This window comes from Enterobacter sp. SCRI0065 (assembly GCF_059766475.1).
In genome coordinates this window covers 1-57,671 of the sequence record NZ_JCBAJB010000007.1, presented here as the reverse complement: position 1 = coordinate 57,671, position 57,671 = coordinate 1, and the positions used below count along the sequence as shown (strand labels likewise).

The window sequence follows — 57,671 nt, the reverse complement described above, 5'->3', positions numbered from 1 at the left end:
CGCTTAACTGGCCGCTGATCGAAGAGGTCCGCGCTCGCCTGACGCCGCAGCAGAAGTACATCCGCGGCCTGTTCTGCGGTGGCACGCTGTGCGACGAAGCGATGTTCGCGGCGCTGGAAAAATTCGATGACGTTTACAGCAACATTCAGCCAGACCCTACGAAACGGTTGGCCGACATTAACGTCAGCCAGGCCCACACCTTCCTCGACTTTGGCGATGACGATTTCACCAATGGCAAACCGCACCCGATGATCGACCCGACCAATCGCATCAGCCGTCTGCTGCAAGAGGCGCGCGATCCTGAGGTGGGCGTGATTGTGATGGATTTCGTGCTCGGCTTCGGCTCGCATGAAGACCCGGTCGGCGTGATGATCGACGCCATTAAAGAGGCGCAGGCGATTGCAAAGGCAGACAACCGTCCGCTGGAAATTCTCGGCTACGTGCTGGGCACCGATCTCGATACCCCGTCGCTCGCGCAGCAGTGTCAGTTGCTCACCGATGCGGGCGTTATCTGGGCCAGCAGCAGTACCAATACCGGATTACTGGCGCGTGAATTCGTCTGCAAAGGAGAGAAAGCCTGATGAAAACCTTATTTAACCAGCCGCTAAACGTCATTAACGTCGGCATCGCCATGTTCAGCGACGATTTGAAAAAGCAGCACGTTCCGGTCACCCAACTGGACTGGACCCCGCCGGGGCAGGGCAACATGCAGGTGGTCGACGCGCTGGACCAGCTGGCGTTAGCGCCGCTGGCAGAGAAAATTGCCGCCGCTAACAAAATAGCACTGGAGCGCATTATTCAGTCTCATCCGGTGCTGGTGGGCTATGACCAGGCCATCAACGTGGTGCCAGGCATGACGCGCACCACCATTCTGCATGCTGGCCCACCGGTCGCTTGGGAAAACATGTGCGGGGCAATGAAGGGGGCGGTAACCGGTGCGCTGGTGTTCGAAGGGCTGGCGAACGATCTGGATGAGGCCGACAGGCTGGCGGCATCCGGCAAAATCACCTTCTCGCCGTGTCACGAGCACGACTGCGTGGGGTCGATGGCAGGCGTCACGTCCGCCTCGATGTTTATGCATATCGTCGAAAACAAAACCTACGGCAACCGCGCCTTCACCAACCTCAGCGAGCAGATGGCGAAGATCCTGCGCATGGGGGCCAACGACCAGAGCGTGATCGACCGTCTGAACTGGATGCGCGATGTGCTCGGCCCGATGCTGCGCGACGCCATGAAGATTATCGGTGAAATCGACCTGCGCCTGATGCTGGCGCAAGCGCTGCACATGGGCGACGAATGCCACAACCGCAACAATGCAGGCACCACGCTGCTGATTCAGGCGCTGACGCCGGGATTGATTCAGGCGGGCTATCCGGTTGAGCAGCAGCGCCAGGTATTTGAGTTTGTCGCCAGCAGCGACTACTTCTCCGGCCCGACGTGGATGGCGATGTGCAAAGCCGCGCTGGACGCTGCCCACGGCATTGAGTACAGCACCGTCGTCACCACCATGGCGCGCAACGGCTACGAATTTGGCCTGCGCATTTCCGGCCTGCCGGGGCAGTGGTTCACCGGCCCGGCGCAGCAGGTGATTGGCCCGATGTTTGCAGGCTACAAGCCGGAAGATTCAGGTCTGGATATCGGCGACAGCGCGATCACTGAAACCTATGGCATCGGCGGTTTTGCGATGGCGACGGCTCCGGCGATCGTGGCGCTGGTGGGCGGCACGGTGGATGAAGCCATCGACTTCTCGCGTCAGATGCGCGAAATCACCCTCGGCGAAAACCCTAACGTCACCATCCCGCTGCTGTCGTTTATGGGCATCCCGTCGGCCATTGATATCACCAAAGTGGTGGGCAGCGGCATTTTGCCGGTGATCAATACCGCCATTGCCCATAAGGACGCGGGTATCGGCATGATTGGGGCGGGCATCGTTCACCCGCCGTTTAGCTGTTTTGAAAAGGCGCTGTTGACCTTCCGCGATCGCTACTTCCTATAAGGTAAGCATCCATGAAAAGCATGAAACTGGAGTGGAAAAGAGGTGACTGGGCGGCGTACTTCGGGTTGATGACTAATAACCTGACCAACCTGCTGACCATGATGGGGCTGCTTATTTTTGTCGTCGGCATCCCGAAAGAGATTGTGTATGGACGTATTGCGCCGGCCTTCGGGCTGGCGGTGCTGGTGGCGAGCGTATGCTACACCTGGTTTGGCCTGCAAATGGCGCGTCAGACCGGGCGTAGCGACGTCACCGCGCTGCCGTCTGGCCCTAGCGCGCCGTCGATATTTACGGTGACCTTCCTGGTGCTGATGCCGGTGTATCAGCAAACCGGCGACGCCGACTTTGCCATCCAGATTGGCCTGGTGTGGTGCTTTGTTGAAGCGATGATCCTGGCGGGCGGCTCGTTCCTCGGCGAAACCATCCGCAAGATGATCCCGCGTACCGTGCTGTTGTCGTGCCTGTCAGGTCTTGGCCTGCTGCTGCTGGCGATGAACCCGATGCTACAGGCGTTCGAAGCGCCAACCGTATCGTTCATCGTGCTGCTACTGATCTTTATCAACTGGTTCGGTAAGAAACCGATCTTCGCCCGCATTCCCACCGGTTTACTGCTGCTGATTGCCGGTACGGCGCTGGCGTGGATCTCCGGTCTGCAAAGCCCGGAAGCGATTAAGGCGTCGATGTCGTCGTTCGGCTTTAACCCGCCGGAAGTCCACGTTGACAGCTTTATGCAGGGCCTGCCGCACGCGCTGCCGTATCTGGCCTCAGCGGTACCGCTGGGTCTTGCGAACTACATCTTTGACCTCGAAAACATCGAAAGCGCCCACGCGGCGGGCGATCCCTACCCGACGCGCAAGGTGATGTTAGCGAACGGCCTGGCATCAATGCTCGGCTGCCTGATGGGCAACCCTTTCCCGGTGACGGTTTACGTCGGCCACGCGGGCTGGAAGGCGATGGGTGCCAGCATCGGATATACGCTGGCCTCCGGCGTCACGATGTTCATCGTGCCGCTGTTTGGGCTGGGGGCATTTATGCTCGCCATCATTCCGATGACCGCCATCGTGCCGATTCTGGTGTTTATCGGCGTCGTCACCGCCAATCAGGTGGTGAGGGAAACGCCCAAAGTGGAGGTCCCCGTCATCTTTATCTGCCTGTTCCCGTGGATCGCCAACTGGGCGCTCACCATGATGAACAGCGTGATGGGGGCGGCGGGGACCAACGCGGCGAAAATTGGCACCGACGTGCTGCACAGCAAAGGGATTTATTACGAAGGGTTGATGCATCTGGGCAACGGTGCACCGCTCGCCAGCATGCTCTGGGGCTGTATCGCGATTTTCGCCATTAACAATAAACCGCTGCGCGGGGCGATTGCCGCCGCCGTCGGTGCGCTGCTGGCCCTGTTCGGCGTGATCCACGCCCCAGTAGTGGGGTTCGCGGAAGGCAGCTCGCTGACGTTTGTTACGGCCTACCTGATGATGAGCGGCATGTTTGTGATGAAGCACGTTCTCGATAGCCGTGAAGTGGCACGTGCGGGAACTGACGGCTCTATCCTCAAGGAATACACATGAAAGATCTCATGGTCGTCGCCATCGGCGGCAACAGCATTATCAAAGACAACGCCAGTCAGTCGATTGAACATCAGTCGCAGGCGGTCAAAGCGGTCGCGGAATCGGTACTGGAAATGCTGGCCTCCGATTATGACATCGTCCTGACCCACGGCAACGGCCCGCAGGTGGGGCTGGATCTGCGTCGGGCAGAGATCGCCCACGAGCGCGAAGGGCTGCCGCTAACCCCGCTCGCCAACTGTGTGGCGGATACCCAGGGCGGGATCGGCTATCTGATCCAACAGGCGCTGAACAACCGCCTGGCCGCGCGCGGCGAACAAAAGGCGGTCACGGTGGTCACCCAGGTTGAGGTGGATAAAAACGATCCTGGCTTTACCCATCCCACCAAGCCGATCGGTGCGTTCTTTAGTGACGTTCAGCGTGATGACCTACAACGTGCCCACCCTGACTGGCATTTTGTTGAAGACTCAGGCCGGGGCTACCGCCGCGTGGTGGCCTCACCCCAGCCGCTGCGCATTGTCGAGGCGGACGCGATCAAAACGCTGACCCAAAAAGGCTTTGTGGTGATCGGCGCGGGCGGCGGGGGAATTCCGGTGATCCGCTCAGAAAACGGCGATTATCAGAGCGTAGATGCGGTGATTGATAAAGATCTCTCCACCGCACTGCTGGCACGTGAGATCCACGCTGACGTGCTGGTGATCACCACCGGCGTTGAGAAAGTGTGCGTCAACTTTGGCAAGCCGAACCAGCTGGCGCTGGACACGGTGAACGTGGCGCAGATGACGCGCTACAAGGAGGAGGGGCATTTCCCGGCGGGCAGCATGTTGCCCAAAATCGTTGCCTCACTGGAGTTTCTTCGCCATGGCGGCAAACGGGTCATCATTACCTCGCCAGACTGCCTGCCTGCGGCACTGCGCGGTGAAACCGGCACCCACATCGTGAACGCATAATAATAAGGAAGATAAGATGAAAGAGAATAAAAGCCGCCGGGAGTTTATTAGCCAGAGCGGCAAAATGGTCACCGCCTGCGCGCTGTTTGGTGCGACCGGTTCCGTCGCGTATGCTGCTGATTCCGCAAAGCCAACCTGCGAGACGGGCAAATCGATGAACATCACCGCAAAACACTACTATCTGGATAACGTTCTGCTGGAAGCAGGCTTCCAGTTTGATAATAACGTGGCCACTAGCACCCGCACCGAGCTGAAAACGCTGGAGATCAACGACGGTAAAATCGTCGCGCTGGGTGATAATAAAGCCCACGCCGACGCCACGCTGCCCCATTACGACGCGGGCGGCAAGCTGATGCTGCCGGCGATGCGCGACATGCACATCCATCTGGATAAAACGTTTTACGGCGGCCCGTGGCGCTCGCTCAACCGCCCGGCAGGCACCACGATTCAGGATATGATCCGCCTGGAACATAAGCTGTTGCCTGAGCTGCAACCCTACACGCAGGCGCGCGCGGAGGCGCTTATCGACCTGATTCAGTCGAAAGGATCCACGATCGCGCGCAGCCACTGCAATATTGAACCGACCTCCGGCCTGAAGAATCTGGAAAATTTGCAGGCGGTGCTGGCGCGCCGCAAGGCGGGATTTGACTGCGAGATCGTGGCGTTCCCGCAGCACGGCCTGCTGCTATCGAAATCCGAACCGCTGATGCGTGAAGCGATGCAAGCCGGGGCGCACTACGTCGGCGGGTTAGACCCCACCAACGTTGACGCGGCGATGGAAAAATCTCTGGATACGATGTTCCAGATTGCGCTGGATTACGACAAGGGCGTGGATATTCACCTGCACGAAACCAGCCCGGCGGGCGTGGCGGCGGTGAATTATATGGTCGAAACCGTCGAGAAAACGCCGGAGCTGAAGGGCAAGCTCACCATCAGCCACGGCTTTGCGCTGGCGATGCTCAACGAACAGCAGGTCGATGAGATCGCCACCCGCATGGCCGCGCAACGTATCACCATCGCCTCCACCGTGCCGATTGGCACGATGCACATGCCGCTCAAGCAGCTGCGCGACAAGGGCGTGTTTGTGATGACGGGCACCGACAGCGTGATCGACCACTGGTCGCCATACGGTCTGGGCGACATGCTGGAAAAAGCCAACCTGTATGCCCAGCTCTATATCCGTCCAAACGAACAAACCCTTTCCCGCTCGCTGGGGATCGCCACCGGCGACGTGCTGCCATTGAATGATAAAGGCGAGCGCGTCTGGCCGAAAGCGCAGGACGAGGCCAGCTTTGTGCTGGTGGATGCCTCTTGCTCCGCCGAAGCCGTGGCGCGTATCTCGCCGCGCACTGCCACGTTCCATAAGGGGAATCTGGTTTGGGGTACGGTGGGCTGACAGGTTTTTTCCCTCTCGCCGGACCGTACATGGGGAGAGGGTGAGGGGAACATACGGCTGCGGAGGTCATTCCGTTCACTTTATGTTCCTTGCTTCTCTTTAACGACAATACTCGTGAACGTGCCATGGCGGCTCAATCGCCGCCGCCCTGGCAACCCGGGCTCCCGGCAAGAAAATCGCCGCTTCGCGGTACCCTCGTCTTATGACTTACGACTATCGGGTACGGGCGCTGTAACGTCCCTGTAAATGCGCCCTCGCCGCGCATCCATGCGCGTCGCCCCGGCCTTCAGTCAACAACTCGGCGATTTACAGCCGGACCAGGTCATTGCTGTAGGTCTGATATTTGGATGGCGACATTGTCATGGCGATGGAACCAAAAATTACTGGGGATCCTTCAGCCTTTGAGGAGCGCGCAGGGTGAGGGGTATACTCTTAAGCACATTCTTATAGAGGGATCGGTAATGGCGCAAAATATCTACGATAACCCGGCCTTTTTCGAAGGCTATGCGCAGCTTCCACGTTCGGTGCAAGGGCTGGACGGTGCGCCGGAGTGGCCCGTGCTGAAGGCCATGCTGCCGGATCTGACCGGTAAATCGGTGATTGATTTAGGTTGCGGCTACGGCTGGTTTTGCCGCAGCGCGCGCGAGCTGGGGGCGGCGCGGGTGACGGGCGTGGACATCTCCGAGAAAATGCTCGCGCGTGCCAGCGAACTGACGGACGATCCGGCGATTGACTATCAGCGCAGCGATCTGGAGTCTTTGGCGCTTGCGCAAAGCAGCCTCGATCTGGTTTACAGTTCGTTGGCGCTGCATTACCTGCCTGAACTCGACACGCTTTTTGGCAACATCGAGCGTGCGCTTAAGCCCGGTGGGAGCCTGGTCTTTTCGATGGAACATCCCATCTACACCTGCGCGTCGCGTCAGGGCTGGCTCACCGACGATAACGGCGAGCGCTTCTGGGGCGTGAATCAGTATCAGGACGAGGGCAAGCGGATCAGCAACTGGCTGGCGGACGGGGTGGTGAAATATCACCGCACGCTCGGCACCACGCTTAACGCGCTGATCAAAGCCGGGCTGACCCTTCAGGAAGTCAATGAATGGGGACCAACGCAGGCGCAGATTGACGCCTGGCCTGCGCTTGCCGAAGAGGCTGAGCGTCCGATGCTGGTGCTCATCTCCGCTCGTAAGGCTTAATAACCCACCTTGTAGACCCGCCCAGTTTGCACACCCTCGACGCTGCGGCGATAGGCCAGCGCGACGGTGGCGGCGGGGACGCTTTCAAAGCCCGGGAAGAATCCGTCGTAGGCAACGGCGGATTCGGTCAGCACCGTGGGGCTAACCAGATTGATGCGTATCCCGCGCGACAGTTCACAGGCGGCGGCGCGGACAAACCCTTCCAGCGCGGCGTTGACCGTGGTGGCATTCACGCCCTGTGCTATCGGCTCGTGAGCCACGATGCCGCTTATCAAGGTAATCGATCCCCCTTCATTCAGGTAGTGCTGTCCGGTCAGCGCCAGACGCACCTGACCCAGCAGTTTGTCCTGCAATCCCTGGTTGAAGTCGCTGTCCTTCATGGTTGCCAGCGGGCCAAAGTGAAGGCTACCGCTTGCGGAGACAATCGCATCGACCGGCCCAATTTTTTCGAACAGCGCCTGAACGCTCTCCTGCGAGGTGATGTCAACGCGTTCATCACCCTGCGTGCGACCCACGCGGATCACCTCATGATGACGGCTTAGCTCTTTGGTCACTGCGCGGCCGACCGTACCGCTGGCACCGATAATAACGATTTTCATAGCAGACTCCTTCAGGTTGTGAGTCTTCATTCTTTAATAAATCGAAAGTCGGATAAACTGGGCTAAAGTTAGAAGATTGCTAATCAGGGGTTTGCAATATGGATAAGCTTCGCGGCATGGAGACCTTTATCGCCGTGGTCGAATGCGGCAGTTTTACCGCTGCGGCGATGCGACTGGAGATGTCCGCTGTGATGGTGGGCAAGTACATTGCGCTGCTGGAAACTCAGTTAGGCACGCGCCTGCTGGAGCGCAATACCCGCCGCCAAAGCCTGACCGATGCTGGCCGCGTATTCTTCGAAGAGGCGAAGCGGGTGCTGGAGCAGGTTTCGATTGCGGAAAGCGCAGTGGAGAGGCTGCGCGCGACGCCTGCCGGGACGCTGCGGGTCAGCGCGCCGACCTCATTTGGCGGCTGCGTAATCGCCCCGCTGACGGCGACTTTTTTACGGCGCTATCCGGACGTTCGCGTCGAGCTGGATCTCACCAACCGAAGGGTGGACCTGGTGGATGAGGGCGTCGATCTGGCGATCCGCATTGGTGATATTCACAATGACTACCTGGTGGCGAAATATCTCTGCCCGTACCGGATGGTGATCTGCGCCTCACCGGACTATTTAGCGCATCACGGCACGCCGCTTACGCCTGCCGACCTTGTTGATCACCTTTGCCTGTCGCACACCGTCTGGACCGCGCGCAACGAATGGCGTCTGCCTGGCGTGGAAGGGGAGGTGCGCTGGAAGCGTGATGCGATTTTGCGCTGTAACGACGGCTACGGATTACGCATGGCGGCGATGGGCGGTGCGGGATTATTGCTCCAGCCCGAAGTGCTGGTGGCAGAGGCGTTGGCTGATGGAAGATTAGTGCGCGTGCTGGAAAACTTTACGCCTGAACTCAGGCCGGTACATTTGCTCTGGCGGCAGGATTTGCGTCCGTTGCCGAAGCTGACTGAGTTTGTGGCGCATATATTGAAGGGGGTTCCTTCAATCCTCTCTCCTTTTTAGAGTGGCTTGATAATGTGTACTCTCTCCTCGAACAGGAGAGAGTACACATATCAAACAAAACTAGAAGCGATAACCCACACCGACGTTCCAGCCGTTGATGGAGTGGTTGCCCTGCAGGTCTGCGTTGGTGCCTTCATAACCGACGTTGATCGCCAGTTCAGCGGTTGGGTTAAACTGCACGCCCGCGCCGTAAGCGAAGGAGGTCGATTTCTCAGACGTGCTGTCATGCTGGGTGTAATTATCACCCGCGTTCACCCATTTAGTATCAACGTCAGCTTTGGTGTGTGCCAGGCCGCCCAGCGCATACAAAGAAACATATTCATTGATGCGGTAAGCCGGACCGGCCATCAGAGAATAATATTTCACGTCGATGCTGTTTTTAACGGAATCAGAGTCAACATAATAACGCTGATCGTCATCACCGCTCATATAGGTGAAAGAGCCGATAACGCTCAGCGGCGCATCCCACTCGTAACGATATTGTACGTTCACGCCGCGAATATTTTTAAAGTCCTCAACTTTGCTCTGCGCATAGCCAACAGAAACAGTTTGGTTATCCGCCAGAGCAGCGCCGCTAGTCAGGCTCGCCGCGACTAATACCGCCAGAGATATTTTTTTCATTTTCCGTAATCCTTTTTACCAATCTTATCGTGAGATATTACCGGATATATCCGGCAAAGATGTCATGGATATTCCATGCCAAATCCAGCGCTGAAATTGTTGGTTTTTTTGGCTCACGATGAAATGGGGAATAATCCTAAAGGCCAGATTATTCCTGGTATTTGCCTCCCCTATATTGGTAGGGGAGGGCGTGGTTTTAGTTAGGGCATAAGCCTGTCGGCGCTTTCAATGGCCCACACTGAGAGAAATCATATATTTTATATCCCTTCGCGCTCATGCAATCCTGAATCTTATTGGTCCTTGCGATGAACTGTTCGTTCGTTTCACCGGGATAACTGCCGTTCAGCGACCATAGCGGGTCATCAAGATTTGCACGAGGATTAACCCCACAGGCATATAAATCCGCCTTACGTTGCTGCACGTTCGTTTTACCCGAAGCGTCAGGCTTCTGGAATAGCTGGATCCAGGGAACATATTTATAATTGGAGGAATCCATGTCGGCAACGACACAGCCCGATAACACCCAAACGCTTACTAAAACCATCAGTGCTTTCACGTTATTTCCTTTCTTAATGGGTGGCAAAAATAAATTCTAATAATTCAGGCGACGCTATTTCACTTAATGCAAACGGCGCGGCCTGAGGTATTGCGGCATAGGTCCAGCCCTCAGCGGCCATTTTTGCTAACGCTGAACGGTCGCGGGATGTGTTTCCGGTCTCGTCATAGAATCCCGGCACTTGACCGCCGATATAATCGTGTGTGCCAGCAAATCCTTCAACAAGGGTATCGAAGAAATCCCCTCTGAGCGTGCCTGGCGCATACGTAAGTTTGCCAAAGAGACCCGTATCGCCCTGGAGTCCACCCGTGAACCCATACAGACCCGCTGAACTATCATCCTTAAGAATGGATACCAGCGTCGGGAACTGCTTGTTGCCGGTGTACTGTACCCGGCCCTGAGCGTCGTAATCCAGTACCGGGACATTGTTCGCATCGCGAATAACATTGCCGCCAGCATCCACTTTCGTTTTACAACGGCCATTATCCGCGCCACAAATAATATCCAGCCCAACCCTTACCCCACCGAGCTTGAGTCCATCGTAAGCGCTGCTTTCGGCAGACACATTGCTCAGCGTTGGTCCACCCGCTATATCGACGATACCCGGTGAAAGGAGTGAGTTTTTCGCCGTTTCTTCACGCAGTTTTGTGGCAGCCAGCACCAACGTTCCTTGTGTCACGGCGGCTTCCGGCGAACCGGCAACAATGCCGACCAGCGTCTGAAGGAATCGGCGCTGATACTGTAGCTTGTAGATCTCATCCAGAGCGGCATTTTGCTTCACGGTGTCGCCAGATTTGATTGCCTGCTGGAGCGCTTCCCGCGCTGCGGCCTGCTGGTCATTCAGCAGATCGCCAATCTGACGATTTGCATTCTCTTTGAAATCACGCGTGACGCTCACCTGCAGGTTCAACTCTTTGAACACGTCGTCCTTGTCGAAGTTGTTTTCCAGCCTGCCGGAGTTGGCTGCGGCGGTTTCAGTCGTGATATCGGTCTTCACGCCCTCGATGGCCTGCTGCTGCCCGTCCGGGCGAGTGATGGTGATATTGTCGGTATTGATCCCGCTGCGGGTAGTGGAGCTATCGCTACCGCTGTCGTGGCCGATGCCGAAAGTGACGTTTTTATCCAGCGAAGCATAGCCTGTCGCCAACTGGGTATTGCCGTTTTCATCGGTCACGGTTTTGCTGCTTTGCGGCGCGGCGTCTTTCCCCAGCCCCATGTCAGTATTCATACTCATTGAGCCGCCAATGCCAAAGCCGCTGCCTTCATAATCTGAATGATTATTCAGGTCGCGCCAGCTCAGCGTGCCGGTGCTGAACTGGTTATTACCCGCCCGCTCCGCGCTTTCGCTGGAGGTAATCAGCCCGCCGGTCAGGTCGGTGTGGTCCTTCACGTTGATGTGATAGCCATCGGCTCCGGCAAACACGCCGGACTGTTCCTGCACCGAGGCGTAATCCGCATCCACCTTCGACTGGCTGTAATTCCCGGAGGCGGCAAAGCCGAAGCCCACCGTCACCTGGCCGCCGACGTTCATCTGCTTGCCCTTGTACTTCATGGTGTCCTGTAGGCTTTCGATGTTCAGGTTTTCTGCGGTGATATCGACTCCTTTACCCAGCAGTTGCCCACCGCGCAGCGTGGTATCGCCGCCGCTGATAATGCTGGTCTGGCTCTCCATATCGCCGACGTGGCTGTTGCGCCAGGAGACTTCATCTCCGTTGCCGTAACCTTTGCCTTTGTTGGCTCCGGCGGTCACGCCAAAGGAGGCACCGCCCTGTCCGTAGCTGACCGCCACGCCTGCGTTCCAGCCGCTGGAGTTGTTATCGGTGCGCTCGTGGCGCTCCTGCTGTGCGGCCACGATATTCACGTCGTTATCGGCAAACAGCGTGGTGCCTTGCTTGCCGCTCACGTCGGAGCCCACAATATTGATATCCGACTGCTCGCCACCTGTGGCTACCACGACGGCGCGTTTTCCAGCATTCACCTTGCTCGCCAGCGCCGAGGTGCTTTCCGTCGTTTCGGTATTGGTTTGTTTGCTCTGCCCGTAGGTCAGCGACACGCTGACGTTCTGCGCCATCGACTGCGCACCGTCGGCCATCAGACCCTGTGCGGCGTTCATCATGGTGCTCGCGGCCCGGGCGCTATCCCACGCAGCGTTGGCGGCGGCCAGCATATTGACGCGATTGTCGTTGCTCTCGCCGACCTTCTGCGTGGAGTTCAGGACGCTTTGCAGCGCCGACACCACCGGCACATTAACGGCCAGGGTAAAGCCTTTTTGCTCGACGGTGTGTTTGTACTGCGAGGCATAGGTATTTTCTGCCGCCTCAATGGTGACGTTTTTGCCCTGAATGCCGACGTTGCCGTTCGGGGAGGAGACCGAGCTGCCGGTCTGGCGATACGCATTCCCCGCCATCAGCACCGTGTCGCCCTGCAAACTACCGACCATCGCGCCTTGACCGGAGAGCGCCTGGCTCGCCTGATCGGTGGTCTCTTCCCGCGAGCCGACGGTAAAGCCAATGCCGCCAGAGCTAAGCAGGCCGGATTTTTTCTCCTGCTTAAGATGCGATTCATCGTTGCGCCCGCCCATGCTGGTCAGCGTCAGGTCGTTGCCCGCCTTCAGGGCCACATCGCCGGTGCCGACCACGCTGCTGCCCGCCACGGTCAGGTTATTCCCGGCGGCGATCTGCACCGAATCGGCGCTCAGCTCGCTGCCCTGAACGGTCTGGCGATCGACCGTATCGCGGGTGGTGCGGGTGGTTTTCGACAGCCAGCCGTTGCCGCCGACCACTTTGTGCCGCTCGTCGAGCTGGCTTTCGTTGAGCACACCTTCGATATTCACATCGTGTTTCGCCCCCAGCGCCAGCGCGCCGTCGGAGGTCATCGTTGCTCCACGGGCATTAATGTCGTTACCCGCCGCCAGCGTCACGCCGCCGGTACCGATAACGGCGCTGCCGTTGTTATCCACGCTGCGCTGTTTAAGCGAGTTGTCTTTATCCCAGACCAGATTATCGCTGCGGGAAGTGGTGACGGTGTTGAGGTTCACGTCGCGCCCGGCGACCAGCTGCGCTTTGCCGTTATCACCGCTGGCGATGACCTGCGCCCCGGCCAGGGTAATATCCCGACCCGACTGCAATGCCAGCTTGCCGTCCGTACCCTGCACGTAAATCCCAGATACGCTGTCGATGGTGGTGCGGGTGAAGCTGTTTTCGCCGTTGACGCTCTGCGCGCTAGTGGTCGTGCTGGTGACGTTAATATCGCGTCCCGCGCTTGCCAGCACGCTATTGTCACCGACAATCGCGCCGTTCACGTTATTGATGTCGTTTCGCGCATTCAGGCTGACGTCTGCCGCCTGAATCGTACCGGCCTGGTTGGTGATGTTGTCAGCGTCCAACTGGAGCACTTCACGCCCGGCAATGGTTCCGCGGTTGAACAGATCGCCGTTAAGCTTCATCGACACGTTGTTCCCGGCAATCAGCGCACCGGAGCCGTCAATGTCACCCGGCTTCACTTTGGCATAGACCTGCGGAACAAGAACCGTCTGCATCGAACCGTTTGGCATTTTGACCTGGGTATTGACCAGCCAGACGATATCGCCAGTCAGCAACGCCATCTGTTCTGGGGTCAACGCCACGCCCAGTTTTAACGCGTACTCCTTGCCGAAGGTGATGCCTTTGTCCATCAGCGACTTAAACTGATCTTCGTCGTTGCTATAGCCGTCGAGGTAGCGCTGCCCGGTGATGCCGATAACCTGCTCGCGCACCAGGCGCTGCTCGTAGTAACCGTCGCCCAGACGTTTCAGGGTGTTGTCGCCATTCTCGGTGAAGGCGTTTTGCATGTAGTCGCTGCCGAGCCACTGGCGCTCGTTGGTAAAGCGCGGATCGGTTTCTACCAGATACGGCACGTCCGCTGACGGGTTCACCGTAAACAGGCTGTTGTCCGGCAGGGTAGTATTCGCACCGATAATGCGGATCGTGCCGTCCGCCGGGGTCACTTCAAACTGCTGACCCGCAGGCGGCGTGACCGGTTCGTTCGGATTAACAGTTTGCTGCGTCGGTGCCGTGACGCCCGCCGTCTGGCCGATCGCCACGTTGGTGCCCTGCAATACCAGCGGCGTAATCGCGAGGTTGCTGCCTTCTACGCTGCCGTTGCTCACCAGTTGGCCGGGTTTTAAGGCAATGCCCTGAATGACGGTCGGCGGCGTGTAGGCGGTGGTGCGGCGGCCTTGCTCATCGTCACCTTTGTGACGAATACGGTAGTAGTGCGTGACGTTACCCACGTCAGTGGTGTGGCGCACGCCGGGAACGTCATCGTTCAGCACGCTGCGCATCGCATCGGTCGACAGCGTGCCGCCTGCCACAATCTGGCTCTTGTCGTTAAATAGCGTATCGCCTGCCAACGTCAGATTGCCGCCCGCGAGGATCTTCGCCGGATCGCTCTCTTTAATGCGCGTCTCTTCAATCGTGCGGGTGTAATTGTACTGGTTAAAGTCGTCATTCCCACCCCATGGGCGGTCCGGCGTGCTGAGGTTGCGCAGGCCATCGGAAGAGTTGCCATTTACCACAACGCCTTCGTCACCTGCCTTCCAGCGGTCGGTCGAGCCAGAGTGCTGATACTCGGTCAGTGGGTCTTGCGACACGGTCACTATTTCGGTGGAGAAACGATCGTTGATGTTATTAATTTGCCCGGCGTCAATCGTCATATTGCCAGCCGATTCGATGGTCGAACTGTGGTTATTGATGACGACCGCGCGCCCCGTTGCCGCGCCGTTGTCATCCAGCGCGCCGCCAATCAGCATATCGCCCGCGCTATAAATCAGGGCGTGGTCGACGTTGTTCAGCGTCTGCACGCCTACATCCACACGCTCGCGCCCGGCCAGCGTGGCCGCTGTGCCGTTTTCCGCCAGGTTGTTAAAGGTGATGGCGTTAACGCCTACCGCATCGCCGTAGATCCGCCCGGTGCCGATGTTAGTCAGCGTGTCGGTGTTAATACGGGTGCGGATACCGTCAATCAGGCCGGTGTTGAGCACCGTACCGGAAGCGGTCAGCGTGTTGGTGCCGGCGTTGATTTCGCCGCTCGCCACGTTGGTCAGGTTCGCGCTTTGCACGTTCAGCGCGGAGCCTGCCAGCAGCTTGCCGCTGTTGGTGATATCCGCAGGCGTCGTAAGCGTGAAATTACCGTTGGCAATCATCGCACCGCTGTTGTTGATGCCCTGCGCGCTGTGCAAATCCATATCGCCCAGCGACAGAATCTGGCCGCTGCCGTCGAGGGTGTCAGCATTCAGCGTCAGCTTTTCTCCGGCCTTAAGGGTGCCGCCCTGGTTAATCAGGTTCAGACTGCTGCCGTTCAAATTCAGCACGCCCGTTGATGCCAGCGCGCCGCCGCTGTTATTCACTACGCCGTTATTCTGGACGGTGAGATCGGTACTCGCCAGCAGGCTGCCGTTCTGGTTATCAAGCGTCTGGGTGTTCAGTGCGACGCGTTGGCCTTCCAGCCCCTGGTTTTCACCGAGCGTGTTCTGGTTAACGAAGTTAACCGCGTTCAGCGTCACCGCTTGCCCACCGCGAATCAGCCCGGAAACGTTATCCACCACGCCTTGGGCGCTGTCGAGCAGCAGGTCGCCGACCGACTGAATCTGGCCGCCGCTGTTTTGCAGGTTATTGGCGTGCAGCGAGGTGGTGGACTCGCCAATCACCCGCCCGCTGCTGCGGTTATCTATCGCGTTTGCCGCGATATCCGCAGACGCTTTAGCCGCCAGCGTACCCGACTGGTTATTCAGCGTATCGGCAGAGAGATTCAGCGCACCCTGGCTGTTGAGCGTGCCAGCGGTATTGTCCAGGCCGACGGCGGTGACGCTGATACCGTTACCCTGCACCAGCCCGCTCTGGTTATTCAGTTGATGCGTGGCCAGCGCGATGCCGTCGGCGGCCACCAGCTGTCCGGCCGTGTTGTTCAGCGTGCTGCCGGTGAAGGCAAGGCTGTTCCCGGCAAAGGTCACGCCATCGGTGTTATCCAGCGTGCCGCCGTTGAGCGTCATTGCCCCGCCGGATTTGAGCGCGCCGCCCTGGTTGAGGAGCGTGGCGAATCGGGCGTTTAGCGCACTTTCCGAACCGAGCTGCCCGCCGCGGTTATCCACATCGCTGCCGTTCAGGTCGAGCTGTCCGGCACTCGCTATAAATCCGCTTTGGTTATCCAGCGCGCCGCTTTCAATCTCAAGCGCGCCGTGGGAGAGCAGGGAGCCAGACTGGTTGTTAAGGCTGCCGCCGTTGAGCGAAAGCGAAGCGCGGTCAGCGACGATCACCCCGTGAGCGTTGTTCAGCCCGGTGGAGGCGATACGCTGCGCTTTTGCCGCTTCGATGCGCCCGCTGGCGTTATTGATGGTGGCTGCACTCTGGAGGTCGCCATCGCCTGCGGCTGCCGAAATCAGCCCTTGTTCATTGTTCAGACTCTCGGCGTTGATGCGCGTGTTGCCCGCCACGGCAACGATCTGCCCTTTGGCGTTATTCAGCGACTGGGCTTTAAGCGTCACGCCCTGCGCGGCGGCAATTTGCCCCTGCTGATTATCCAGCGTGCCCGGGAGACTGACCGCCAGCGCGCCGCTGCCGGTCTGGATGATTTTGCCTTTCTGGTTGGACATATCATGGGCGTTGATGCTCAGCGCATCGGCGTTGAGTGAGCCGCCGTTGTTGTTCAGGAGTGCGCCGCTGCGAACGGTCAATTCGCGGGCGTTCACCTGAGCGCTGGCGGTGGTGAGATCGCCCGCGCCACCGTCAAGCTCCACGCGTTTACCCTGTGTCTGACTTGCGCTGACGTCCACACCCTGACCGCGAGCGGTGAGATTCCCGCCTGCCAGCGTTTGCCCGTGGGCGCTGAGTTGCCCGCTGGTGCTTAACTGCAAATCGCCCGCGCCAGCCAGTTTACCGTCGTTTTTGACCCCGGCAGCCAGCACGCTTTTTTTGTCGCTGGTAAGCGTCGCGGCGTTGACCTTCACGTTGTTGCCCGCCGTCAGCACGCCACTGTTGTTAAACTCGCCTGCGGTCTGAACGGTGGCGTTTTCACTGGCCCGCGTGAGGCCGCTGTTCTCAATACGACCGTCGGCGCTGAGCGTTACGCTCCCGGCCTGTGCGCCAATCGCACCGGCATTACGTACCCCGACGCCGCGCTCGGTGCCGACCATGCGGATTTTACCGGCGTACATCCCGCCGAGGCTTGAGACATCCACCGCCAGCTGCGGGCGAGTGGTGGCGTCCTCGGTGCCTTTTTCAATCTTCTGGTGGGCGGCATCCACCTTATTGCGCCCGGTGGTGACCTTCAGATCCTTCGCCCACAGCCCGGCGTTGACCTTGACCGACCGGGCGATGATGTCGGTATAGTCTGCGCCAGAGGTGTCCATGCCCGCGCCGTCGACCACCACTTCACCGCGCTCGACGTTAAACCCGGTCAGATTACCGTTGTTCATCTGCGCCTGACCGGTGGTCAGCGTGGCGCGGTTGGCGTTGATAAAGCCGCAGCCGCTACAGGTAATGCCCGACGGGTTGGCGATCACCACCTGCGCTTTTTGTCCGGCGACTTCAATCATGCCGTTCAGCTTGCTCGGATCGCGCGAGCTGACTTCGTTCAGAATGACCCTGGCTTCGCCTTTGGCAAGCCACGGGTTGCCCGCCACCATACCGCCCAGCTGGGTCTGCACGTTGTTGTGGGCATTATTGAGGATCGCGCCTTTCTGATTGACATCGAATTGGGTGTAGTTATTGCGCGATACGCCCCCTTTCGACGGCGTCTGAATATTGACCTGTGGCGTACCGTTGGCGCTTTTCACCACCGTTGGTTGCTGGTTTTTTGGTGCGCCCGCGTTGGCAACAATGTTGGCCTGCGCGGTCTGTACCGCCCCCATCGCCAGCCACAGACTAAAGCTCAGGGCGCTGACCTTGCCGATAAGCCGCGTGTGTTGATGTCCGATGCCGGAAGCGGGGGAAGAACCCGCCCGGCCTGAGCGGGCGATATCCGCCACCACCATCAGCATGCCGCGCGCTTTATTGAAGACGATACGGTACAGGTTCTTATTCATGGTTCGTTCCTTTAAACACTTCCGGCAGGTTGACGGCCAGCGGGTGGGCCAGCTGCCATGCTCTTGCCTGTTCAGCACTGACGCGATCGCCGTGGAGCATCATCACGCGTTTGCCAAGCTGTTCACCCCGGTGGTATAGGGCGCGGACGCAGTGGTCCGGGAAAATATCGCGACGCATTAAGGCGCTCATCGCGGCGGTATGACCAAACGGGGCGATCCAGTCGCAGCACCACATCCGGTCGCCGCTGTCCCAGTCCTCTTCTTTCATCTCAATGGAGGGCCGGGTGAGATAGCGGGCTTCCGATTCCAGGTTGAGCCACGCCCAACTGAGGAAAAAAACAGGACGCCCGTCTTCCACCACCAGCACGTACTGGCGGCGTTTGATAATTGGCAGCAGCAGCGTGGGTAGCGCGTGCAGCGGCGCATCGCGATGCATGGCCGAATGCATCCACAGCCAGACGGTCGCGCCGAGCACTTCGGCCTCGCTCTCTTCACCGCCGAGGATCAGCGGCGCTTTAATGTCGTAATCGCCCACGCGCATTACCAGCTCCAGTTCAGGTTGAACCCAAGGGTGACGGAACTGGTTTCAAACCCGTCCGGCTTCGAGAAAGGGGTACCGGCAAACAGGTCGTAGCCGGTGTTGAACGCGCTGCCGCGCAGGCCCACCACGCCGCCCGACAAATGCTTGCCAATCAGATAATCCGAGGTATAACCGCCCACTTCGCCGTAGTCCGCGCCAAGGTAAAGCTCCTGATTTGGAACCGGCGTGCTCCAGGCCAGATCGTTACGCACGTACCAGCCGTGGCTCGCGGTCAACGTGCGTTCGCCGTCAAAGCCGCGTACCGTCCAGCGGTTGCCAATCGAGAATTGATCCTGCGGCGTCAGCGGGGTATTGCTGATCTGGCGCAGGTACTGCACGTTGTAGCGGAAGTGTTGCGAGCCTAGCTCAAACGGCAGGTCGAGCTGGGCGTTAAGTTGGGTAATTTTGCTAAGCGCTGTGGCATCACCAAAGGTCTCCTCCGGTGCGGGCTGTGCGCCAAACCAGCGGGTGCCGCGCTGATAGCTAATCCCTGCGTCCACCGTCGCCTGGCCGATATAGTGGCGATGCTGTAATCCCACGCGCCAGCCTGCGGTTTGACGGCGCTGAACGCCGACCTCGGTGTCATCGATATAGTTACGGGTTTCGCGCGCCAGCACGTCATAGGTGAAGGTGGTTTTCTGCGTGCCGCTGCGGTGCAGCACGCGGCTGAGTTGAACGTCGAGGTTTTTACTTTTCCCGCTATAGCGATAATCGCCGTTCAGCCCCGCGACCGTCTGGTGATAATCGTAATCGCTGCCGGTCACGCCCAGCATCCAGTAGCCGAACGGCACGGAGTAATGGGCGGTGTAGTTTTTGCTGCCTTTACCGTTTTTGTCGTTCAGATCGTGGCTGGCAGAAACGTACAGCAGATCGCTTAGCGAAAACGGATTATCCAGCGACAGGGTGACGCCGCCCTGATAACGCCCGGTGGTTTCGGTTCCGGCATCGTCCAGCGACAGCCCCAGACGCCACATTTTGGACTGTTTACGGGTAATCACCACGTCGCTCTCGCCGGGCTTTTCGCCGGGTAAGATCTCCATGTTGGCTTCCACGGTCGGCAGACGCTGTAAATTCTCCAGCCCCTGTTCGATATCGCGCAGATCCAGCAAATTACCCTCGTGCGCCGGGAAAGCGCTGTAAAGCTGAATATAGTCGTCGCTCTCAGGCGTGAGCGTCACGTGACGCACATAGCCCGGCACAATCGTCAGCTTGAGCGTGCCGCTTTTCAAATCCTGCGACGGGGCCAGCACGCGGGTGGTGATCCAGCCATGATCGACCAGCCGGTTTTGCAAAGTGCTCATTAACAGGTTGATGCCTTTCCCGCCCAGACAGCGACCCTGTGCCTGATCGGCAATTCGCTGTAGCGGCAGCCAGTGGGGAAGGGCTTCTTGTCCGCTAAGCTCGATACGGTTAATCGCAAAGCACGGGGATTCAATCGGGAAGGCGATTTTGCCAAAGCTCGAAGCGGGCTCAGACAGGCGAACGTCGGGCACCGGGGGGGTGAGCTGTTGCTCCAGCGCCCGCTGACGTTGTTGCTGAATAATAAATTGATTTTCGGGTTCTGCGGCATGGGCAGATAGCATTAAAGACAGGCCAGTGGCTGTCGATATTATTATGGCGTGAGCGTGTCGGATAATCATGAGCGATTCCGTGCTGTGTAAGCAAAATGGAGCCAATGTGAATTTGTGTAAGATTGTTTAAATAATGGCGAGGGAATGAAAGGGGGATTAATCCTAAAGACAGGCGTAGTCAGGGAATGGTCATCCCTAATTCTGGTAGGTTTAGTTTAAGGTGGGAAATAATAAGCGGTGCGGAGCAAATAACAGAGGATATATGTGCTCCACACCTTGAGTGTTGCGCGGGCTATTTCTGTAGACGATCGACTCGGACAATCGGTGGGGTCATTTTCTTATCCAGACTGCCGTTAATGCTGACCATATGATCGGGCTTGACCTCACGTCCATCAAATACCGATTTCGGAATAACGGTCTCAATTTTCCCGGTTTTATCGCGGAAGGTATATTTATCGCCATCTGGATTATCAATCAAATTTCCGCGCAGCGAGATGGTGGCCCCATCGTGCATCTCTTTTGCCTGTTCGACGGTCATGATGCGGGCATCCTCGGTACCGCGATAGCCGTCGTCCAGCGCATGTGGCGGCGGTGGTGCTTCACCTTTTTGCAGTCCTCCGCTGTCGTCGGCCCATGCGGTCGGGAGCAACAGACAACAAAAAAGGGGCGCAAGGGATAATTTCATTCTGACCTCCATAAACGGTAAATCCTGACATATTATTAAGTCTGGTTGCTATTCTTTATTCTGGCAAACGGGATGAGTCTTAAAAGGATTTATTTCCATAAAATCAGCCGGATGTTGGCAATATAAACGAAGCGGGTGAGGGCATAAATGACGCGGGCAAAAGGTGAGGTTGAGAAATTACCGGGCGTCAAAGAGAGTCGCTTTGCGCTCAATTTTGAATCCGGGTTTCAGACGATAGGCTTTGGCGTATTGCTGTGTATTATTTTTGCCGCCCTGATTGGCTTGTTTTCGAACGGCTATTTTAGCACGGCGCAAAAAAGCAATCCGACCCGGACGCTAACCGTTGACTACGAACGCTTTGGCAGATTACAAACCGAATTCAAACTGCATTTTACCGTTCCCGCGCAGAGTGCTGGCCGCTATATCGTGAGCCTCGGCGGAGACTTCAACGAGAACTTTCAGCAAGGCAGCCTCTCGCCGCAGCCTGACAGCATGTACAGCCGAGGGAAAACGCTCTATCTGGTTTATAACGATGTCAAAACACACGGCGATTTCTCGGTGTGGATGTTTGTCACGCCCATCAAATCGGGAAAGTCAGAAAATTCGATCAGCGTAAATAGCGGGCCGGAAATGACCTTCTGGCAGTTTATTTATCCCTAGGAGAACGTTATGGAGATGGTATTCCGCGCGTTAGCGATCTACCTCATTTTGCTGGTGGTGTTTAAGATTGCCGGTCGGCGCGCCTTATTACAGATGACCAGCTTTGATTTAATCCTGCTGCTGATCATCAGCGAAGCCACGCAGCAGGCGCTGCTAGGCAATGACTTTTCCGTGACGGGCGCGATGCTGACTATCGTCACGCTGGTGGTGGTCGATATTCTTTTTGGCATGATGAAAAAGTATGTGTCGGGTGCTGAGTCCCTTCTTGATGGCTCCCCGGTTATTCTGGTTGAAAAAGGGATGCCGCTTTCTGACAAGCTCAAAAAAGTGGATGTTTCCTGCGACGACATCTTAGTGGCTGCGCGGCAAAATCACGGCATAACTGAGTTCAGTAAAATCAAATACGCCATTCTGGAGAGTAACGGTCATATCTCCATTATTCCCGTTGAAAGTGAGTAAATGATGAGAAGAAGCCGTTGACTGGCGGATGATAATGCCCCGCCGAAGACGGGGCATTGAGGCGTCGAGATGCCTGATTAATTACGCTACTTTTTAGCTTCGACGCCAGAGGCGCTGGAACGCAGCAGAAATTGTTCTGTGGTCGTGGGGATATGGCGAATCAGCCAGTCGGCCATTGCCTGCTCCTCGGCGAGAATCGATTCGAGTGCCGGGACCGAGGCGGTATCACCAGCCTTTTTCGCTGCCGCCACCAGGGTGGTGTAACAAGCAATCTCAAACTGCTCGAACACGTAACCGCTGATGGAACCTTTAACGATCTCATCGGAGGGGAACATGCCGCCGATGGACTGCCCCAGCGCAGCCATTTTGCTCATCGAATCTTTTAAGACGGAGCGGGAAATATCATTTCTATCCAGGATCTCTTCCAGCACGACGATTTGGTTTTTCGTCTCGCTGACGTGCTGCTCAACACGCGCGCGCAGATCGGGATAGTTTTCAATACGGCTGACCATTGACTCAAGCATCGATTCGGCTTGCTTTTCCATCGCATGCGCATCGCGTAGCCAGTCATGGTAATGTTCTACGTGATTCATATTTATCGTCCTCTGGTTGCGTCGAATTATGCCTGGGCTTTCTGATTGATAGTATTAACGGCTAAATCGGTCAGTTTACTGTCGGTTGATTTCTCTTCTTCCAGCGTTTCCGTTAATAGCTTGACCGCTTTCTTATAGCCGAGCTGCTGCGCTAATGTGGCGAGGGTGCCATAACTGGCAATTTCGTAGTGTTCTACTTTTTGCGCTGCGGCGATTAATGCGGCATCGCGAACTTCATTTTTTTCGGTACTCTCAATCACTTCATTCGCTTCTTCAATTAAACCTTCCATCGCCACGCATTTCATGCGTTTAATTTTAAGGTTTTTTTCCTGCTCAACGATCTGATCGATACGTTCAATTTGCCCGTGCGTTTCTTCAAGGTGAGCTTTAAACGCAGCGCTTAGTTTTTCACTTGATGCTTCGCGAGATAATTTCGCCAGTGCGCGGGTTAACTGTTTTTCTGCGCTATAGGTGTCGGAAAGGAGATGAATAAAGACATCTTCCAGAGTTTTCATATTCATATATATTCCTCACTAAGCATTGAACTCAATACTGCGAGCCCGTAGACCCGCAGTTCGTTCTTAAATTTCGTCAAAAAGTTAAGAATTATCAGGAGTTGTCAGATTTACGGCCACCACCGTGGCTGTTCTGACCTCCTTTCTTACCTGCTTCGGAGGCACGCTGCGGATCGTTTTTGAAGTTCCCTCCGCTTTGTTGACCACCTTTTTTACCGGCTTCTGATGCTTTATCACGGTCTGCAGCGAAATTACCGGAACCACCACGATGCTCTGCCATATCTCAACCCTCTTGTTGCGTTTATGTCAGGAAGATACGTATCTGTCATCACGTATCCGTTGTCGTTCAGGAATTAAATTTAGCGTATTAAGGAATATCGTCAAATGTTGCATTTGACGATATTTTGTGGCCCTCTTCAGAATATTAATGGTCGGCTGCGCTTCGCTTTAAAAAATAATCATCGCGTAACGTGCTAACTTCGTTAGTAAGTTCTTGTTGGCCTTCTTTCCAAAAGGAGGGGCCCGCTTCGATACCTTTCCAGGCCAGATTTGACGCGGCTCTTTACCTTTATTTACGAATGCGACTCACCTTCATAGTGGGGTTTAAGCACACCGCTTGTCGGATTAGTCTTAATTTAAAATGTTGGCTGGTTTAGTCGTCGGATATATTATGTGGAAGATATTGACTGGCGTAGAAATATAATTAAAGGTCGGTGTTGCGTAACCGGATGGCGCACAAGCATATTGTTCACCGCCGCCAGTTTAGCATCTAAAAAAGATGATCACAGAGGCTGAGTTGTGCTAATAAGAAGGGGAACATCATAATAAATAAGGTATTGAAAAGCATGTCCGTACATAAGCTCGCCAGCAGCGCACAGGGGCTGCAATCTTCAGCCATTCGTGAACTCTTAAAGCACAGTAAAATGGCAGGCGTCATTTCACTTGGCGGGGGTATCCCCAACCCGGACCTTTTCGATCGCGAAGGACTACAGATGGCAGCAGATGCCGTCTTATCCCAACATTTTGGCGAAGCATTCCAGTATGGTCTGACGGAAGGGTTCCCTGAACTCCGTGAAGGTATTCAGCAGATTTCCGCTGCTCGCGGCATCACCTGTAGTGCGGACGACGTCGTGATTACATCCGGTTCGCAACAGTCACTGGATGTGCTGGCGCGCGCCTTAATTAACCCCGGCGATATCGTCGTGGTTGAACGTCCGACCTATCTGGCCGCGTTACAGGTATTTGGCCTGGCGCAGGCGCAGTTCGAATCTGTTGGCACCGACGGCGATGGCATGATCGTCGATGAGCTCGAAACGCTGGTGGCAAATAAGCCCATTAAAGCCGTCTATATTGTGCCGACCTTTGGCAATCCTGGCGGCGTGACGCTATCGGAAGCACGCCGTAAACAGTTGGTGGAACTCTCGAAGCGCTATGACTTTGTCATTATCGAAGACGACCCGTACAGCGAAATTAATTATACCGATGAGGTTTTCCGCCCGTTGATTGCCCATGCGAAAGCGATCGGCAATGAAGAGAACGTGGTGTACACCTCCACTTTCTCTAAAATTCTGGCTCCGGGTACGCGCGTGGGTTGGGTGATTGTGCCCGAGTGGCTCAAGCGCGCAGTGGTTAACCTCAAGCAAACCACCGATCTGCATACCAGTACGCTGTCGCAGCTGATGACCAGCGAATACCTGAAAACGGGGCGTTTACCGACGCAAATTACGATGATCCGCGAGGCGTATCGCCAAAAATACCAGGTGTTTGCGAGCGAACTGGAAGCCGAGCTAGGTGACGTGATGACGTTCCACAAGCCGAAAGGTGGCATGTTCTTGTGGGCGAAAATGAACAACGGTATTAATACCACTCGCTGGCTCGAAAAGACGCTCAGCAACGGCGTCGTGTTTGTACCGGGTGAGTTTTTCTACTGCAATGAACCTGACCACACCACGCTGCGAATGTCGTTTGTGACGCCGACGGATGAACAGCTGAAAGAAGCGGTAAGACGTTTGAAAATATCGCTTTAATTATCATGAAAACGGGCACCGGATACGTGTGGGTGCCCTTCAATCAATGCGCAGGATCATAACTCCCGTCATTAGTTTTTTATCTTCCGAAACTTACATTTTACGATACAATTTATAATTTACTGATATACAACGATTTTGTATCAGTTCCGCACGTTATGTATCGTCCCTACTCGGATAACTCTTACACTGATTGCCTATATTCCTATTTGCATCTCGTATTGTTTGAACTGAATAATGTCCTAAAGAAAAGGCCCGTCGCAAAACAATTTTTGCCAGAGTTTACTTTTCAACCTATTAGCAGGCGCTATTTCGTAAATGTAATACAGGGACGGTATAAGGTTACGGAAAATTATGATTTGTATATCTGACAATGCCTGGTTCAAGCTGGGGTTAGGCGAAATAATTAAAAATCGCACCGATCGTCCATATGAGGTTTTATTTTTAACTTTCCAGAAGGCGAGAAGTACGTTGGGCGAGATAGCATCGAATGTGCCAATGACGTTGGTTGTTGATTATGTAAGCGCGGATTACAGTTTTTTACTCTTGCTACTGAAACTGAAAAGGCTGAACAGATACAACAATGTTCTGGTCGTAACAAAAAATGAACGCATCGTCGATATTACCGAAAATATTCTCCTTGATTCCGCTGCCGATTGTTTAATAGACAGCCGTGAATCTCGTCAGAAGTTGAATGATTTTTTAGCAAAAGGCAGTGCGGGTCAAATCGTATCAAAATCGATTACCAACAAGACTTGGGCGATGATCAAAAAAAATGAATATCTGACACACCGCGAGATTGATATGTTTCCTTTTATTATTGCCGGAAAGGGAAATAAGGAAATCTCTCGCGAGGTCGATCTCAGTGAGAAAATGGTCAGTATTCACCGTCGTAATATCTATTCAAAACTGCATGTTGGAAATTTGACCGGGTTATATCACTATTTCACTGCAGGACTAAAAACGCATTAGGAAGAATGCTGAGATAACGAAATAAAAATTATTATACTTACACACAGAAGGAGCTGTATATGAAACTGAAACCACTTTGCCTGGCAATTGCTGTTATGGGTTTATCCTCATCTTATGCTTTAGCGGCGGATGGGACCTTAAAGTTTGAGGGTACAATCGAAAATTCTTCGTGCCAGGTATCTGGGGCCGATAAGACGATTACCGTTAAAATGGGGAATGTCTCGACGGGGGTATTTGCTGCCGGAAAGGAAGGGCCTTCCGTACCCTTCGATATTACCCTGACGAATTGCAATGCCGGTACTTATTATCTGGTATTAGAAGGGTTGAACACCGATAACACCTTGCTTCTCGACACCGGAGGAGCAAAGGGTGTCGGCATTGATATTAAAGACAGCGGGGGTAAGAAGCTCAAGCTGACTAATGAGCTGGTTTTAGAAAATGGCGTAGTAGAAGGTGAAGGGGGAGGCCAGGATATCACCTTTAACCTCAGCGCTAACTACCATGCTCTGGGCACGGTTGAAGCCGGCAAAGCCAACGCAACGGCAACCTTTACCGTTGTACGTAAATAAATATCATCAGGCCTGAAAAAGGCCTGAATTTATTTGGTGGCGATATGAAGTTACTCATTACCCTGCTTATTTTGCTGTACTCGTCCTGCGCATGCTCAGCTATTCAGATTGAGCGTTCTCGCGTCATTTACTCCGGTGACCATAAATCAGCAGCCCTGGAAATACATAACGAATCAAAAGACAATTATATTGTGCAGTCGTGGCTGGATGATGACGCCGGGAAAAGTGAAAAAACAATGGTCGTCACGCCGCCGCTGCTTAAACTGTTGCCTGACCAGTCGGCTACATTACGTTTTGTTTATTCCGGATCTGGCCTGCCGGCAGACAGGGAAAGCGTCATTTGGATTAACGTGCAGGAAATCCCCCCACGAGCAAAAGAGCCAAATGTCATGCAACTGGCAGTGCGTACTCGCCTGAAACTTTTTTATCGACCGGTAGCGTTACGTACCACGCTAAAAGAGGAAGTGCAGAAGCTGAAAATTAACGCGTTGCACGATGGGATAGTGATTAATAATAATGGGCCGATGCATATTAGCCTGGGCCAGTTGACGATTCGTAACGCTTCCGGGAAAGAACAGACGATATCCGCGCCGATGATCTCTCCTTTTAGCCAGGCGAATATTCCTTTCCCGAAAGGATCGCGCGTGGTGAGCCTCACTTATATCAACGATTATGGTGGAGTAGAGAACCTCAATCTCTAATAACGCATTGCGAAATGAATATAATGTCAAGGAATGAACATTATGCGATATTTATGGATAAATTCCTGCGGATTCGCGGCATTACTCCTGTCTGTTGCGGAGTGCGCCGCCGAAAGCGAATTTAATACTTCCTTTTTTCACGGTCTGGATAAAGAGACCATTAACGATATTATCGACCCCGACTCTGGAATATTGCCGGGAAGCTATAAGGTAGACGTTTATGTTAATCACCTTTTGGTTGAGCAGCGCGATATCGAATTTCTCCGTGACGAAAAAAGCGGAAGGATGCAGCCTTGTCTGGGTTCAGTACAACTCAAAGCCTGGGCGGTGAATCTGGATGAAAAAGTCAGTGACACCTGTTTTGACATAGCCCAACGCTTTCCCGGCGCTTCTGTGCAATATGATATGACAATACATCGTCTGGATATTCAGGTGCCGCAAAAGTACATGAATACACAACCCCGGGGGACGTTACCTGCTACGTTATATGACGATGGTATCAACGCGGCATTTGTGAATTATAATCTGGTCGCTAATGACATCAGCAGCAATGATCAACGGGACCAATACGCTTATCTTTACCTGAACAATGGCATTAATCTTGGCGCCTGGCGGTTTCGTCATGTTTCAAATTTAACCAAGCAAAGTGGCGAAGGGCACCGCTGGCAAAATGTTTCTTCATGGGCTGAAACCGCGCTGCCATCGTTACAAAGTCGGCTTGTCATCGGACAAACCAGCACTGGCACGATCCTGTTTGATAGTATTCCCTACCGCGGCGTTCAGATTGCTTCCGATCAGATGATGCGTGCTTCCAGCCAGGCGCAATATGCCCCCGTCGTGCGCGGTGTTGCACAGAGCAATGCTCGAGTCGAAGTGCGTCAAAATAAATATCTGATCTATTCCACGAACGTTCCACCGGGTCCCTTTGAGTTTAACGACATTGTTCCGTCTACCCGAAGTGGGGATCTTTACGTCACGATTATTGAAGCTGATGGGCGACATAACAATCTGGTGATCCCCTACACCGTTTTGCCCAACATGGTGCGTTATGGGCAGTGGAACGTCGAGATTGCCGCCGGGAAGTACCATGATGGTGCACAGGGATATGCGCCCGCATTTTCGGAGGGGCAAGTTTCGTATGGGGCAGGCGATACGACGACGCTTTTCGGCGGCGTGCTTGCGGCTGAAAATTATCGAACGGCGGGATTGGGTTTAGGAAAAAACATGGGTTCACTCGGCGCTATGTCGGTTGATCTGTCGTTATCGGATACCCATCTGGCACGGGGTACACGTCAGCAGGGTGCAAGCGCGCGTTTTTTATTTGCGAAATCGTTCCTGGATTCCAAAACTGATTTTCAGGTGGCGGGCTATCGCTATTCCTCCTCGGGTTATTACGATTTTCAGCAAATGGTCCAGGAACATCGCCGCTGGGATGATGGACACTACAAAACGTACTACTGGGATGAAGACGATCAAAGCGATTTGCAGTGGGACATTAGCCCACCCGAAGTGAGCTACGCGCCCGTTTACGCCACCAAAAAAGCGCGATGGGACGCCACCATTAACCAGTCGTTAGGCGACTCCAGCCAGTTTTATCTGAACTTCAGTAAACAAAACTACTGGCAAAGCAAAAGTTCAGATACCACCGTTCAGGCAGGTCTTACCTCACGCACAGGAGAAGTGACGTGGAGCCTTTATTATCAGAACGCTCGCAACCACTATACGTCGAATGACAGCAGCATAAATTTACGCCTGTCGGTGCCGCTGAGCATTGGGCGTTACCCGGCGAATGCGACGGCAGATATCAATACGGATCGCGAAGGGAATACTTCATCGTCAATGGGATTGTCCGGTTCGCTAATGGACGATCGTCGCCTGAGCTACAGCGTTCAACTGGAGCAGAGCAGGGCCGAACGCACTTCCGGCGACCTTGGCCTGGGCTATGCAGGGCAGAGTGGCAATCTTTGGTTGGGATATTCCGATGCAGAAGATGTCCGCCAGCGTAGCGTCAATCTTTCAGGAGGGGTAGTGGCGCACCGTGGGGGCGTCACGCTATCACAGCCGTTAGGGTCGACATTTGCCCTGGTTGAAGCCTCGGATGCGCGAGGCGTTGGGCTGGGCAATCAACCTGGCGTGAGCATTGATAGGTTCGGCTATGCCATCGTGCCGAATGCTATCCCGTATCGCATTAACACCGTGTCGTTGAACACGCGAGAGTTGCCGGACGGCCTTGAGATACCTGTTGCATCCTTGAATACCGTACCGACTCGTGGAGCAGTCACCCGCGTGTACTTCGATACTTATTACGGCGAAAGCCTGCTGATCCACAGCCGTTTGGCTGATAACGATTATCCGCCCGTTGGCGCTCAGGCATTTAGCCGTGGGGGGCGCAGTAATGGGATTGTCGGCACTCAGGGCGATATTTTCGTCTCCGGCGTCGTACGGGGCGAAACGCTGTCCATTCGCTGGGGTGATGCTTTAGATCAACAATGCCAGATTATTCTTCCTCCGCGTGAGGGCAAGCCAGGTACGGGTTACAGCGAAATAGACGCTATTTGTCGATAAGGAATCGAAAAATGTATTACCCTGGACGGTATTATTTATGCTTACTCATTGTGATGTTTTTCGGATTGTTTTCTACCGTTGCTTCGGCATTGACGTGTAAAGCGCAAGGCTCAGTCAGTACGTCAGTGAATATCGGTACCGTTTTAAAAGCGTCGATTGGAGAATTTGGCTCAAATAACAAAATTTGGGTATCAGAACCCATTACCGCAACCTTTACCTGTACTGATACGGATAGTTTTCCGCAGGGCGAGAATGCTTATCTTTGGCTCGATCCCAAAGATGTGATTAAAAACGTTCATCAATCGCTGGAGGTGGGCATTACCGTCAGGAATGTGGATTATATTTTGAAAAAGGGGAGTAAGGTGGAAATAGGTCCTGGCACCGTCTGTAATAAGAACGCGAAAGGCGAATGTACAAAACCCGCGTTACCACAGACATTTACGCTAACCTATCAGGTGTATATTAAAACGACGGGTCAACAGGCGGCTGATAGTGGTAAGGTCATGGGAAGTGCATCCCTGTCGTTATTTCAGGTGGATGGCGTAGGAGGGCTTCGCGGAAGCAGTGGAGGCACAGACGGTAATTTTAATCTTTATATCACCGGTCTCGATAATATTACCTTTCTGGCCTGTAAGCCCAAGGTCACGCTGAGTCCGGAAAAACTCCATTTCGGCACCATGAGTTCGCGCCAGGCCATGCCGGGACGTATTCAGAAAACAATGCCGTTCAGCGTGCTGGTGGACTTATCCGAGAAGGGAAGCGGTAAAACCTGTACGGGTGAGACGCTGATGCTGACAATAAGCTCAACCAATTTCGTCAAAGACGGCAGTATTATTATGCCGACCAAAGACGGTGGCTTCGGGTTTATTATCTCTGAAAATGACAGCCTTCAGCCTCGCATTGCAATGAATACTCCGCAGAAGCTCGACATGATTAGCGGGGATCTTGTCCGGCATGACTATTTCGCTGGATTTATCTGGACGACCCACTCCCCTGCACTGGGCAACTACTCGGCCACGGCAACGATGACCGTAACGTTCAAATAAAAAGACGATGTGAAAAGCAAAGCAGGTTGCTACGACGCAAGCCAACGATCAGCGCCTTTGCGATACTTTCTGGCGGGCTATTTGCCGGGGTGTTTATTGGCAAATTTACCCGCTACGTTCGTGTTTACCTTTCCGGAACGCCGCAGCGGGCCGGATGACTCTTTGAGGCACATCGCTATAGCCACCCTTTTTGGGTAAAGGTCATGCGGGTTGCTTCGTTCAAATCAAGCCCACCTAAAGATTCAGGTTTGACCCAGGCTACCTCCTGAAATTCTTCATTAAAAGTCACATCGCGGTTATCGCTGATGCAGTCGAAGATCAGGTAAATCATATAAATCTGTTCGGTGGTGCCATCGGCGTAGGTTTTTACGCGGGTATCGTCACGAAAAGCCCACGGCTTCACTTTGGTAATGTTTAACGCATCGCCTAATTCTTCGCAGATTTCACGGCGCAACGCTTGTTCCATTGTTTCGCCTGACTCCATTCCGCCGCCGGACAGCGCCCACTGGCCGGGGAACACGCCACGGTCCGATGCCATTTTGCACAGCAGAATAGCGCCGTCGTTGTGGATGATGGGACAGACGATGGTACGTTGACGCATGTTAGCTCCCTGATGGTGTTAGGTGGATTTCCTGAATGGAAGAGTCAGTCATTATGCCACGTCTGGCTGGCCCGGTTTTCTTTTCGCCAGGATTTCAGCCGCAGTTTTGATACGGCTCAAATCATCCTGAGTGCGCGCGTTTGACTGAACTTCCCAGATATCGACGTTCTGTTGCAGATTAAGCCAAAACTCGGTGGTGGTATCGAACGCCTTCGCCAGCCTGACGGCCATGTCGGCGGTCAATTTGCGGTTATTGTTCACCAGCGCGCTAATGGTGTTGCGATGGACGTTAAGCATATCCGCCAGATCGGCGATTTTCAGATTCAGTGGTTCAAGATACTCATATTGCAACACATCGCCTGGCGTTGTGGGTTTGCGCGTTGCCTGTTGAAGTGCCATAAGTGATGCCTCATTTGTGTAGCGTGTATTTGTGTGGGGAGAGGTAGAGGTCTTGCGCTTTACCGTCTACCCATCTAAACACCAGCCGATATTGCCTGTTTACGCGTATCGAAGAAAAACCTGACAGTGGAGGATTTAACGCCTCAAACATATTGCCAGGCGGCGATCGCAAGTCTCTATAAGACGTTGCGGCGTTGATAGTATCCAGCTTTCTTGCAAGGGCAGCCTCAATGCTTGCGGGGATAACATTGTTGGATTTCCCATACAGAAAAAACTCCTCAAGCCATTGATCGCGAAAGTGATTGATTTTCTTTTTCAGCATGATGCTGTGTAAGCTCCGATCCATGTGAAGCCGAGTGAATTGTAATGCACTGTTGCACAGTGCGCAAGTGCGGCGTGGAAGATAATATAAGGGGTATGAAAAGAAGGGCGAAGCGATTTTCTCACTCGTTGTTCATTTTGCGAGGCGGCTTCAAAAGCCAAATTCTCCCTCCTCTGAGGGAGAATAGTGAAGCGTGACTCAGCCCAGCAGCGCGATACCCGCCTCGGTCTTTAACCAGCGCGGCGCTTTCAATTGGTCGGCAAAATATGCGGTCAGTTCAAATAACAAATCGCTCATGATGCGCGCTGATTTTGGCGACAACGCGCCGCTAATCAATAACTGCGTGATTTCTTCACAGTAAGCGCAAAGCTGATCCGGTTCGAGCTCAAACACGGGTTCGTTTGCAGGCAGCGTGTCTACCGTTAAATAGTCCATCAGATGATCAGGAATCGGCTCCCTGAGCGTTGAGCGGAGCAGGGCGAGACAGCTGGCGAGCCGACCACACAGGGCGATTTTTCTGGCGGGATCGGTTTCTTCTACCATCGCTTCACAAAAGCGCTCGCAACTGTCGGCGAGGTCGGTGAAATCGGTGGTGTGATCGAATGGCGTGGTGAGCAATGCATTGCTGATATTCATTTGGTCGCTTCCATTAAGTGGTTTATTCACCACCACCTGAAATGCCAATTTCATAGGTGGTGGGACTGAACGGAGTTGGCATTACCGGCCTTAATGAACACCGGTGCGTCTTACGACGCCCCCGCCCAGCCCACCATTGAGATGCAGCTAGACGCACAGCGTAATTGAAACGTTACGCCGCCATTAAGTTTAACCGGGATGCCAATCCCGACGCCAGATTTTGCTGGCGTGGGGAAACATACGCCTCCGATAAAACAGAAAAAAGAGGGGGGGAGGGGAGAAATTCAGTCCTGCGAGGCGGCTTCAGGAAAAATGTATGATGTTGCATTTCCCCTCACCCTAACCCTCTCCCCAAAGGGGCGAGGGAACCGTACGGAGCAGTTTATGGCTACAGCGATCGCATAGGTAATGTCAGTAACCATCCCGAAGCGATGCTCTTGTCCGGCTGTAAATCGCTGAGTCGTTGACCAGAGGCCGGGGCGACGCGCAGGGATGCGCGGAGAGGGCGCGACCTGCATGGATGCAGGATCGCGCCCGACCCGAAGCCGGAGGGAATAAGACGAAGGTATCGCGTAGCGACGATTTTCTTGCCGGGAGCCCGGGTTGCCAGGGCGGCGGCGATTGAGCCGCCATGGCACGTTCACCGGTTCCGGAACGGATAGAGAAGCACCGGTTTGGAAGTGAACGGAATTACCTCCTGAGCTACATGGGAGCCACCAAAACTCACCGCTCTCTCAGCGCCTCCTTCGCTCGGTTAAACGGCTTAATCATATAATCCATCACCGATTTCTCGCCGGTTTTGATATCCACCGTGGCGATCATTCCTGGCACAATCGAAAACTGCCGTCCGGCCTTGTTGGTTAAAAAATCCTGCGTGGTGCGAATAAACACCCGGTAATAGAACACTTCCGGCTTGGCTTCATCCTGAATGGTATCGGGCGAGATCGTTTCAACGACCCCATGCAAACCACCGTAAATCGCGTAATCGTAGGCGGTGATTTTGACCAGCGCCTTCTGGTTAGGATGGATAAATGCAATATCACGTGGCGACAGGCGGGTTTCAATCAGCAGGTGATCGTCCACCGGCACGATCTCCATCAGTTCGCCGTTAGGCGGGATGACGCCGCCGATGGTGGTCACTTTGATGTTTTTTACGATCCCGCGCACCGGGGATTTTACCGTCAGGCGGGTAACGGAATCTTCACGTCCTTTCAGGATGGCAGACACCATATCCACTTCCGCATTGGCTTTCGATAAGGCCTCGCGCGCCTGCACGTAATATTGCGAGCGAACGTCGGTGAGCTTGAGCTCCAGATCGCTTTTTTGGCGCTGCAAACGCAACTCTTCCACGCGGCTGGCGGCACCGGTTTTGACCAGCCGTTGAGTAATCGAAAGCTCTTTATTGGCAAGACTTAGCGCCGATCTCAGTTCGCGCTGTGTATCGTCAAGCTGCGCCCGGCGCGAGGTATAGAGCCGCGTTTCTGCGGCAATCAGATCCGGCCATTTTTGCAGGGAAGAGGGGAATTTCAGCGGCTGGTCGTTCACTTCTGCGGTCAGACGTATGCTCGAAGCCAGCGACGCACGATACCGTGCCGCGCTCTCGCCGACGTTCGATTCAGAACGTGTAGGATCGAGTCGCGCCAGCACTTGCCCCGCCTGCACCTGATTGCCTTCACGCACGTTGAGTTCGGTAAGGATACCGCCGTCGAGCGACTGCAAAACCTGCTCGCGCGAGCTGGGGATCACTTTACCCGTACCGGTCGAGACTTCATCCAGAATGCCGAACCACGCCCAAACGCCCACCACGATAAACAGCAGCAGGGAGAAGATCACAATGCTGCGCGCACCGCTGTAGCCGCTCTCGGATTCAAGAGCATTGTCCAGGTCATCCATGGCGGCAACTTCACGCTGACTGATTTTCATTTTTCCACTCCCGTCCGGTTGCCTGCTGCTGTTGCTGCATTCGGCTGTTGCTCAGCGCCTGTGCTTTTGGCGCGTCCATGACCAGCATGCCTTCTTTGAGTACCACCACGCGCTCGACCAGCTCCAGCATCGGCACGCGATGGGTAGCGACAATCAGGGTGCGGTTACCCAGCCACTCGCCCAGACGCTGGATAAACTCGCGCTCGGTGTGTTCATCCAGCGAGGCGGTGGGTTCATCGAGCAGCACGATATTGGGATCGCGCAGGAACATGCGTGCCAGCAAAATAGACTGCCGCTGGCCGCCGGAAAGCCCCACGCCGTTTTCCATAATCGGGTAATCCAGCCCCTTCGGCAGCTTATGCACAAAGCTCGCCGCACCACACATCTCCAGTACCGCGAAGATCTCTTCGTCGGTGGCGCGCGGCATGCCGAGCGTGATGTTCTCGCGCAGCGTGCCGTAAAACAGCCGCGCGTTTTGAGTCATAAAGCCGACGTTGCGGCGCAGATCCGCCACGTCCAGATGCGGCAGGCTGAGATCGTCCAGACGCAGCTCGCCGCCCGCCAGATCCATGCCGCCCGCCATGGCCTGCAAGAGGGTCGATTTACCCGCGCCGTTACGTCCGAGGATCGCCACTTTCTCGCCAGGCTTGATCTCAAGACGGTTAATGCGTAGCGCCATACGCGGATCTTCCGGGTGATAGCGAAACTGTGCCTGTTCGAACAGGTAGTGACCGCGCAGCACGTCCTGGCGGATCGGGGTTTCTTCGCGTTGATTCTCAGTCGGGAGCTGCATGATGCTGTCCAGTCCTTCTTTCGCCGCTTTGACCTGCTGCCAGCGGGCCAGCACGCCGCACAGCGTGGCCATTGGGGCAATCATGCGCGAGGCCAGCATGGACGCCGCCACCACCGAACCGGTGGTTAACGTGCCTTCGATCACCATCGGCGCGCCGACGACGATCACCCCGGCGTACACCAGGCTCTGAATCGTCATGCCCCAGCTGATCAGGTTCTGCGTCAGTTCGCGGGTCTTGAGGCCGGACTCAGCGGTTATCTGGATATAGCTGTTCCACTGCTGCAAAAAGCGGTTTTCGGCCTGCATCAGCTTGATGTCCTCCAGCCCCTGCACGCTTTCAACCAGCACGGCGTTGCGTAGGGTGGATTCGTGGGCAGATTGCTTCGCCAGCGCAGCGAGCTTCTTTTGCAGCAGCAGGCCGGGGAGGACCATCAAAACGGCGGCGACCGGGGCGATCCACGCCAGCTGCGGGGCGATGATCGCCAGCACGACCACAAACAGGAAGAAGAACGGCAGATCGACGATGGTGGAGATGGTCGAGGAGGTCACCATCTCGCGGATCTGCTCCAGCTCGCGCAACTGGGAAATAAAGCTGCCGGTGGAGCGGGGGATCGCGCTGTTACGCAGGCGCAGCGCGTGGCCGAAGACCCGATCCGAGACGCGCAGATCGGCACGCTTGCCGAGCAGATCCATGATGTGTCCCCGCGCCACGCGCAGCACAAATCCGAACAGGGTGGCGATCAGCACCCCAATCGTCAGAACGTATAGCGTCGGGTAAGACTGTGCGGGGATCACCCGGTCATAGACCTGCATCGAGAAAATAATCCCCGACAGCGACAGCACGTTGATAAACAGCGCCGCCAGCATCACCCAGGTGTAGGGGCGTAGATCGCGCATCACCAGGCGATAGAGCCAGTCGGGGCGGTACTTCGAGATATACGCATCGACGCGGCTGTCTTTTAGCGCCGCCAGCGGACGCAGGGCGACCACGTGGAGAATGTTGGGCAGCAATGCGCTCATTGAGACGCGGTTGGTATGGGTGGTGGAGTCGATAAAGCTAACGTCGAGGGTATCTTCGCCATCGAAATGTTCGATAACGCCGATTTTGCCGTCGCGTAGCGCAATGACAACCGGCAAGCGCCAGCTGCCGATCGACTGCTGGCTGGTCGTCAGAAGCTGGAACGACAGCCCGGCCTCGCGCGCCAGCTGGGTCAGCGCGGGCACCATCGGTTTGCCTTTCAGCCACGGCGCGCCTGCTATCAGCGCGCCGGGGGAGCAGGAGACCCGGTAGCGAGTCGCCACGTAGCCAAATGCCTGCGCCCAGTGTTCCAGCGCCTCATCCGTCATGTTTTCGCCCTGCGGAATGTCGGTTGGCTTCATGGCTGGATCTCCACGGTCTGAATGGTGCGGTTTTCAAGACTGAATGAGTGACGCAGGCGACCGGTGTTGTACAGGCAGTTGAGCTGGAGCTGATGCAGCTGTCCGGCGGTCTGCTGCTGGGTGAAGCGCGCCTGATAAACTTCCTGTTCGGCGTTGAGCACGTCGAGCAGCGGACGAGTGCCGAGGTCGAGATATTGCTGTTGATAAAGCTCGCGGGTGCGGGCGCTGAGCGCTTCCTGACGCGCCTGAATTTGCAGCGTGCTGAGCAGGCTCATTATCTGGCTGCGCGACTCCATCAGTTTTTGCCGCACGTCGAGGCGCGTGCGCTGGATGGTGGATTGTGCCGCCTCAACGGCATGACCCGCCGCGTTGCGCCGGGCAGTGAGTCCTCCGCCCTGGTAGAGCGGCATCTGCACTTTTACCCACGCGGAATATTGGGTGCGATCCAGCGAATCGTTGCCCGAATATTTGTCGTTCAGGTAGTGGCGCACTTCCGGCTCCAGCGAGACGGTTGGCGTCATCTGGGCGTTGGCGTAATCCAGATTAGCCTGCGCGACGTTGGCCTGTGCCCAGGCGGAGAGCACCGCGGGCACCAGACGATCGTCCGGTTCGGCAATGTCGCAGCTGCGCGTGATGTTATCGGGAAAGTCGTTGCTGATAGTGTTCAGATTATCCCAGCCGAGATAGCTCATCAGCGTGGCGCGGGAGCTGTCGAGGTTGGCCTGATATTGCATGAGCTGGGCGCGCGCGCCTTCAACACGGGCATCGGTTTGCACCACGTCAGACATTGACGTCGCGCCTTCGTCGTTACGCAGGCGGGTCAGCCTGCCGATAGACGAGAGCGCGTCGAGCTGTTCTTTGGCGGTGTCGACCATCTGCTGCCAGGTCTGCACCTGCACCATCGCGGTGGCGGTGTCGTGGGCAATGGTATCAATGCTCACCAGCACGTTGGCCTGCTGCTGGGCAACCCCGGCATTCTCGGCGCGTACCTGGCTTGCAACCTTGCCAAAGTCATACAGCATCTGTGAAAGGGAAAGCACCAGCGACGGGGTAAAGCCGTTGTTGTCGCCGTTGTGGGTGTAGCCGTTATCCATGCCCGCGTTGATCTGCGGATAATATTTGGATTTGGCGACATCCACCTGTTCAGTTTGTTGATAGAGTTTGCCGACGGCTTCGCTGATAGCGGGATGCCAGCTTACCGCGCGGTTTACGGCATCGCCCATTAGCAGCGTGCCGGGTGCCGCTTTGTTGGTGACCGGCGCGACGCGGCCATTCAAAGAAGGGAGTTCCTGAGTGTCGCTGAGTTGTCCGGTATTAATGATCGCAGCAGAATTTGCCGCGACGGCGGGCACAGATATCAGGCAGCACGAGAGCCACCAGCAAGGCATCTTATTTCCCATGTCTTATCCCTAATAAAAAAATTTACCGCTTTATGGTTATGCCCGGGCGCTGTGCGCCCGGGTCATTGCTGCTTTGCTATCAGGTAATGATGTGATGCTGATTCACTAACTCGTCGTAGGTGGTTTGCACGTTGTCGAGCGTCACCAGTGCAGTATTAGTGTAGGTGGCTCCTGCGCCATCACGGTCGATAGAGATCACAGTATTGTTACCATTCGTGGTGACGTGCAGATAATTACCCAGCGTTGATGACTGCCCGTTCCACCCCACCAGCAGATCGCCGATATCAATTTTATCTCCCTGAGACAGCGAGAAATTGGTCCAGTGATCGCCGGTACTGTTGCCCGCCGTGGCGTTACCCACGGTGTTGTTCAGCACCTGGTAAATCAGCGTATCGGCATACGCGGTGCCGGTGATGGCATCGTTATGCTCGGAGCTGATGAACTGCGGAGCCATGTTGATGGTCAACGTTGCGCTGTCCGTTTTACCGGTCGCATCCGTCAGGGTGTAGTTGAAGACCTCCTTCGAGGTGATGCTGGCGAGCGACACCCCGGTATTCATGGTGTAGGTGTAATGCCCATCAACGCCGATGTTGAGCGTGCCGTAATGACCGACAATGGTCGCTGAGGCGGTGGCGGTGACGTACGGATCCAGCGTGGTGGTCACGCCGTTATAGCCGGTGATGCTCAGGCGAGTATCGACCGAATGCAGTTGGTCCATCGCGCCCTGCGAATCGGTACCGTCATAGATATTGCCGTTAACGGTATGTCCGCTGGTGGCGTCGAACTGGTTCAGCGAATAGCTGGTGCCGGTGACGCTTGGAGTAATGGTGATTTGCCCCAGCGCCAGGGCACCCATTTTACCGGTGTAGCTCAGGGTATAGGTGCCCGCGTCCAAATCCAGGCCCGTGAGGTTAAAGGTGGCGCTGGTACCCAGCAGCGCGGCTCCGTTGAAAGAGCCCGTTCTGACGGTGGTCGAGCCGTTAGTGATCGCCCAGTCCACCGTTAATCCGCCAAGGGCAAGCACAGACACCACGTTGAAATTCAGCACCACGTTATGCAGCGCCGTATTAGGATCGACCACGAACGTGCCGCTGCCGCTACCCTGCGTGGCGGCCAGCAGTGCGGCGTTCCACTGCGCCTGCCCGACGGTGGTATCCGTGTAGGCCGCCGTGTGGTGAACGGAGGTTACGTCCATTACGCTACTGACGTCGTTAACCGCATCCATGGCCCGCGCGGTCGGCGTGATGTTCAGCGATGCCGTATCTTTATCACCGTTCGGTGCCGTGATGGTGTAAACGAAGGTATCCGGCGTTCTGATGTGGTCCGCTCCGACGCCACTGCGCAGGGTATAGGTGTAGTCGCCCTGGGCATTGATGGTCAGCGTGCCGTATTCTCCCTGAATGGTGGTGATGCCGTTAGCGTTCACCGCGACGCCATTCACCTCGGTAACGACGGTGCCCTGCGGCGCGATGTCGTCCGCCAGCACATCCCCGGTGGTACTCGCCCCCACGCTCGACACGCTATAAACATGGTCCTGGAGCACATTGAGGGTATAGCCCGTCAGCGCGGTGATCCCCGCTGCCGTATTGAGCAGGAACAGGTATTCACCGGCCGGCAGGTTCAGCGTCAACTGTGATGAGGTCCCGCCCAGCAGCGGAGCGCGCAGCCAGCCTGGCTGTACGCGCATCTGCTCGAAGGTCTGGGTCGCATCGTTGAACTTATAGACATAAAGATCGAACACCGATGCCAGCGCCACGCCGCCCACGGACGCCTGAATCGTCATGGTGCGGGTGGTGCCTTCCTCAACGCTGTAAACAATCGGATTGCTCAGATCGTCCAGCAGGTTCAGGCCCAGCGTGTTGCCGAGATTAACGCCCACTACGGTGAAACCGCTCTGGGAAGAGGTGCCGTTGTTGATGACGTGGACGCTGGTGTCGTAGGTCAGCGAACCGGTGTCATCTACTGCCGTCACGCTGTTGGTTACGGTGTTTGCCCCGAGCGAAATCACCAGGTTTGCCGAGGCGCTGGCCCCGTTATGCCCGATGGTGTAGGTGAAGCTCTCGGTGCGGCCCAGCACGGCGGCGCTGGTGTTGGTCAAGTTGTAGGTGTAGCTGCCGTTCAGGTTGATGGTCAGCGTACCGTATTGTCCCTGAATAACCGTACCGTCTGCCGTCACGTTGACCGTCTGCCCCTGTGCGTTGGTCACGGCGGTGACGGTGGTGCCCGCCGGGGCGTTATCGCTACCGGTGGTCGGGTCGGTATCCAGAATAACGTTCCCGGTCTGGCTGGTGATGCCAGTAACGGTACCGACGCTGGTTTCCGTCACGTCCACATCGAGACTGGTGTAAGAGCCGGTCGCCAGCAGATTCGTGTTGTAGCTCAGGACGCGGTATTGGCCGTTTTCCAGCCCGTTCATATTGAGCGTCACGCCGCCTGCTCCGAGCGTCAGCAGGTTGGCAAACTGTGGCAGACCGGTATCCACCACCGTAGTCCAGGTGTTGTTGGTGGCATCCCAGCGCTGAACCACCAGCTCCAGGGTGTTCAGCAGTGTCAGCACCGCTCCCGTGGCGTTCGCATTAATGGAAATATCCGCGCTGCCGCCGTTGCTGACGGTGAACCCGACCTGCGCCGTGTCGTTACCGAGCAGCGTCAGCACGTTGTTGAGCGCGCCCACCAGCAGGAAGCCGTAATCACTGTACTGCGCGTTAGTGACCGTGGCGGTGGTGCTGATGTCCAGCTCTTCAACGTTGCTGCTGGCCGACAGCGGAACAACCGGTGCCAGCGCCGAGCCGTTCGGTGAGATATTCCCGGCGGCATCGGTGGCGGTAAGGGTGAGCGATTGTCCTTCCGTTTGTTTATTCAGGAAGGTGTAGCTGTAAGTCCCGCCGCTGTTGGCCGTGGTCGTCACCAGCGAACCATCCGCCAGACGAATCGTCACGGTACTGCCCGCTTCGGCGCTGCCGGTTAAGACGCTGCCGTCGGCGTTGAAGGTCCCGTTTGGCGCATTCGGCGCAATGGTATCGACGATAACGGATGTCGGCACGGAAACCGGTCCGGTCCCGGTGCCGTTGGTGGCCGTGGCGGTAAACGCATGCGAGCCTTCGGTTAATACCGGGGTGGTAAAGGTCCAGCTACCTGTACCGCTTGCGGTCACGGTGCCCATCGACACGCCGTTGTTATACAGCGTGACGGTGGAGTTTGGCTGCGCGGTACCGCTCAGCGTTGGCGTGGTGTCATCGGTGCTCTTACCGTTGAGGACGTTCCCGGTGATGGTACCGGCATTGTCATTCACGGTGGTGATGATCGGCGCGTTCGGCAGGGCGGTAATCGGCGCGACGATGGACGATGTCAGACCTGCGTTACCGGCCTTGTCGGTTGCAAAGGCCAACAGCGTTTCATTGTTGGTCTGCGCTGGCGAAATGGTGACGTTAAAGCTGCCGGTACCGTCTGCCGTTGCCGTTCCCAGCACCGTGCCGCCACTGGTGGTAATGGTCACGGTACTGCCCGCTTCGGCGGTACCGGTGACGTGCGTACCGTTGGTGACTACCGCCAGATTGGTCGGCACGGTCGGTGCGGTGAGATCGACCGTAATCGAGGTGATGGATGATGGCGCACTGACGTTACCCGCCGCATCCGTCGCCGTAGCGGTGAAGTTGTGCGTCCCTTCGGTCAGCGAGACGTTGGTCTGCGGTAACGTCCAGCTGCCGCTGGCATTTGCAGTCACCGTGCCGACCAGCGTTGCGCCGTCGTAGATATTGATAATGGCGTTAGGCTCGGCGGTGCCGTTCAGCGTTGGCAGCGTATCGTTGGTGGGATTGGCACCGATAACCGGGCCGGTGACGGTGCCAATATCATCCACCACGGAGGTGATGACCGGGGCGTTTGGCGCGGTGGCATCAACGTTCACGACAAAGGCGGTCGTCGCACCGCTGGCGTTGCCCACCGGATCGGTGGCGGTGATGGTCAGCGGGTGCAGGCCGTCTGTCAGGGCGGTGGTTGGCGTAAAGGTCCAGGTACCATTGGTGGCGATAACGCTGCCGATTTGGACGCCGTTATCGAAGATTTTCACCGTCGAGCCGGCTTCTGCGGTACCGGTAAGCGTTGGCAGGGCATCGTTAGTGAGCTGGCCGCTGTTCAGTACCACGTTGCCGCCCACGTCATCGGTCACAGTTAAGAGCGTCGGAACCGGTGGCGGCGTGAGGTCAATTGTCAGGCTGAAGGACGCTGACGGAACGCTGTTATTGCCCGCAGCATCTGTCGCCTGTGCGAATAAGGTATGCGGGCCTGCCCCAAGCGGGGTGGTCAGCGTGACTTCCCATGCGCCGCTGGCGTTGGCGGTGGTGGTTCCCAACAGCGTGACGCCTTCATAGATACGCACAATGGCGTTGGGTTCACTGGTGCCGGTCAAACGCGGCAGGGTGTCGTCGGTGGACTGCCCACTGCTGAGCGAGCCGGTGACGGAGCCCTGATCATCGATGGCCAGAGCAATGACCGGTGCCAGCGGTGCAACCGTATCGACAATCACCGTAAAGACGGCTGACGGCGGGCTGACGTTGCCTGCCGCATCGGTTGCGGTGGCAGTCCAGGTGTGGCTACCGTTCGCCAGCGTCGTCGGGGTGAAACTCCATGCGCCGTTGCCGTCGGCCAGCGCGGTACCCACCTGAACGCCGTTTTCATAGATGATGATTGAGGCGTTAGCGGCTGCCGTGCCGTTAAGCGTAGGCGTGGTGTCGTCAGTCGTCTGACCGGATGTGACCGGGGCCAGAACGGTGCCGACGTTATCCGTCGCGTTAACGATGGCCGGGGCCAGTGGGGCTATCGTATCGACCGTCAGGGCGAACGAGGTTGGGGTGGTGTTGGTATTGCCCGCCGCATCGGTGGCGGTGAAGGTAATGGTATGCGCCCCGTCTGCCAGTGGATCGGTCGGCGTAAAGGTCCAGTTGCCCTGGGCGTTCACGACCGCGGTGCCAATCGGTTGACCATCGTTCAGTACGGTGATGGTCGCGCCAATCTCGCCAGTGCCGTTAAAGGTTGGACGGTTGTCGTTGGTGTTGGCTCCGGTCGCCAGCGTGCCGGTCACCGGACCCACGTCGTCCAGTACGGTGGTGATGACTGGCGCATCTGGGGCCGTGGTATCCACCGTGAAGGAGAATACCGGAGAGTTGGTTGAGACATTCCCCGCCGCGTCGGTGGCATTCACCCTGATGTTATAAGGACCGTCGGTTAGCCCGCCCGGGGTAAATGTCCAGATGCCGCTGCCGTTGACCAGCGCGGTGCCGATTTCCACGCCGTTGTTGAGAATGTGGACGGTACTGCCCACCACGCCGCCGCCGGTCAGCGTCGGCGTGGCATCGTTAGTGACCTGTCCGTTGGTCAGATCGCCCACCGCGCCGCCCTGAACGTTATCGTTAACGGCGGTCAGGGTTGGAACGGCTGGCGGCGTCAAATCGACGATCACGGTATAGGCGTTAGACGCGGTGCTGACGTTCCCCAGCGGGTCGGTCGCCACCACGGTGAAGGTGTGCGAGCCTTCGGCCAGCCCGGTGACCGGGGTGTAACTCCAGGCTCCGGTGCCGTTAGCCACCACGGTGCCTACCTGGATACCGCCCTCAAAGATGGCGACGGTGCTGTTGGCCTCTGCCGTTCCCGAAAGCGTTGGCGTGGTGTCGTTGGTCGTGCCGTTGGTCGGCACATTCCCCGTGACGGTGCCGACGTTATCATCCGCGCCCACAATCACTGGCGGGGTGGAAACGGTATCGACCACAATCGTGAACGGCAGTGATGGGTCGCTGACGTTGCCAGCCGGATCGGTCGCCGTAATGGTCAGCGCGTGGCTGGCGTTGCTGAGTGCGCTCGATGGCGTAAAGCTCCATGTGCCTGTTGCGCCGACCACTGTGCTGCCAATAAACGTTTCATTGTCATAAATTTTGATGGTATCGCCAGCCGTTCCTGTTCCGCTGAGCGTAGGACGATCGTCGTTAGTGGCCTGACCGTTAATGAGCGGCCCGGTGCCAGGGCCGACGTCATCGGTGACGGCACCAATGACTGGCGTTGCCGGTGGCGTAAGATCGATGGTGACGGTCGCCGCAGGCGATCGACCGCTGGTTTCGCCACCGAGCGTCGCCGTGACTTCAAAGCTGTGCGCCCCCGGCGTCAGTGCCGGGAGGGTGTAGCTCCAGGCACCCGTAATGGGATCGGCAAAGACGGTTGTCAGCGGAAGCAGGATGCCATCAAGGTAGATGGTGATCAGGCTGCCGGCCTCTGCCGTACCGGACAGGGTAGGCGTGGTGTCGTCAGACGTCTGGCCCTTGACGTTGCCCGTCACCGGACCGACATCATCGGTGATCGCGAGAATGATCGGCACGTCAGGCAGATCCACCGGGGAGTTAACCACGGTGAACTCGGCAATCGGGCTGACGTTGCCTGCCGCATCCGTGGCGGTGACGTCCAGCGTCGAGGCCACCGTCTGCGCAGGACTCAGTGCGATCGAGAACGTCCCCCCCGTCGCCACGCCGGTGCCGATAATATTGCCATTGCTGTCACGCACAATAACGGTTGAACCCGCTTCGGCGTTACCGGTCAGCGGCGTACCCTGAAGCGTCAGGATCATGTTGGTTGGTTCAGCCGGAATACCGGTATCGACCGTGACGGTGACGTTTGAACTGCCAGACAGGTTGCCCGCTGGATCGCGTGAGGAGACCGCGATAGTGTGCGGATCGTCGGATAACGCGGCGGTCGGTGTCCAGGTCCAGGTGCCGTTCGGCTGCACGATCGCTGTGATCGGTGACGCGGTGCCGTCCACGGTCACGATGATGGTGGCACCAGGCTCACCGGTCCCGGTCAGGGTTGGCGTGCCGTCTTTGGTGTAGAGCACGCCGTTTGCCAGCGTGCTGTCAGAAATGGCATCTATTTGCGGAATGGTCGGGGCCAGCGTATCCACCGTGACGGTGAAGACCGGACTGAGCGTACTGACGTTTCCGGCCTCGTCGACCGCGGAAACGGTGACCTTGAGCGGGCCATCTGCCAGCGCGGTTCCCGGCGTCCAGGACCACTCGTTATTGATGACCACAACGCGGGCAATTTCAACGCCGTTATTATAAATCACCACCGTATCGCCTGTGACGCCCGTCCCGCCTATCGTCGGCGTATTGTCGGCGGTGGCGCCACCATTCTGTGCGGCGCCAATGGCGCTGATAACCGGGGTAGTAGGGGCTTCGGTATCAACCGTTACCGCGATCGGTGCTGACGGCGCGGAGACGTTTCCGGCTTCGTCCGTGGCAGTCGCGGTGAACTGATGCGAGCCTTCGGCAATCGCGGTACCGGGACGCCAGCTCCAGTTACCATCGCCGCCGACCGTGACGCGACCGACTTCGCGAATGCCTGCCCCGTTTGGATTGTCGTAAATCACGATCACGTCATTTGCCGTGCCGGTGCCGCTGAGAACCGGACGCGCGTCGTTAGTGCTGTCGCCGTCGGCAACCGGGCCGGTGATTTGGTTCACGCTGTCGGTGACGATCGGCGTATCAGGCACGTCTGGCGCAACGGTATCAATGTTGATGGTGACCGGTTGAGACGGGGCGCTTTCGTTGCCCGCGCCGTCTTTGTTGGTCACGGTGAGAGAGATATCGTAACTGCCGTTGGTCAGTGCCGGAACTGGTGTCCAGCTCCACTGGCCATTGGTGTCAATAAGGACATCGCCCGGCTGTTTTACGCCATCAATGTAGATGGAAACCGTATCGCCTGGGATACCTGTGCCGCTGATAACCGGCGTGGTATCACGCGTGGTTTCGCCTGGATTGAGCGGTGTGCCCGCCGGATCGTTGTCTGGGTTGACGGTGACGTCAGGAATCCCGGGCGTGGTGGGGGCAACGGTATCGATAACCAGATTAAACGAACCGGAGGTCGAGGCGTTCCCGGCCGCGTTCGTCGCGACCACGGTTAGCGCATGGTTGCCATCGGTCAACGGCGTGGTGGGGGTGAAGCTCCAGCCGCCGTTACCATCAAGCGTGGCGGTCCCCAGCAGAATGCTACCGTCATAAACGGTAATGATGGTATTGGGTGGGGCCGTGCCTTGCAGCGTCGGAGTGGTATCGTCCGTTGGCGTGTTGCTGGCGATCAAGCCTTGCAGGTCACCTGCGTTATCGGTGACGGAACCAATGGACGGTGCGGGCGGAATGGACGTGTCGACGATGATCGTAAAGCCGCCTGAAGGGGCACTGACGTTACCGGCTGTGTCGATCGCCGCGACCGTCAAACTGTGTGAGCCTTCTGGAATGACGACGGTTGGTGTGTAAGTCCATGCGCCACCGGCATTGACCAGCGCGGTGCCTATCTGCGTCCCGTCCAGGCGAATGCTGATGGTCGCACCCGGTTCACCGGTGCCGTTAAGCGTTGGGCGATTATCGTTGGTGGTTTCGCCGGTATCGAGCGAGCCGGTTCTGCCGGGAACGTCATCGACAACCTGAGTAATCACCGGCACCGCGGGTGGTGCGAGATCGACGGTGATACTCCAGCTGTTAGACGTGCCGCTGGCATTGCCGCTATCGTCGATGGCCGTGGCGGTAAAGACGTGGCCGCCTTCACGGACATTTGCCGGTGGGGTAAAGCTCCAGATCCCGCTGTCAGGAACGATCAGCGTACCGATCTGATCGTTGCCGCTAAAGATATAAATGCGAGTGCCTGCTTCGCCGGTGCCCTGAATAGTCGGTGTGCCATCGTTGGTCAGGCCGCCGTTAGGGATGGGCCCAGTCGTATTCAGCACGTCGTCAACGATGGCCGTGATGACCGGAGTTTGTGCCGGGGTGATGTCCGGGGCATCGACCGATGCCGTCGGCCCGGTATTGAGTGCTTTATCGGTGGCATCGGCCGTCAGCGTTTCACCGTTCAGCTGCGCCGGGGTGATGGTGACGCTAAAGTTGCCCGCATCATCCACCAGCCCAGAGCCGATCTCGATCCCATCCGGGCCTTTGATGCTGACGGTGCTGCCGGGTTCGGCGGTACCGGTTACCGTTGTGCCATCATCTGAAACGTCAAGATTACCAGGCGCAAGCGGATCGGTGGTGTCAGGCGCATCGGCAATACCCGGCTGGCTGGTATTGCTCGCGCCGTCGGTCGCCACCACCTGCAACACTTCGCCGTTGGTTTGCGCCGGATCGATAGGCACCGTGAAATTACCGTTGCCGTTCGTGGTTGCCTGACCGATGACATCGCCGTTTGGCGCTTTTACCGTGATGGTGCTGTTCGGTTCTGCCGTACCGCTGACGCTGGTCCCGTCGCCGGAGACCACCAGATTACCCGGAGGATTAGGGGCGGTGGTGTCTGTCGCCACGGTTGTCGCCGGAATACTGGTATTTCCCGCCGCATCAGAGGCGACAACTGAAATCGTCTGCCCATTGGTCTGGGCTGGGGTCAAGTTGATGATGAAATTACCGTTACCATCCGTCGTGCCGGTGCCGATCGGCCCGCCGCTGCCGTTGGTAATAGTAATGGTGCTATTCGGCTCTGCTGTGCCCGTCACCTGCGTTCCCGCTGGGTTGAGCGTGATGGCCGGTTGCGCAGGCGCAACCGTATCAACGATAAAGTTGATCGGCAGGGACTGCCCGCTCTGGTTACCCGCCGCGTCAATTTCGCGCACGGTGACCGAGTGCGCGCCTTCAGACAGCGGGCTAGTCGGTGTCACGGCCCAGGTGCCGTTGGCGTTGACGTTGATTCTGCCGACCTCAACGCCATTATCGTAAACGATAATGGTGCTGCCCGGCTCACCGCGGCCCGTCAGTCGCGGCTGGCTGGCATCGGTAGTTTGCCCGGCGGAGACTGCGCCGCGAATCGAACCCACTTCGTCATTGACCAAAAAGGCGCTCGGTACGGTGGGCGCGGTGATATCGACCACCACGGTAAAGGCCGGAGACGCAGGACCAACGTTGCCCGCCACATCTGTGGCGCGAACGGTTAGCTGATGGCTGCCTTCGCTTAAATTGACCGACGGGGTGAAGCTCCAGCTGCCGTTAGCCGCAGCGGTGACCGTCCCAATAGCTATGCCGTTGTCGTAGATAGTGACGCTGGCACCGGCTTCTGCCGTGCCGGTGAGCTGCGGGCGTTGATCGTTGGTGGTGCTGCCGTTGGTGAGTGGTCCGCTTACGGGATCGACATCGTCAGTGACGCTGGCGATAACCGGTGCTGCGGGGGCGACCGTGTCCACCACGATGGTGATACTTGCGGATGGCGGGCTGGTATGGCCTGCCGCATCAGTGGCGGTGCTGGTCAGCGTATGGCTGCCGTTAGCCAGTGCGTTGGGCGGCGTAAAGCTCCAGTTGCCGTTGGCATCGACTTTAGTGGTGCCAATTTGCGTGCCGTTATCGTAAACCGTAATGGTCGTTCCAGCTTCGCCGATGCCGCTCAGGGTAGGGCGTGCATCGTCAGTGCGCTGACCATTTTCCAGCGGCCCTTGCTCGCCACCCACGTCATCATTGACGATCAGAATGTCTGGTGCATCCGGCACGCTTAAATCGGGCGCAGTGACATGACCGTCTTTACTGATATTGCCCGAGGGGTCAGTTGCCGTGGCGGTGATCTGTTCGCCGTTGGTCAACGGTGTACCCAGTTCAATGGTGAATGTGCCGTCGCTGCCGGTTTTACCCGTCCCGACCAGATTACCGTTGGCATCTTTTAGCGTGATGGTGCTGCCCGGCTCTGCTGTCCCGGTGACGGTGGTGCCGTCCGGCGAGAACTGAAGATTGGTCGGCGCGTTTGGCGCGGTGGTATCGGGATTGTTTGGATTGCCGGGGTTCCCTGGGTTACCGGGATTGCCATTGTCATCGTCTCCGCCACCACCACCACCACCGCCGCCACCACCGGCAGCAAGGGCAATGCCGCCTGCAACGGCCAGACCACCCAGCGCCCAGGGCCAAATTGCGCCACCGGCATCATTACCTGACGACGCCATCAGGGCATCTATTGATGAAATGGCCTCATAATGTTCTGCTGCTGTGGGGTCTTCAATCCACCATAGCGCGCCGTTGTCCTCTTCCAGAACAAGCTGGCTCGCGCCCTGAGCGTCACCGACGTAAAAACCCTTGAGCGTAATCACTTCGCCGCTGTGCAGTGTCACCAGCAAATCGTTACCGTTACGGGTGTAATGTGAAATATCGGCCCGGCCAACGTGAAGCTTCACAATAGAAGAGTGGCCCAGAGTAACCTGAGTACCTTCGGTGGTGGTTTCCACGCCAGTAAGTTTCGAGATAACAGAGATTTGGCTCATATTCTTATTACTCCCAACAGATTTGTCATGAAATGGCGTGCACGACGAAGCCATCACTTTTCTGCGGGTAAAGAGCGCCCCCGGCGGAGTTGCTGTTTATTAAAACAGGACTCACCGTCAATATCTTCAGAGCGGCCGATGCCCGCCAGCATATCGAGTGGCTACATCAGGTTAATCAAATTATTTGCTGTGGATAACGTTGTGTTTGGCGTTTTTTGTGTTATATAAGGCCCTGTGATTTATAAAGATATTAATTTAACGGTCTAAAAATGATATAGCCAGAAATAGACAATTAAGCAAATTAAGCCTTGGTAAATTAAAAGTAAGCTTCTCTTCACTCATCTAATTACTCACACTTTTCGTTATTTGCTGAATCGACGGTGGCCGCGCCGTTGCTGGCCTGGCGTTATTTTTTATTATTGTGACTTTTCTCTTTTCTGGGCTATTTAATCGAAGATATATTTATACTGATATTATTTGTGTGGGTATTTAATTCAGGTGGGCTAACGCGGTCATTAAGGCGGAGTTAACTTACTTTGCATATGATATATTATGTTTGTTACCGTTATAGAAATTAAGACTGGCGACTTAATTATATTCTGCTATTAGATTGTGAAGTTAATCTTCATTTAAATGTGAATTAAACTTACCGCATCTTTTTACGCGTCTGGATACGACATAAGGATGATTTTTTGGGCTGGGGGCATTTTACGATGAATAGAAAGGGCTGCTCGGACGTTTACACCACGTTCGCCTGACTCACATCCACCCAGGAGTAGAAAATGACCGCTCAGTCCCTTACCCGAATCGCTACTGCTCGCTATCTTACCCTTTCGGTGCTGTTATTTATGTTGCAGGTACCTCAGGCTCTGGCGATGGGCAATAATGATACTGAAAGTAAAACGCCAGATTGCCCTGCCGGGCAGGTGTATGACAGCACCAGCAAGCAGTGTGTCCCGGAGAAAACGGGCAGCCTGAGCGATCAAGATAAAACCCATTATGCCTATCACCTCGCTAAGAAAGGGGAGTATCAGGCAGCGTTGAATATGCTGGATACCCTGAAAAATGGTAATACCGCCGAGGCCTGGAACTATCGCGGGTATGCCACGCGTAAGCTTGGACGCACAGATGAAGGCATTGGTTATTACCAGCGCTCGCTGGCGCTTGATCCTCGCTACGCGAAAGCACGTGAATATCTGGGAGAAGCGTGGATGGTGAAAGGCCGTCCAGACCTGGCAAAGGATCAGCTCAAGGTGATTGCCAGTATCTGCGGTCAAAGCTGCGAAGAATATCGCGATTTACAGGCGGCCATTGACGGGCACCCGGAATCCTGACGAACAGAACGAGGAATGACAAATTACGACCAGTGACGTTCGCCAACAGCTGGCTGCACATTTGACGCGTTTATGGCGTTACGGGCTGGTATTGTCCCGCAATCGGGATATTGCCGAAGAGTTGGTGCAGTCGACCTGCGTACGCGCGCTCGAAAGGAGCGCGCAGTACACGCCCGGCACGCGTATCGATCGGTGGCTGTTTTCGATTCTGCATTCCATCTGGATATCCGATCTGCGCGCTCGCCATGTGAGAATGGGGCAGGGATTTGTGACCAGCGATGAGCTTATCGCCCCGGATACCCGCCCTCAGGACGACGATCGTCTCCATTATCAGAAGATCATGCAGCGGGTGAGTGCGCTTCCGGAAGCTCAGCGCAATACCGTATTTTTGGTTTATGTTGAAGGATTTACCTATCAGGAGGCGGCTGAAACGCTATCGGTTCCGATCGGCACGATCATGAGTCGACTGGCGACAGCAAGGGCGACGCTGGCAAAATCAGCCGATGCCCGGCCTGCGGCAAAGGAGAAACGCTTATGAAATCGCACCGTTTTACCCCCCCTTATGATGACGAAGCGATAGTCGCCTGGCTGGACGGGGCGATGAGTCACATCGACGCGCTTAAGTTTGAGGAGCGGCTCAGAAGCGACGAACAGTTGTCGGGGCGCACCGCCGAGCTGATGAAAAGCAATCAGGATTATCAACGTGCCTTTGCGCCTTTGCTTGCTGAGGCACCGTCCGCGCGAATGCAGGAGAAACTGGAGGCACATCTGGCGGCTAACCCGGTCGAGCGTCCTGGCGTAAGCCGGCGTTCGCTGATTGCGGCCTCGCTCAGCTTTCTAGTCCTCGGTTCTGGGCTGGGTTATCTGGTGCGGCCATCGGCAGGCGCGCTTAACGAGACCGCGCATATTCGCGATCTGGAGGCGCAATATATGTCGCTTTACAGTGCCGAGACGCTGCTGGACGTGGACAGCTCATTGCCCGTTATCCAGCGCGGCCTGGCCCGAACCGAACAAGATATCGGACTCGCACTCAATGCACAGCAGCTTGCCCTGCACGGCGCGGAACTGAAGATGGTTCGCATGTTGCGTTACGACAGCACCTCCATCGCTCAGATAGCCTGGATTCATGCGGATTTTGGCCCGATGGCACTGTGTATTTCCCCGCTCGAACAGGCGAGTCATACCGGTATCAACAGCGAACAACGGCACGGCATGAACCTGGCGTGGTGGAATTATCGGGATTATCAGTTTGTCCTGATCGGACGCAACCCTGTGGACCAACTCCAGCAGAGCGCACAACGTTTGCAGGCCGCGCTTTCATGATGTCGGCTGGGCTTTGGCCTGAATATCAATATGAATAGCGATGCGGTCATCCACGACTAACGCGAATTTGTCCATATGGTAGGCGGAACGCGAAATGGCGGTGTTGGCGTGCAGCGACAGCGTATTGGCTGCTTTGTGTTCTTCGAGCGTGGCTTCAAGGATGACCGGGCGCTGGATATCTTTGACCGTGAGCGAGCCAAATACCCGAAAATGGCCATTCCCCAGCGTGACGACGCGAGTGCTGGTAAAGACAATATTGGGGTAGCGTGCGGCCTCAAAAAACATGTCACTTTTAAGCTGCCAGGTGAGCAGTTTGTTGGATGCAACCAGCGTTGCAACAGGGATGGTCACCTTGATGCGATCGTTAAATTCATTGTCCGGATTCAGCGTAACGTCCCCTGTTACCCCATTCAGATTGGCCCAGGAAAGGATGCCGCCAAAGGCGTGCCACGACAGTTTGATCCCGGTGTTATCCGTATCGATGACGTAGCTTGTGGACGAAGCGTAGAGCATCGGACAAAACAGGGTGGTTACGAAGAGTAAAATCAGGCGTGTCATTGGGGATCTCCATTATGCGGTCAAGGTGTAAACGCATGGAGACGAAGATTTATTCGGATAATTTTTGCCGTGAGGGCAATAAAAAAGGCCGCGAAGGCGGCCTTTTGAACGAGAGAACAGGGGTTATTCAGTGACTTTCTTTTCCAGCGACTCAGCGCCTTCTTTGGTCTTATTCCAGCCTTTCTCAGTACCTTCTTTGGTGGCATCCCACCCTTTCTCGGTACCTTCTTTGGTTTTGTGCCAGGCCTTCTGAGAATCTTCGCTTACTTTACTGCCAAAGCTTTCGCTTTTGCCTTCAGCGGCGTGTTCAGATTTCAGCTTCAACTGTTCGCCTTTGTGCTGCTCTTCATGCAGTTTTTGTTTAGCGTTGTTCGCGTTTTCATTCGCGGCGGCAACGGTGTCGTCGGTTGCATGTGTGGTTGCGGCCAGAACAGGGGTAGCCAGCAGAAGTGTAGAGAGTGCGATAATTGTCGTTTTCATAATATCCTCAACTAACGTTATTCATGTTATGAGCGTGATTAAGGATGGCATGAGCGAAGCGGCAAGGCTCTAGGAAAAAACTGTAAGTGGATCAAGGACGTTTTTTGCACATTTTGAAAGGCGAGATTCACTATCGGCTCGTGATGAATATCTCCGGCATGGTGGGTCGCGATGGTTGAGCGTTCGGCTACAACGTCAACCCGAGGATGGCGTTAACCACAGATGACGTCATAAACACCCCACCCGTAATTAAAAACGTCAGCTCTTTTCGGGTGGCCGCAAGCGTGAGCATGACGACGCCAATGACAAAGAAGGGAATGGCAACGATGCTGAAGGTGTTCATGTAAAGCCTGTGATTGATGACCTGAGAGTGCAAACGATCCTAAGATGGAATGGGCGGGGAGAATAGCTGTTAAATTTGATGGGGCGGATCGCTGTTATGACAACGATCCTGGTTTATCGCGTGGTGCGCGCCTACTCGTCGTCACGCTCGCGGATGGCGCGCTGACGTTCATAGTATTCGTCTTCTGCGGTGATGATTTCATCCATCAGTGAATCCATATCCACTTCGTGAGCTTCTTCGACAAACAGCCCGGTGAGGGTGATTTCTGGAGTGAGCTTCCCATCTTCATATATCGCCCAGATCTCTTTCGCATAGCGCGTCTGCAACAACTGCGGAGCAAACTGACCGTAATAAGCGGTGATGTTGTTCACATCACGTTCAAACATGGATTCAGCATGATTGTTCGCCGCTGCGTCCACCGCCTGTGGCAGATCGATAATGACCGGCCCGTCGGCATCCAGCAGTACGTTAAACTCCGAGAGGTCGCCATGCACAAGGCCTGCGCACAGCATGCGCACGATGTTGCGGATCATCGTCTCGAAATCCGCCAGCGCTTGTTCTTCTGACAACGTCACATCGCTAAGACGTGGTGCTACCGAACCATCAGCGTCTGTGACCAGCTCCATCAGCAGCACCCCGTCAATGCACAGATAAGGCTGCGGCACGCGCACCCCGGCATTGGCGAGGCGGAACAGCGCATCGACTTCCGCCGTATGCCAGGAGTCTTCCTGCTGCTTGCGGCCGAACTTAGAGCCTTTCTGCATCGCGCGCGTATTGCGGCTGCTGCGGACCTTGCGGCCTTCCTGATACTGCACCGCCTGCTTAAAGCTGCGCTGCGAGGCTTCTTTGTACACTTTCGCGCACTGGATCTTGTCACCGCATAGCACGGTGTAAACGTCGGCTTCTTTGCCGCTTTTCAGTCGCTGGAGGACATCATCGATCAGACCATCATCGACCAGCGGTTGGATTCTGTTTGGGATTTTCATGCGGCATTTATACCTTATTTCAGGCGCTTTTCGTATACCTAAACGAAGATCATTCTTACTGAATTGAGGGATATCTTATCGGATTTAACGGGAAAAATCACAGGCACAAAAAAGCCCGCAGGCTTGCGCCGAACGGGCTTTCAGGACTTCGTATCAGGCTCTGGTGACCATCAACAAAGGATTTTGGTGGGCTGGGGGAATCTGAATAAATTTGTTATATATATAAATTAAAAGGATTTTTACTAATTCAGATTTCAGGTGTGTACCTAAACGTGTACCAATTAAAGGATCTCAGGTTCAGTAACCTTGCTCCAGCGGAGACTACTTATAGACTTAAATTTTGCTATACCTAGCTGATTGCGCTCATTTCTTGACTTTGAACCAGGTGCTATCAGAGCTGCGACTACTTCATTTCGTGATGCTTCATACATCTCAAAAGCATCATAATTTTCATCAAGCAAAACTAAAAGAACAGAATCAAATGGCTTTGATATATCAATAGCACCTATTCTCGCAGAAACTTTCTTTGGATTAGGCATGTAACGACCTTTTATCTGAACTCTGTGTTCTTTCCCGTTAAGAATTTCAATCGCATCGTATCCAGACTGACGAGCCGAGCATAGCGACAATCCCAGAAGAGTTGCTGCTTCATATTCTGCTATTTCGCCGGTGATCCCGAGAGGTTTATTCGTTAGCTTGTAATATCTCAGTGCCACATCTTTTGCTTCATTTAGTATGTTTATAATTTTATCGTCGCAATTCGAAAGCAAAGTAGTTTCCACAAAACGCCCTTAGAATTTGGCTTGCTAAGTTATGAACTAATGCGCTGTCCTGATGAGGTCGTTAGTCAGCTTGGAACTGACCTTGAAGTAACACAGCAACATCATACGCAAAAAAAGTTTTTTTGCATTTAACTGTTCACACTGTTCACCTCGATTATTTCCCATTTTAAATCATGATGTTAAAGGGTGATGAGTTGGTGAAGAGTGAACAGTCGACTCTTCACCTTTGTGATTTTTGCGCGCGCCGGGTCAGGCAACGGGGGGGGGGTAAAAAGTTTTTTTAGGTTTTACTGTTCACTCTGTTCACCTTCCATTTTTATACAATGATTTCATGGTGTTAAGTGGTGAACAGATGGTGAAGGGTGAACAGTCGATTGTTCACCGTCACAGTAATGGAGTATCAAGCCCCCTGACAGCTACAATCGCTATATGATTCATTTCCGATGCTATTCATTTCTAAAGAGACATCTGATGTTTTCGCTAATCGCTAAATTATTCTCTAAAGCTGACGCAAATAGTTCTGTGAGCACTTCCGGCATCCTGGATTATGAAAAATTGATTCTGCTTGATGCTGAGCGCCTTGCTGAGCAGGGTATCGCTGACGCTTATCAACTGCTACTGCCTACACTCAGGGAACATGTCGCTCGACCCGCTGAAGTACGTGAGATTCTGGATGCTGATTTGCCAGCCTATACAATTCAGTGCAATGGAGAGGAGTATATTGTCTATTCCGCTTCGGAGCCCGGTACGGAAGTGCAAAGCTGGGGACGGGCAACCTTTTTCCTTTTTCTTATTGTTAATAAACAGCTCAAAGGTACAGGCATACAGTTTTATGCAGTAGATGGAGGTAACAATTTAGCAGGGATTTTTCTTTCTCAAGAGCAAGCCCTGCTGGCACAAGCCGCGATAAATAGCAGGACTGACTGGCCGTATATTCCAGAACTGAATGAGCCACGGTATGGTCAATATCATTGATTCGCAGATTTTATGATGCCAACTATTTCTACAAAAATCTTTGAGGTTTAACCGTTCTCTTTGGCGCAGCAGAATAATCAGGAAGAAAAAGACCGGCGACTGCCGGTCTGAGTGGGTTATGTCGCTGCGGACTCATCGCACTTCGGCAGCCAGTCGCCGTTGCTGTCCTCCCTGAGCGTCAGGTTGGTCTGTGTCCCCTGCTTGGTGTGTCGCTTGTCATAGTTCAGCCCGTACTCTTTGAGCATCATCGGCAGCCCCAGCCCGAACATTTTCAGGCTCAGTACATGCTTGTAACCGTTGGCCTCCATATAAACCAGATAGGCGTGATAGAGATAATTACGCGGCTGTCGCGGGATGATATTGGCATTCCCCATAAACATCCCATTCGTCTGCGGCAGTGCCTCCAGATAGCCGCAAAAATCGAATGTCGGGTCAGCGTCGCGCTTGATGCTGAGTGCCTCGTCGGAGTTCTGCTGTGACTGGAGCAGCGTGCGCGCCGTCATTGGGTCGCTGAACTGCTGCATAAGCTGGCGCACAATGACGGCCAGCTCGCATGCGATTTTGTCCTTAAGCTGCGGGTCGCGCTCCTCCGGCGCAATCTGCTCCGGGAAGTGGATGATGACCCGACGACGGGACACGCCGCCGCTGCGGTCGGTGAAGCGCATCGGGTTATTGTTCACGGCCAGAATTACCGCCGGAATATGAGTGGAATAGGGGTTCTGGTACTTCGGGTCGACCGACACCGCATCGCCGCCGGTGATAGCCTTGAGCCCTGCGCCGTCACCGCTCCATTTCTCCTGGTCAGGCAGGCGTATCAGCGAGAAGCCAATCAGCGCCGCGCGTTTACGTGGGTCTTCCAGCACATCAATGTCTGCCGACGTCGCATTATCTTCGCCGGTCAGCAGGGTCGCAATTTCGGCCAGAATACTTTTTCCGCTCCCGCCGGGGCCGGTGACTTCGAGAAAGAGCTGCCAGTCGTAGCGGTTCGCCAGCACCATAAACAGGGCGGCGAGTATCACATCGCGTTTTTCAGCGTTGCCGCTGGCCGCGCGGTCGAGCCAGCGCCAGAAGTTTGGCGCGTGGGTTTCCAGCGTTTCCCCCTCCACCGGCGGGGTAAAGTCCACGTCGCACAGTGTGCGCAGCCAGTGTGATTTGCTGTGTGGGCTGAACACACCGGTGAGGGTATCGAGCACGCCATTGCGAAAGCCAATCAGACGACGCGATGGGGCGGCCTGCTGGGGAATAATCAGTTTCAGGGTGTCGACCACGGAGGCAATTCTCCCCGACGAGAACGGGGCGCGCA

Annotated in this window: 43 protein-coding genes (1 of these 43 running past the window's edge); 19 read left to right on the top strand and 24 right to left on the bottom strand. The window is 55.7% G+C overall.

What is annotated here, in order from left to right:
* The 6 genes from fdrA to AC6EMZ_RS17395 form a co-directional block, all read left to right on the top strand.
* On the top strand, positions 1–581 hold the 3' portion of the coding sequence (gene fdrA / locus AC6EMZ_RS17420; protein WP_498404030.1) for an acyl-CoA synthetase FdrA. 961 nt of this gene lie to the left of the window's left edge; the window shows 581 of its 1,542 coding nt (coding positions 962–1,542); its start codon lies off the left edge, out of view; the stop codon is at positions 579–581.
* The gene (locus tag AC6EMZ_RS17415; RefSeq protein ID WP_498404029.1) at positions 581–1,996 is read left to right on the top strand and encodes a YlbE family protein; all 1,416 of its coding nucleotides are present in this window, start codon (positions 581–583) and stop codon (positions 1,994–1,996) included. Before fdrA ends, AC6EMZ_RS17415 begins: the two co-directional genes overlap by 1 nt.
* 11 nt (positions 1,997–2,007) lie before the next feature.
* Complete coding sequence (locus tag AC6EMZ_RS17410; protein ID WP_498404028.1) at positions 2,008–3,564, top strand: xanthine permease; 1,557 nt, start codon at positions 2,008–2,010, stop codon at positions 3,562–3,564.
* Positions 3,561–4,511 (top strand): carbamate kinase family protein, encoded by a 951-nt coding sequence (locus AC6EMZ_RS17405; RefSeq protein WP_498404027.1) that lies wholly within the window; start codon positions 3,561–3,563, stop codon positions 4,509–4,511. Before AC6EMZ_RS17410 ends, AC6EMZ_RS17405 begins: the two co-directional genes overlap by 4 nt.
* A 16-nt stretch (positions 4,512–4,527) precedes the next feature.
* A complete protein-coding gene (locus AC6EMZ_RS17400) occupies positions 4,528–5,907 on the top strand; it encodes an amidohydrolase family protein (RefSeq protein WP_498404026.1) in 1,380 nt (459 codons plus the stop codon).
* Between the two features lie 461 nt (positions 5,908–6,368).
* Entirely contained in the window at positions 6,369–7,100 is a 732-nt protein-coding gene (locus tag AC6EMZ_RS17395) for a class I SAM-dependent methyltransferase (RefSeq protein ID WP_498404025.1), read from the top strand.
* On the opposite strand, the gene AC6EMZ_RS17390 is transcribed toward AC6EMZ_RS17395, so the two are convergent.
* A complete protein-coding gene (locus tag AC6EMZ_RS17390) occupies positions 7,097–7,699 on the bottom strand; it encodes a short chain dehydrogenase (protein WP_498404024.1) in 603 nt (200 codons plus the stop codon). The genes AC6EMZ_RS17395 and AC6EMZ_RS17390 overlap by 4 nt on opposite strands.
* 98 nt (positions 7,700–7,797) lie before the next feature.
* Here AC6EMZ_RS17390 and AC6EMZ_RS17385 point away from each other — a divergent pair, with 98 nt between their 5' ends.
* Positions 7,798–8,697, top strand: coding sequence for a LysR substrate-binding domain-containing protein (locus AC6EMZ_RS17385; RefSeq protein ID WP_498404023.1), 900 nt, complete (start codon positions 7,798–7,800; stop codon positions 8,695–8,697).
* 60 nt (positions 8,698–8,757) lie between these two features.
* On the opposite strand, the gene AC6EMZ_RS17380 is transcribed toward AC6EMZ_RS17385, so the two are convergent.
* From AC6EMZ_RS17380 to AC6EMZ_RS17355, 6 genes are all read right to left on the bottom strand, one after another.
* A complete protein-coding gene (locus AC6EMZ_RS17380) occupies positions 8,758–9,318 on the bottom strand; it encodes an Ail/Lom family outer membrane beta-barrel protein (protein WP_498404022.1) in 561 nt (186 codons plus the stop codon).
* A gap of 196 nt (positions 9,319–9,514) precedes the next feature.
* The gene (locus AC6EMZ_RS17375; RefSeq protein WP_498404021.1) at positions 9,515–9,874 is read right to left on the bottom strand and encodes a hypothetical protein; all 360 of its coding nucleotides are present in this window, start codon (positions 9,872–9,874) and stop codon (positions 9,515–9,517) included.
* A 13-nt stretch (positions 9,875–9,887) separates the two neighbouring features.
* Positions 9,888–17,933, bottom strand: coding sequence for a two-partner secretion domain-containing protein (locus AC6EMZ_RS17370; protein ID WP_498404020.1), 8,046 nt, complete (start codon positions 17,931–17,933; stop codon positions 9,888–9,890).
* On the bottom strand, positions 17,926–18,474 hold the full coding sequence (locus AC6EMZ_RS17365) for a toxin-activating lysine-acyltransferase (protein ID WP_498404019.1): 549 nt from the start codon (positions 18,472–18,474) through the stop codon (positions 17,926–17,928). Before AC6EMZ_RS17365 ends, AC6EMZ_RS17370 begins: the two co-directional genes overlap by 8 nt.
* The gene (locus tag AC6EMZ_RS17360; protein WP_498404018.1) at positions 18,474–20,096 is read right to left on the bottom strand and encodes a ShlB/FhaC/HecB family hemolysin secretion/activation protein; all 1,623 of its coding nucleotides are present in this window, start codon (positions 20,094–20,096) and stop codon (positions 18,474–18,476) included. The genes AC6EMZ_RS17365 and AC6EMZ_RS17360 overlap by 1 nt, the downstream gene beginning before the upstream one ends.
* Positions 20,097–20,376: 280 nt before the next feature.
* Positions 20,377–20,769 (bottom strand): YdeI family stress tolerance OB fold protein, encoded by a 393-nt coding sequence (locus AC6EMZ_RS17355; RefSeq protein WP_498404017.1) that lies wholly within the window; start codon positions 20,767–20,769, stop codon positions 20,377–20,379.
* A 147-nt stretch (positions 20,770–20,916) separates the two neighbouring features.
* On the opposite strand from AC6EMZ_RS17355, the gene AC6EMZ_RS17350 reads away from it, so the two are divergent.
* Entirely contained in the window at positions 20,917–21,429 is a 513-nt protein-coding gene (locus AC6EMZ_RS17350) for a hypothetical protein (RefSeq protein ID WP_498404016.1), read from the top strand.
* Positions 21,430–21,438: 9 nt separating this feature from the next.
* Complete coding sequence (locus AC6EMZ_RS17345; protein WP_498404015.1) at positions 21,439–21,888, top strand: DUF421 domain-containing protein; 450 nt, start codon at positions 21,439–21,441, stop codon at positions 21,886–21,888.
* An 86-nt stretch (positions 21,889–21,974) separates the two neighbouring features.
* Here the strand turns inward: AC6EMZ_RS17345 and AC6EMZ_RS17340 are convergent, their stop codons facing one another.
* The 3 genes from AC6EMZ_RS17340 to AC6EMZ_RS17330 form a co-directional block, all read right to left on the bottom strand.
* Positions 21,975–22,481, bottom strand: coding sequence for a ferritin-like domain-containing protein (locus tag AC6EMZ_RS17340; protein ID WP_498404014.1), 507 nt, complete (start codon positions 22,479–22,481; stop codon positions 21,975–21,977).
* Between the two features lie 26 nt (positions 22,482–22,507).
* Positions 22,508–23,002 (bottom strand): YciE/YciF ferroxidase family protein, encoded by a 495-nt coding sequence (locus AC6EMZ_RS17335; protein WP_498404013.1) that lies wholly within the window; start codon positions 23,000–23,002, stop codon positions 22,508–22,510.
* An 88-nt stretch (positions 23,003–23,090) separates the two neighbouring features.
* Positions 23,091–23,276 (bottom strand): con-10 family general stress protein, encoded by a 186-nt coding sequence (locus tag AC6EMZ_RS17330; RefSeq protein ID WP_498404012.1) that lies wholly within the window; start codon positions 23,274–23,276, stop codon positions 23,091–23,093.
* A 565-nt stretch (positions 23,277–23,841) separates the two neighbouring features.
* Between AC6EMZ_RS17330 and AC6EMZ_RS17325 the strand changes: the two genes are divergently transcribed.
* The 6 genes from AC6EMZ_RS17325 (at position 23,842) to AC6EMZ_RS17300 (ending at position 30,876) form a co-directional block, all read left to right on the top strand.
* The gene (locus AC6EMZ_RS17325; protein WP_498404011.1) at positions 23,842–25,023 is read left to right on the top strand and encodes an aminotransferase-like domain-containing protein; all 1,182 of its coding nucleotides are present in this window, start codon (positions 23,842–23,844) and stop codon (positions 25,021–25,023) included.
* 354 nt (positions 25,024–25,377) lie between these two features.
* Positions 25,378–25,995 (top strand): LuxR C-terminal-related transcriptional regulator, encoded by a 618-nt coding sequence (locus AC6EMZ_RS17320; protein WP_498404010.1) that lies wholly within the window; start codon positions 25,378–25,380, stop codon positions 25,993–25,995.
* 59 nt (positions 25,996–26,054) lie between these two features.
* Positions 26,055–26,564, top strand: coding sequence for a fimbrial protein (locus AC6EMZ_RS17315; RefSeq protein WP_498404009.1), 510 nt, complete (start codon positions 26,055–26,057; stop codon positions 26,562–26,564).
* A 44-nt stretch (positions 26,565–26,608) separates the two neighbouring features.
* Complete coding sequence (locus AC6EMZ_RS17310) at positions 26,609–27,265, top strand: fimbrial biogenesis chaperone (RefSeq protein WP_498404008.1); 657 nt, start codon at positions 26,609–26,611, stop codon at positions 27,263–27,265.
* A 42-nt stretch (positions 27,266–27,307) separates the two neighbouring features.
* Positions 27,308–29,830 (top strand): fimbria/pilus outer membrane usher protein, encoded by a 2,523-nt coding sequence (locus AC6EMZ_RS17305; RefSeq protein ID WP_498404007.1) that lies wholly within the window; start codon positions 27,308–27,310, stop codon positions 29,828–29,830.
* 11 nt (positions 29,831–29,841) lie between these two features.
* Positions 29,842–30,876 (top strand): fimbrial protein, encoded by a 1,035-nt coding sequence (locus tag AC6EMZ_RS17300; RefSeq protein ID WP_498404006.1) that lies wholly within the window; start codon positions 29,842–29,844, stop codon positions 30,874–30,876.
* 175 nt (positions 30,877–31,051) lie between these two features.
* Here AC6EMZ_RS17300 and nudI read toward each other — a convergent pair whose 3' ends face one another.
* The 8 genes from nudI to AC6EMZ_RS17260 form a co-directional block, all read right to left on the bottom strand.
* Positions 31,052–31,477: a nucleoside triphosphatase NudI gene (gene nudI, locus AC6EMZ_RS17295; protein WP_498404005.1), complete on the bottom strand. Its 426-nt coding sequence runs from the start codon at positions 31,475–31,477 to the stop codon at positions 31,052–31,054.
* Positions 31,478–31,528: 51 nt separating this feature from the next.
* Positions 31,529–31,876: a HigA family addiction module antitoxin gene (locus AC6EMZ_RS17290; RefSeq protein ID WP_498404004.1), complete on the bottom strand. Its 348-nt coding sequence runs from the start codon at positions 31,874–31,876 to the stop codon at positions 31,529–31,531.
* A 10-nt stretch (positions 31,877–31,886) separates the two neighbouring features.
* Positions 31,887–32,198: a type II toxin-antitoxin system RelE/ParE family toxin gene (locus AC6EMZ_RS17285; protein ID WP_498404003.1), complete on the bottom strand. Its 312-nt coding sequence runs from the start codon at positions 32,196–32,198 to the stop codon at positions 31,887–31,889.
* 198 nt (positions 32,199–32,396) lie between these two features.
* Positions 32,397–32,834: a hypothetical protein gene (locus tag AC6EMZ_RS17280; RefSeq protein WP_498404002.1), complete on the bottom strand. Its 438-nt coding sequence runs from the start codon at positions 32,832–32,834 to the stop codon at positions 32,397–32,399.
* Positions 32,835–33,557: 723 nt separating this feature from the next.
* Positions 33,558–34,727 carry a beta-barrel domain-containing protein gene (locus tag AC6EMZ_RS17275; protein WP_498404195.1) on the bottom strand — a complete coding sequence of 390 codons (1,170 nt, stop codon included), beginning with the start codon at positions 34,725–34,727 and terminating at the stop codon, positions 33,558–33,560.
* 10 nt (positions 34,728–34,737) lie between these two features.
* Positions 34,738–36,930 (bottom strand): type I secretion system permease/ATPase, encoded by a 2,193-nt coding sequence (locus AC6EMZ_RS17270; RefSeq protein ID WP_498404000.1) that lies wholly within the window; start codon positions 36,928–36,930, stop codon positions 34,738–34,740.
* The gene (locus tag AC6EMZ_RS17265) at positions 36,927–38,330 is read right to left on the bottom strand and encodes a TolC family outer membrane protein (RefSeq protein WP_498403999.1); all 1,404 of its coding nucleotides are present in this window, start codon (positions 38,328–38,330) and stop codon (positions 36,927–36,929) included. The genes AC6EMZ_RS17270 and AC6EMZ_RS17265 overlap by 4 nt, the downstream gene beginning before the upstream one ends.
* A 79-nt stretch (positions 38,331–38,409) precedes the next feature.
* A complete protein-coding gene (locus tag AC6EMZ_RS17260) occupies positions 38,410–49,587 on the bottom strand; it encodes a BapA/Bap/LapF family large adhesin (RefSeq protein ID WP_498403998.1) in 11,178 nt (3,725 codons plus the stop codon).
* A gap of 848 nt (positions 49,588–50,435) precedes the next feature.
* Here AC6EMZ_RS17260 and AC6EMZ_RS17255 point away from each other — a divergent pair.
* Genes AC6EMZ_RS17255 through AC6EMZ_RS17245 form a run of 3 tightly spaced genes read left to right on the top strand, consistent with a single transcriptional unit; the run spans position 50,436 to position 52,244 of the window.
* Positions 50,436–50,921, top strand: a complete 486-nt coding sequence (locus tag AC6EMZ_RS17255; RefSeq protein WP_498404194.1) for a tetratricopeptide repeat protein — start codon at positions 50,436–50,438, stop codon at positions 50,919–50,921.
* Positions 50,922–50,943: 22 nt separating this feature from the next.
* Entirely contained in the window at positions 50,944–51,459 is a 516-nt protein-coding gene (locus AC6EMZ_RS17250) for a sigma-70 family RNA polymerase sigma factor (RefSeq protein WP_498404193.1), read from the top strand.
* The gene (locus tag AC6EMZ_RS17245) at positions 51,456–52,244 is read left to right on the top strand and encodes an anti-sigma factor family protein (protein ID WP_498403996.1); all 789 of its coding nucleotides are present in this window, start codon (positions 51,456–51,458) and stop codon (positions 52,242–52,244) included. Before AC6EMZ_RS17250 ends, AC6EMZ_RS17245 begins: the two co-directional genes overlap by 4 nt.
* Here AC6EMZ_RS17245 and AC6EMZ_RS17240 read toward each other — a convergent pair.
* The 5 genes from AC6EMZ_RS17240 to AC6EMZ_RS17220 all read right to left on the bottom strand — a co-directional run bounded on the left by AC6EMZ_RS17240 (position 52,239) and on the right by AC6EMZ_RS17220 (position 55,393).
* Positions 52,239–52,802: a YceI family protein gene (locus AC6EMZ_RS17240; protein ID WP_498403994.1), complete on the bottom strand. Its 564-nt coding sequence runs from the start codon at positions 52,800–52,802 to the stop codon at positions 52,239–52,241. The two genes, AC6EMZ_RS17245 and AC6EMZ_RS17240, sit on opposite strands and share 6 nt — an antisense overlap.
* Before the next feature lie 123 nt (positions 52,803–52,925).
* On the bottom strand, positions 52,926–53,282 hold the full coding sequence (locus tag AC6EMZ_RS17235) for a KPN_00521 family repetitive protein (protein WP_498403992.1): 357 nt from the start codon (positions 53,280–53,282) through the stop codon (positions 52,926–52,928).
* 187 nt (positions 53,283–53,469) lie between these two features.
* Positions 53,470–53,625, bottom strand: a complete 156-nt coding sequence (locus AC6EMZ_RS17230) for a hypothetical protein (protein ID WP_498403991.1) — start codon at positions 53,623–53,625, stop codon at positions 53,470–53,472.
* Positions 53,626–53,756: 131 nt separating this feature from the next.
* Complete coding sequence (locus tag AC6EMZ_RS17225) at positions 53,757–54,611, bottom strand: PA4780 family RIO1-like protein kinase (protein WP_498403989.1); 855 nt, start codon at positions 54,609–54,611, stop codon at positions 53,757–53,759.
* 281 nt (positions 54,612–54,892) lie between these two features.
* On the bottom strand, positions 54,893–55,393 hold the full coding sequence (locus AC6EMZ_RS17220) for a DUF6998 domain-containing protein (RefSeq protein WP_015960106.1): 501 nt from the start codon (positions 55,391–55,393) through the stop codon (positions 54,893–54,895).
* Between the two features lie 471 nt (positions 55,394–55,864).
* Between AC6EMZ_RS17220 and AC6EMZ_RS17215 the strand changes: the two genes are divergently transcribed.
* Complete coding sequence (locus tag AC6EMZ_RS17215; protein ID WP_498403987.1) at positions 55,865–56,368, top strand: hypothetical protein; 504 nt, start codon at positions 55,865–55,867, stop codon at positions 56,366–56,368.
* A gap of 116 nt (positions 56,369–56,484) precedes the next feature.
* Here the strand turns inward: AC6EMZ_RS17215 and AC6EMZ_RS17210 are convergent.
* A partial coding sequence (locus AC6EMZ_RS17210) for a DNA primase family protein (protein WP_498403985.1) occupies positions 56,485–57,671 on the bottom strand: 1,187 nt, incomplete at its 5' end.

Excerpts from the sequence above, each read along its gene's own strand:
- AC6EMZ_RS17410 (WP_498404028.1), top strand. The coding sequence starts at position 2,008 with ATGAAAAGCATGAAACTGGAGTGGAAAAGAGGTGACTGGGCGGCGTAC.
- AC6EMZ_RS17380 (WP_498404022.1), bottom strand. The coding sequence starts at position 9,318 with ATGAAAAAAATATCTCTGGCGGTATTAGTCGCGGCGAGCCTGACTAGC.
- AC6EMZ_RS17340 (WP_498404014.1), bottom strand. The coding sequence starts at position 22,481 with ATGAATCACGTAGAACATTACCATGACTGGCTACGCGATGCGCATGCG.
- AC6EMZ_RS17230 (WP_498403991.1), bottom strand. The coding sequence starts at position 53,625 with ATGAACACCTTCAGCATCGTTGCCATTCCCTTCTTTGTCATTGGCGTC.
- AC6EMZ_RS17370 (WP_498404020.1), bottom strand. The coding sequence starts at position 17,933 with ATGAATAAGAACCTGTACCGTATCGTCTTCAATAAAGCGCGCGGCATG.
- AC6EMZ_RS17215 (WP_498403987.1), top strand. The coding sequence starts at position 55,865 with ATGTTTTCGCTAATCGCTAAATTATTCTCTAAAGCTGACGCAAATAGT.
- AC6EMZ_RS17325 (WP_498404011.1), top strand. The coding sequence starts at position 23,842 with ATGTCCGTACATAAGCTCGCCAGCAGCGCACAGGGGCTGCAATCTTCA.
- AC6EMZ_RS17260 (WP_498403998.1), bottom strand. The coding sequence starts at position 49,587 with ATGAGCCAAATCTCTGTTATCTCGAAACTTACTGGCGTGGAAACCACC.
- AC6EMZ_RS17355 (WP_498404017.1), bottom strand. The coding sequence starts at position 20,769 with ATGAAATTATCCCTTGCGCCCCTTTTTTGTTGTCTGTTGCTCCCGACC.
- AC6EMZ_RS17265 (WP_498403999.1), bottom strand. The coding sequence starts at position 38,330 with ATGGGAAATAAGATGCCTTGCTGGTGGCTCTCGTGCTGCCTGATATCT.
- AC6EMZ_RS17390 (WP_498404024.1), bottom strand. The coding sequence starts at position 7,699 with ATGAAAATCGTTATTATCGGTGCCAGCGGTACGGTCGGCCGCGCAGTG.
- AC6EMZ_RS17345 (WP_498404015.1), top strand. The coding sequence starts at position 21,439 with ATGGAGATGGTATTCCGCGCGTTAGCGATCTACCTCATTTTGCTGGTG.
- AC6EMZ_RS17330 (WP_498404012.1), bottom strand. The coding sequence starts at position 23,276 with ATGGCAGAGCATCGTGGTGGTTCCGGTAATTTCGCTGCAGACCGTGAT.
- AC6EMZ_RS17240 (WP_498403994.1), bottom strand. The coding sequence starts at position 52,802 with ATGACACGCCTGATTTTACTCTTCGTAACCACCCTGTTTTGTCCGATG.
- AC6EMZ_RS17385 (WP_498404023.1), top strand. The coding sequence starts at position 7,798 with ATGGATAAGCTTCGCGGCATGGAGACCTTTATCGCCGTGGTCGAATGC.
- AC6EMZ_RS17245 (WP_498403996.1), top strand. The coding sequence starts at position 51,456 with ATGAAATCGCACCGTTTTACCCCCCCTTATGATGACGAAGCGATAGTC.
- AC6EMZ_RS17415 (WP_498404029.1), top strand. The coding sequence starts at position 581 with ATGAAAACCTTATTTAACCAGCCGCTAAACGTCATTAACGTCGGCATC.
- AC6EMZ_RS17305 (WP_498404007.1), top strand. The coding sequence starts at position 27,308 with ATGCGATATTTATGGATAAATTCCTGCGGATTCGCGGCATTACTCCTG.
- AC6EMZ_RS17360 (WP_498404018.1), bottom strand. The coding sequence starts at position 20,096 with ATGCTATCTGCCCATGCCGCAGAACCCGAAAATCAATTTATTATTCAG.
- nudI (WP_498404005.1), bottom strand. The coding sequence starts at position 31,477 with ATGCGTCAACGTACCATCGTCTGTCCCATCATCCACAACGACGGCGCT.
- AC6EMZ_RS17400 (WP_498404026.1), top strand. The coding sequence starts at position 4,528 with ATGAAAGAGAATAAAAGCCGCCGGGAGTTTATTAGCCAGAGCGGCAAA.
- AC6EMZ_RS17285 (WP_498404003.1), bottom strand. The coding sequence starts at position 32,198 with ATGCTGAAAAAGAAAATCAATCACTTTCGCGATCAATGGCTTGAGGAG.
- AC6EMZ_RS17290 (WP_498404004.1), bottom strand. The coding sequence starts at position 31,876 with ATGGCACTTCAACAGGCAACGCGCAAACCCACAACGCCAGGCGATGTG.
- AC6EMZ_RS17320 (WP_498404010.1), top strand. The coding sequence starts at position 25,378 with ATGATTTGTATATCTGACAATGCCTGGTTCAAGCTGGGGTTAGGCGAA.
- AC6EMZ_RS17255 (WP_498404194.1), top strand. The coding sequence starts at position 50,436 with ATGTTGCAGGTACCTCAGGCTCTGGCGATGGGCAATAATGATACTGAA.
- AC6EMZ_RS17300 (WP_498404006.1), top strand. The coding sequence starts at position 29,842 with ATGTATTACCCTGGACGGTATTATTTATGCTTACTCATTGTGATGTTT.
- AC6EMZ_RS17235 (WP_498403992.1), bottom strand. The coding sequence starts at position 53,282 with ATGAAAACGACAATTATCGCACTCTCTACACTTCTGCTGGCTACCCCT.
- AC6EMZ_RS17275 (WP_498404195.1), bottom strand. The coding sequence starts at position 34,727 with ATGGATGACCTGGACAATGCTCTTGAATCCGAGAGCGGCTACAGCGGT.
- AC6EMZ_RS17315 (WP_498404009.1), top strand. The coding sequence starts at position 26,055 with ATGAAACTGAAACCACTTTGCCTGGCAATTGCTGTTATGGGTTTATCC.
- AC6EMZ_RS17395 (WP_498404025.1), top strand. The coding sequence starts at position 6,369 with ATGGCGCAAAATATCTACGATAACCCGGCCTTTTTCGAAGGCTATGCG.
- AC6EMZ_RS17350 (WP_498404016.1), top strand. The coding sequence starts at position 20,917 with ATGACGCGGGCAAAAGGTGAGGTTGAGAAATTACCGGGCGTCAAAGAG.
- AC6EMZ_RS17365 (WP_498404019.1), bottom strand. The coding sequence starts at position 18,474 with ATGCGCGTGGGCGATTACGACATTAAAGCGCCGCTGATCCTCGGCGGT.
- AC6EMZ_RS17270 (WP_498404000.1), bottom strand. The coding sequence starts at position 36,930 with ATGAAGCCAACCGACATTCCGCAGGGCGAAAACATGACGGATGAGGCG.
- AC6EMZ_RS17310 (WP_498404008.1), top strand. The coding sequence starts at position 26,609 with ATGAAGTTACTCATTACCCTGCTTATTTTGCTGTACTCGTCCTGCGCA.
- AC6EMZ_RS17335 (WP_498404013.1), bottom strand. The coding sequence starts at position 23,002 with ATGAATATGAAAACTCTGGAAGATGTCTTTATTCATCTCCTTTCCGAC.
- AC6EMZ_RS17280 (WP_498404002.1), bottom strand. The coding sequence starts at position 32,834 with ATGAATATCAGCAATGCATTGCTCACCACGCCATTCGATCACACCACC.
- AC6EMZ_RS17405 (WP_498404027.1), top strand. The coding sequence starts at position 3,561 with ATGAAAGATCTCATGGTCGTCGCCATCGGCGGCAACAGCATTATCAAA.
- AC6EMZ_RS17225 (WP_498403989.1), bottom strand. The coding sequence starts at position 54,611 with ATGAAAATCCCAAACAGAATCCAACCGCTGGTCGATGATGGTCTGATC.